Here is a 56,775-nt window from a genome sequence, read left to right as displayed (position 1 = left end):
ACGATTTTTGAGGATTTTGGGCTCAAGCCCTCGTTCCTGCCCGACGTTGCCGGTTCGCTGGACGGTCACATCCCCGACGAATTCACGCCCACCACGATCGGGGGCATTGGAGTGGACGAGATTGCGACCATGGGGCAGGTGGCCTGGACGATCGCGATCGGCGCGCAAATGCGCCGTGCGGCCGAGGCCATGCAGGTGCGGACAGGCACGCCGTTCCGTCTGTTCGAGCGGCTCTGTGGCCTTATCCCAAACGATGAATTCATCGCCTTCCTGAGCCAGATCAGCGGCCGCTCGGTGCCCTGGAAATATCGCCGGCAGCGTGGACAGCTGGCAGACGCCATGCTGGATGCACATTTCCATATCGGCGGGCGCAAGCTCGCGATCGGCGCCGAGCCGGATTTGTTATTCGATCTCTCCAGCTTGCTCCACGAAATGGGCGCACAGGTAAGTGCTGCGGTGACGACGACGAACTCACCGGTGCTCCAGCGGGTCAGGACCGAGGACGTCCTGATCGGCGATCTGGAGGATCTTGAAGAGCTTGCCAGGTCGCGTGACTGCGACCTCTTGATGTCGCATTCACATGGTCGCCAGGCCGCTTCGCGACTCAATGTCCCGTTCTTCCGGGTCGGCTTTCCGATGTTCGATCGCGTTGGTGCTGCGCACCTCACGATCGCTGGCTATCGCGGCACGCGCGATCTGATCTTTGATATCGCCAATCTGATCATCACCGACCGCGAAGCCAACCATGGGCCGACGCCCGACACCTGGCGATCAACCTGCGGTGGCCCGCAGGCCCATCCGCCCCAGCTGCATTGAGCAGGGAGAGAAAACAACCCGGATGAAAGTTGCATTCGCCACTCAGGACTTGAAGCACGTCGATGCCCACTTCGGCTGGGCCAAGAACATCGCGATCTACGAGGTCTGCCCGGACGGGCATCGGTTTATTGAGGCGATCCAGTTCGACGGTGACCTCACCGAAGACGGCAATGAGGATAAGCTCGCGCCGAAGATCGAGGCGATCAGGGAGTGCGCAATCCTCTATGTTGCGGCGATTGGCGGCTCGGGTGCTGCGCGAGTCGTCGCCAGGAACATCCATCCGATGAAGGTGCTGCAGCCAGAGCCCATCCACGATCTTTGCGTCAAACTCGAAACCGTGCTGAAGGGATCGCCGCCGCCCTGGCTACGGAAGCTGCTCGCCAAAAGCCGGGAACGTACGGTGGATTTCGAAGCCTAAAGGAACACAGATGGCCGATCCGCCTGAAGTCACTCCAGCCGCCGCCGCGGCGGAGGGGCCATTTCTGAAGGAGCTCATCAAGATCTGGCGCGCCCAGGACACCCACGGCGCCTGGGAGGGCAAAAAGGATCTCGAGCTGCTCGAACCCTACGTTCTCGACAAGCGCAAGCGCCGTGCGCTGCCGATCGTCGGCAATCCCGACCCGGACACGACATGGCGGCTGGAGCTGTTCTTCGACGCCGTTGCGCTCTCGATCGAGAAGGCGACCGGTGTGATGATCTCGCCGATGCTGAAGATGCATCACGAAGGCTTCGGTCGGATCGTGCTGATCGGCGGCCGGCTCGTTGTCGTGAGCAAGCAGCTGCGCGACGTGCATCGCTTTGGTTTCGACCATCTCTCCGATCTCGCCAATCAAGGCGACAAATTCGTCAAAAGTGGCGTTGAGATGATCCGTAAGTTCCCGGAAGTGGCGAGTTATTGAGGCAAGTGTGAGCGATATCGAAATTCTGAAAGCGGAAATAAAGAAGCTGTCGGCCAAGGCGACCCAGGCCAAGATGGACCTCCACGACCTCTCCGAGGAGCTGCCGGTCAACTGGTCGTCGATCCTGAGCGTGGCCCAGAAGGCCCACGCTGCCTTCAGCGAGCTCGAAAGCAAACGCCAATATCTCCAGGCGCTGGACAAAACATAACGGACGGTTAGCCATGTCATTCAGGACCCGCGACGGTCGCAATTGGAGGCCGGACTACCTGGTTGCTATCGATCCCAAGAAGTGCATCGGCTGCGGCCGCTGCTACAAGATCTGCGGCCGTGAGGTCATGACGCTGAAGGGGCTACGCGAGGGTGGCGAGATCATCGATCTCGACGAGGACGACGATGAGCTCGAAAAGAAGATCATGGTGCTGAAGGACGAAGGCGCTTGCATCGGCTGCAGCGCCTGCGCCCGGGTGTGCCCAACAAATTGTCAGACCCACACACCACCTGGTTGACTTAGCTTTCTCCGACGAGATCGAGTTGTCAGATACAAGCTGGTAGGGAACGCCTAGATCCGACCTGTTCTACTGGCGTGAAGCCGACAGTTGCCGAATCGGCCGCGACCTCGCATGGGCGCCCGGCGGCGAAGGCCAGCAGGATCGTGAAAACGACAATGCCGACACCGTCGTTGAAGAGTGACTCGCCCTGCATCTCGACCTCGAGACTTTCAGGTGCCTTTACATTTTGAGCGTACCCATGACCGCCACCGGATCGGTCAGGCTGATGAGCGCGCCAAACACCAGCGCCCAGGACAGCGGCAGCGACTGACCAAGGAGACCAGCGGCCTGCCAGAATAGAAAGCCAACGATAAACGTCGACGTGATCGTGGCGAAGGTGGCAAGCACGTTACGGGTACGGCGTGGCTTACCAATGTTGCGAGATCGACGTGGAGCGCTCCCGCGAAGAGCTGGAATGCTAGCATCCCGTTCATGACGACCGACGTGAAGTCGATCTGGAGCACTGTCTTTGTTAGCGCTTCGAACAGATGCCGTTCTGGCAACGAACCCAGAGATCCCGCGTTTACCTGACGCTTCTGGCTCGATTGCAAGGCTCGCGAATAGTGATGACGAAACAGTGGATCAGCATACCGTAAGCCCTGTGCAAAAAAGCGGGCTTCGTGCCCCAACCATTTATTGGGAACGGTTTGCGCGGATTTCATCATGAACTGGCTGCAACAGCAGTCCACTTGCGAGAGGCCGGATATATTTAAGCAACTGGAATCGTCAGGAGAACTGACAAAGAAGGTGTCGCCGGTCTGACGTCTGACGACTATCCGACACTGTTCTGTCGCCTTTGTTGGTCCGCGACACCGGCCTATTTCGCCGAGCTCTTGTCTGGCCTCAGGCTAATCCGCTGAAAAGCAATCACAATCTTTTTCTTCTGCTGGGTCGGCCAAATTGGCACGAGTATTGAAACCCCTCCGTTGCGAGCCGGGAGCCGCCGACCGACCTTCATTTCGTGGATGACACCGCGATCGATGGAACGACGAAAGAAAAGCAAAATGTCAAATCCGCATCAGATAGCATTTTATGGGAAGGGGGCCTCGGCGAAATCGCCCCCTACCAAACAGGCTCGCCGCCCGCACTACTGCATCGCCGTGGCGCTGGCCAGGCTTGAACTCAAGGTGGTGTTCGGTTCGATCTTCCAGCGCTTTCCCGCGCTGCGCCTGGCCGTGGCGCCCGAAGGAGCGAAGTTGCGCAAGGAGATCATCACTGGCGGGTTCGAGGGGTTCCCGGTGCTCTGGTGATGCTCGGACGCCGCCGGGAATCGCGATGTTCTCCGCAATTTGCCGGCGCGCCTGGCGCGCCGATCAGATCAGCCAGCCAACAGGTTACCAAGATGGACGTGCAAGAAACCACGGCAGCATGCCGGGACGCCTTCGCCGAACTGGCGTCGCCAGCGCGCATCCACGACCCGTATCCGTTTATGCACTGGTTGCGCGAGCACGATCCGGTGCATCGCGCGGCGTCGGGCCTCTTTCTGTTGAGCCGCCACGCCGACATCTACTGGGCGCTCACGGCCACGGGCGATGCGTTTCGGGCACCGGCGCCGGGCGAACTGGCGCGCTATTTCCCGCGTGCGGCGACCAGCCTGTCACTCAATCTGCTGGCGTCTACACTAGCAATGAAGGACCCGCCGACGCATACGCGTCTGCGCCGGCTGATCTCGCCCGATTTCACCATGCGCCAGATCGACAACCTGCGGCCGAGCATCGCGCGCATCGTCGCAGCGCGCCTGGATGGCATGGCGCCCGCGCTGGAGCGCGGGGAGGCGGTGGACCTGCATCGGGAATTCGCGCTGGCCTTGCCCATGCTGGTCTTGGCCGAACTGTTCGGCATGCCCCAGGACGACATGTTCGGGCTCGCCGCCGTCATCGACCCCATTCTGAAAGGCCTGGGCCCGCACGCCAGCGACCCCCAGCTCGCCACGGCGGACGCGGCCAGCGTCAGGGTGCAGGCCTACTTCGGCGACCTCATACAGCGCAAGCGCACCGATCCCCGCCACGACATCGTGTCGATGCTGGTCGGCGCACACGACGACGATGCCGACACGCTGTCGGATGCGGAGTTGATCAGCATGCTTTGGGGCATGCTGCTGGGCGGCTTCGCAACCACTGCTGCGACCATCGACCATGCGGTCCTGGCGATGCTGGCGTATCCCGAACAGCGGCACTGGCTTCAGCGAGACGCCGTGGGGGTGAAGGCATTCGTCGAAGAAGTCCTGCGCCGCGACTCGCCCGTCATGTTCAGCGCCACTCTGCGTATCGCCCAGCGCGACATCGAATTGGGCGGCGTGGTGATCCCGAAGAACGCGGACGTGCGCGTGCTGATCGCGGCCGGCAATCGCGACCCGGACGCCTTCGCCGATCCCGACCGCTTCGATCCCGCGCGTTTCTACGGCACCAGTCCTGGCATGTCGACCGACGGGAAGATCATGCTGAGCTTCGGCCACGGCATCCGCTTTTGCCTCGGTGCGCAACTGGCCAGGGTGCAGTTGGCCGAGAGCCTGCCGCGGATCCAGGCGCGCTTCCCCACGCTGGCATCGGCCGAGCCGCCGACGCGAGAGACCTCCGAGTTCCTTAGGACGTTCCGCGCGCTGCCGGTGCGGCTGCATGCGCAGGGGGGCTGAGATGCGCATCTTGGTCGACCAGGATCTGTGCGCAACCAGCGGGCAGTGCGTGCTGACGCTGCCGGGCACCTTTCGCCAACGCGAACCGGACGGCGTGGCCGAAGTGTGCGTGGCGACGGTCCCGCAGGCGCTGCACGCCGCCGTGCGACTCGCGGCCAGCCAGTGCCCGGTCGCCGCCATTCGGGTCATCGAAAGCGACGCTGGTGATGACGAGCGCGCCAGCGTCGACCCTGCGCCTTCTCCTGCGGGGGCCGAGCGGCATCCCGCGAAAGACCAGCGCAATCCAGGAGGACACGATGGCACGGTTTGAAGGCAAGGTGGCCGTGGTGACCGGCGCCGGCGCCGGTATTGGCAAGGCATGCGCCCTCGCCATCGCACGCGAGGGCGGCAGAGTGGTGGTGGCCGACATTGATGGCTCGGCGGCCATCGCCTGCACCGCGCAGATCGCGGCCGAAGCGGGCCACGCGCTCGCCCCGGCCATGGACATCGCCGATGCGCAGGCGGTGGCAGCGCTGCTCGAGACGGCGGAGCGGCACTTCGCTGGGGTCGACCTGCTGGTGGAGCGACATGCATCTGACCCCGCGCCACCGTGCGATCCTCGACCTCGACCTGGCGATCTGGGATCAGAACATGGCGACCAATCTGCGCGGTGTGCTGCTCTGCTGCCGGCAGGCCATATCGCCCGCGGCGGTGGCGCGATCGTCAACATGTCGTCGTGCCAGGGGCTCAGCGGTGACACCGCGCAGACGTCCTACGCCGCGTCGAAGGCGGCGATGAAAAGGCTGTCGGCCTCGCTCGCCACCCAGTACGGTCATGCGCAGATCTGCTGCAACGCGATTGCGACCGAGCATCTCCTCGCCAAGCTGGACGAGTGCATGCAACGGCATCAGCGCCGGCTCCTGCCGCGCGTCGGCTGCCCCGAGGGACGTGGCCGCGCTGGTGGCGTTCCTGCTCTACGACGATGCTGTGTTCATCACCGGCCAGGTCGTGTGCATCGACGGCGGCATGCTGGCGCATGTGCCGACGTACGCCGACGGTGGCGACAGCCGCGCCGCGCGGCCTGCCGGCACACCGCCGAAGCGGCCGCGGCGCCGCGCTGCTGATGGACATGCTGCTCAACCCGCTGGACCGTCGGCACCGGCTGCGGCACGACATCCCGGTCGTGCCTGGCGCTTTCCCCCTGGTCGGGCATCTTCCCGCCATCGTCTGCGACCTGCCGCGCCTGCTGCGGCGCGCGGAACGGACGCTGGGCAGCCACTTCTGGCTGGATTTCGGCCCTGCCGGACACCTGATGACCTGCGTGGATCCGGGTGCGTTCGCACTGCTCCGGCACAAGGACGTGTCCTCGGCGCTGATCGAAGAGATCGCGCCCGAATTGCTTGGCGGAACGTTGGTTACCCAGGACGGCGGCGCGCACCGGCAGGCGCGCGATGCGATCAAGGCGGCGTTCCTGCCGAAGGGGCTGACCCAGGCCGGCATCGGCGACCTGTTCGTGCCCGTCATCCGGGCACGGGTGCAGGCGTGGCGCGACCGCGGCGATGTAACCATCCTGCGCGAAACCGGCGACCTGATGCTCAAGCTCATCTTCAGCCTCATGGGAATCCCCGCGCAGGACCTGCCGGGATGGCATCGCAAGTACCGGCAAGTGGCGCAGTTGATCGTCGCGCCCCCGGTCGACCTGCCCGGACTGCCCTTGCGGCGCGGCCGCGCCGCCCGCGACTGGATCGACGCGCAGTTGCGCCAGTTCGTCCGCGGCGTGCGCGCGCATGCCGCGCGCACGGGGTTGATCAACGAGATGGTGAGCGCCTTCGATCGCAGCGAAGATGCGCTCTCCGATGACGTCCTGGTCGCCAATATCCGCTTGCTGCTGCTTGCGGGTCACGACACCACTGCCTCGACGATGGCCTGGATGGTGATTGAGCTGGCGCGGCAGCCTGTGCTGTGGGACGCCCTGGTCGAGGAGGCGCAACGCGTGGGCGCGGTGCCGACCCGGCACGCGGACCTGGCGCAGTGTCCGGTCGCCGAGGCGCTGTTCCGCGAGACGCTGCGCGTGCATCCGGCGGCCACGCTCCTGCCGCGTCGCGCGCTGCAGGAATTGCAACTCGGCCAACGGCGCATTCCCGCGGGTACCCATCTGTGCATCCCGCTGCTCCATTTCTCGACCTCGGCGCTGCTGCACGAGGCGCCTGATCAGTTCCGCCTGGCGCGGTGGCTGCAACGCACGGAGCCGATCCAGCCGGTGGACATGCTGCAGTTCGGTACCGGCCCACACGTCTGCATCGGCTACCACTTGGTATGGCTGGAACTGGTGCAGTTCTGCATCGCCTTGGCGCTGACCATGCACAAGGCCGGGGTGCGGCCGCGGTTGCTGAGCGGCGTCGAAAAAGGCCGGCGCTATTACCCGACCGCACATCCGTCCATGACAATCCGCATCGGATTCTCATGAGCTGGCATCCCATCCCTGTGTGGCGAGGCATCGGCGCCGGCGACGCGCGGCATTGCTGCACTCGGCGCGTGCGCTCGGTGCGACGCCGGCAACACCGCGGCGGCTCGGCGCTCGCCGTGGCCGTGTCAGGTAGAAGGACATAAACAACATGCAGACCGGTTCTACGCTACACGACGACCGAACTGGCGTTTGCGCGCTCGGCGGATTGGGCGCGCAGGTGCGCGGCGCGTCCGGCAGGCTGCTGCCGGAGATCTGGATGCAGGACGGCGCAAAGCGGGTCGAACAGACGCTGGCGCGTCTTCTCTGCGCCGAAGAGGACGGTGAGACCGAGCTGATGGCGGCGATGCGCTACGCCACCTTGAATGGCGGCAAGCGCACCCGCGCCTTGCTCTGTCTGGCTGCCGGCGCACTGGCCGACACGCCAGCGCACATGCTCGACGACGTCGGCGCCGCCATCGAGATGATGCATGCCTGTACCCTGGTCCATGACGACCTGCCCGCGATGGACGACGACGTGCTTCGCCGCGGCCTTCCGACCGTGCACGTCAAGTTCGGCGAAGCCACTGCGATCCTGGTCGGCGATGCGCTGCAGGCGCACGCCTTCCTGACCCTGGCGAGCCTGGATGCGCCGGGCGACAGCCGTATCGCGCTCGTGCGCGAACTGGCGCAGGCGGTGTCCGCCGAGGGTGCCGCAGGCGGGCAGGCCATGGATCTGTCGCTCGTCGGAAAGCACGTCGAGCTGGACAGGATCGTGGCGATGCACCGGATGAAGAGCGGAGCGCTAGTGCGCGCGTCCGTTCGCATGGGCGCGCTGTGCGCCATCGCGGAGGATGCCGCGCACGCTGCGCTGTACTGTGCGCTCGATCGCTACACCGCCTGTTTCGGCCTGGCGTTGCAGGTGGTCGACGACATTCTCGACGCGACAGCTGATACCGCGACGCTGGGCAAGACCCCCGGCAAGGACGCGGCGGCGCGGAAGCCGACCTGCGCGTCGATCATGGGGCTGCAGCCAGCGCGCCAGTTCGCGCTGGATTTGTTGCGCAACGCCGGGGAGGCCATCGCCCCGCTGGGGCCGCGTGCGGAACGGTTGGCGCAGATGCTGCAGCGGGCCAACGCGTATCTGTTCAAGCACGCGCCATGCGCATGAGCGCGCCCGTCCGCATGGAGTCGGCCCTGTGCCGCTGCGATCGGGCGGCGGCGGCAGTGCATGCTGCACTGTGTCCGAGTCCGCGGCGCCGATCGCAGCGGTTGCCCAGCACGGCCGCGGCGCGCTGCGCGCAAGCCTATGCGGCGGACCGGCGCCAGCATCGGCGCGTCGCCGCGCCGGAGCAGGGCGACCGTCCGGCGCTGCCCATGCGCCGGGCCGCGACGGGCCTGCGGCGACGTGCGCGGCCTCCGCCCGAACCGTCTGCAGAAGGAACATCCCGAGTGAACGCGCTGTGCGAACAGATCCTTTCCGAATTGCGCCACGTGCTGAGCGAGACGAGCGACGGCGGCTGCGTCGGCCCGTCCGTCTATGACACGGCGCGAGCTCTACAGTTCCGCGGCAACGTCCCCGGTCGGCAGGACGCATACGCGTGGCTCATCGCGCAGCAACAGGCCGATGGCGGATGGGGAAGCGCGGACTTCCCGCTGTTCCGCCATGCGCCCACGTGGGCGGCGTTGCTGGCATTGCAGCGTGCCGATCCTCTTCCCGGCGCTGCCGACGCAGTCCTGGCTGCAACCCGGTTCCTCGAGCGCGAGCCCGATCCCTACGCGCATACGGTGCCGGAAGACGCGCCGATCGGCGCGGAGCTGATCCTGCCGCAGTTGTGCGGCGAGGCCGCATCCTTGCTGGGTGGCGCGGCGTTTCCGCGCCACCCGGCGCTGTTGCCGTTGCGGCAAGCGTGCCTGATCAAGCTGGGGGCGGTGGCGATGTTGCCGAGCGGCCATCCGTTGCTGCACTCCTGGGAAGCCTGGGGGACGTCGCTGACCACCGCATGCCCGGATGACGACGGCAGCATCGGCATCAGTCCGGCGGCCACCGCCGCGTATCGTGCGCACGCCGTGACACAGGGGAGCACGCCGCAGGTCGGGCGCGCCGACGCGTATCTGCAGGCGGCATCGCGGGCGACGAGCAGCGGCATCGAAGGTGTCGTTCCCAACGTCTGGCCGATCAATGTGTTCGAGCCATGCTGGTCGCTGTACACCCTGCATCTGGCCGGGCTGTTCGCGCATCCCGCGCTCGCCGAGGCGGTGCGCGTGATCGTCGCGCAGCTCGACGCCCGCCTGGGCGTGCGCGGTCTGGGCCCGGCCTTGCACTTCGCGGCCGATGCGGACGACACCGCCGTTGCGTTGTGCGTCCTGCGCCTTGCAGGCCGCAACCCGGCGGTCGATGCGTTGCGCCATTTCGAAATCGGCGAGCTGTTCGTCACCTTCCCCGGCGAGCGCAATGCCTCGGTGTCGACCAACATCCATGCCTTGCATGCGTTGCGACTGTTGGGAAAGCCCGCCGCCGGCACCAGCGCGTACGTCGAGGCCAATCGCAACCCGCACGGTCTATGGGACAATGAAAAATGGCACGTTTCGTGGCTGTATCCCACCGCGCATGCGGTCGCTGCGCTGGCGCAAGGCAAGCCCCAGTGGCGCGACGAGCGCGCGCTGGCGGCGCTACTGAAGGCGCAGCGCGACGACGGCGGCTGGGGCGCCGGTCGCGCGTCCACATTTGAGGAAACCGCCTATGCGCTGTTCGCGTTGTACGTGATGGACCGGAGCGAAGAGCCGACAGGGCGCCGGCGCATCGCGCAGGCGGTGGCGCGTGCGCTGGAGTGGATGCTCGCCCGCCATGCGGCGCATGCATTGCCGCAGACGCCGCTGTGGATCGGCAAGGAACTGTATTGCCCCACCCGGGTCGTGCGCGTGGCCGAACTCGCCGGGTTGTGGCTGGCGCTTCGTTGGGGGCGGCGCGTCCCGGCCGAGGGAGCAGGAGCGGCGCCATGATCCAGACCGAACGCGCGCTGCAGCAGGTGCTGGAGTGGGGGCGTTCCCTGACCGGGTTCGCCGACGAGCATGCCGTGGAAGCGGTCAGGGGCGGCCAGTACATCCTGCAGCGCATCCACCCGAGCCTGCGCGACACCAGCGCCCGCACCGGCCGCGATCCGCAGGACGAAACGCTGATCGTGGCGTTCTATCGCGAACTGGCGCTGCTGTTCTGGCTCGACGATTGCAACGACCTTGGCCTGATCGCGCCGGAGCAGCTCGCTGCGGTGGAGCAGGCGCTGGGGCAGGGCGTGCCGTGCGCGCTCCCCGGATTCGAGGGCTGCGCTGTGCTGCGCGCTTCGCTGGCCGCGCTCGCCTACGATCGTCGCGACTATGCTCAGCTTCTTGACGATACCCGGTGCTACTGCGCGGCGCTGCGCGCCGGACACGCGCAGGCGGCAGGGGCGGAACGCTGGTCCTACGCCGAGTACCTGCACAACGGCATCGATTCGATCGCCTACACGAACGTGTTCTGTTGCCTGTCGTTGCTGTGGGGGCTGGACATGGCGACCTTGCGCGCGCGTCCGGCGTTTCGCCAGGTCCTGCGGCTCATCTCCGCGATAGGGCGCCTGCAGAACGATCTGCACGGACGCGACAAGGACAGGTCGGCCGGCGAGACCGACAACGCGGCGATCCTGCTGCTGCAGCGCTATCCGGCTATGCCTGTGGTGGAGTTCCTCAACGACGAGCTGGCCGGCCATACGCGCATGCTGCACCGGGTGATGGCTTCAGAACGCTTTCCCGCGCCGTGGGGACCTTTGATCGAGGCCATGGCGGCCATCCGCGCGCAGTACTACCAGACCTCGACCAGCCGCTACCGCAGCGACGCTGCGGGGGAGGCCAGCGTGCGCCGGCCTGAACGCGGGGGAGGCGGCGGCGTGCGCGCGCTGCCGTCGGTCCGATCCGACGCAACGCCGTCGCCCGATGCGACGGACGGAGCGAGCATGAGCGACACCAGCCGGCGCAAGGACGACCATCTGGACATCGTGCTGGATCGGCGAACGGCGCCGGCCACGGTCGCCGCCGGCTGGGAGTACATCCGTTTCGAACACTGCGCATTGCCCGAGTTGGACCTGACGCAGATCGACCTGCGCGCCTCGCTGCTGGGCAAGACCATGCGCGCGCCGCTGCTGATCAGCTCCATGACCGGCGGCATGCCACGCGCCGAGGCCATCAACCGGCATCTGAGCGAGGCAGCGCAAGCCTTGGGGATCGCCATGTGCGTCGGTTCGCAGCGCGTGAGCCTGCAATCCCGCAACTCCCAGGGGCTGACGCGCGCGCTGCGCCGCCTGGCTCCAGACATTCCCTTGCTGGCCAATATCGGCGCCGCGCAACTGCGCGAGGCCGACGGCCTGGACCTGGCGCGCCGCGCGGTGGATGCGCTGGAGGCCGATGGACTCATCGTCCATCTCAATCCGCTGCAGGAAGCGGTACAGCCGGAGGGCGACCGCGACTGGCGCGGCGTCCTGGCGCAGATCGCTCGCGCCGCGCGCAACGTGGGCGTGCCGATCGTGGCCAAGGAAGTGGGTTCGGGCCTATCCGCCTCGGTGGCCTGTGCGCTCGTTGAGGCGGGCGTGGCGGTGATCGATGTCGCCGGCGCCGGCGGCACCAGTTGGGCCGCGGTGGAGGGCGAGCGCGCCCGCGATGCCGCCGACCGTGCAGTGGCGATGGCGTTCGCCGATTGGGGGATTCCGACCCCGGCCAGCGTGCAGGCGGTACGTCAGGCGCTGCCAACGGTGAAGCTGATCGCGTCGGGCGGGATCCGCGACGGCGTCGACGTGGCCAAGGCCATCCGCCTGGGCGCGGACATCGCCGGGCAGGCGGCCGGCGTGCTGCGCGCGGCTACGGTATCCACCGAGGCGGTTGTCGCGCATTTCGAGATCGTCATCCGCCAGTTGGCCGTCGCCTGCTTCTGCACCGGCTCGGCTGATCTGGCGGCGTTGCGTCAGGCGCGCTTGTTACCCTCGGCGCATCTGCCCGCCGGTTGATGCCGGCCTCGCCCGCACGTGGCGGCGGGCGCCTAGTCTTACTGAGCCAGAAAGTCGCGGATGCGGGGGGATTCGCGAGCGGATCATGACCGCAATCACGCTTGCGTTGATGGTTTTATCTCCAGCGGCATCCGGGCAAACGAATAAGCCAGATGTCTCATCTGCTCCGAGTGCGCAGAACTCCGGCGCCGGAATACCAGGTCAGCCGGGTAACAAGGAGGCTGCTTCGTGATCAGGGAAGCGCCCCGCCATGCCCAACTGGACAGCCGAGAGTGAAGCCGCATTCGACGCCTATGTCGATGCTTTGATCGGGGTGATCGGCCACGCCGAACGGGCTGAGCCCTGAAGGGGTCGGAACAAGGTGCGCCGGGAGACCGGCAAGGAGTAGATGGTGCAAGTCCATTGCAATGAAGGAGTAGCGATCCACATTGACCCGAGTCATGCGCCGTCGATCGTGAGGAGACCGGTAACTTCTCTGGGGTCAAACACGGGTTGTTAGGCTCGAGCAGTCCATCAGCATCGTTTTGAGACAAAGCGATGGCGGTGGAATGGAGGGTTACGATCGAGGGCCGGAACGAATTTGGCGACACATGCCGGAAGGAGGCGCAAGGACAAGAGCTGGGAGAGCCTATTCGACGGCGACATCGGCTTGTCGATCGGCGATAGCAAGAAGATCATGGCAGCGCTGCAGAACGCGGTCGTCTATCATGAGGCGGAGACGTATGCCCTTCTTCGCCGGTTTTGCCCGGACTGCCATACGTTCCGACCGGTCAAGGACTACACGACACGCCCGATCCGAACCGTCTGCGGCACCGTTGAGGTTCGCAATCCGCGATGGATGCTGTGCCGGGAATGCCGTCCAGGGATGGTCGGTGCCTTCGCGCCGCTGAAGGAAATTTGTCCCGATCGAGCGACACCGGAGCTGATGGAACTGACGGACCGGCTAGGAAGCATGCTGCCCTACCGGCAGGCGGCGAAGGTGCTGGCCGATTTCCTGCCCACTGAACCGACTGAGACGCATGCGACCGTGCGCAAGCGTACCATCAGGATCGGCAAGCGGCTCGACGACCAGGTCATGCAGGAAACTTGGCGCGCGAGGTCCCAAACAGATGACCGATGCCAGCTTGAGATGCAGCTTCCCGGAGATCGGCGCAAAGGGTTCGTCATCAGCATTGAAACGGCGCACGTTCGTAGCGCTGATCAACATTCGGCGCGAAATTTCGAGCTCGTCGTGGCCAGATGCAGCCGCGGGGGGACGGGGAGAAAGGGGCGGTCGCTATTTCGTCACCGGCAGCACCGACCAGCAAGCAATCCGCGATCGTGCTCTTCACTCTCTCCAGGAAGTCGGATATCGCGGCTTTGGGGATGTGACGGTGATCTCGGACGGGGCCGAAATCATAAAGCGGCTGCCCCGCGCCATGCCGAAACCAACGACCCACATCACCGACTGGTTCATATTGCCATGAAGATCCAGCCCATGCAGCAGATCGCCGATCACATCGTACGATCCGGATCAGGCCCCTTTGAAGCGCTTCCAACCATCGACAGGGACGTCAGAGCCGTGAAGTGGCGTCTGTGGCTTGGGCGGGTCGGCCGCGCGATCCGCGACCTGGAGCAACTTCTAGGGTCCAGACTCAATTGAGCCAATATGCGAGGAGAGCGGCGAGATGAACAGCGGCCAAGAAATTCCGGGCGAGCTTGTCGTATGGGGTGGCGATGCGGCGGAAGTCTTTGAGCCTGCAAAAGCAGCGCTCGATGACATTTCGGCCTTTGTAGGCGCGTTTGTTGAACCGATGGATGACGACGCGGTTGGATTTGTTGGGGATGACGGGCTTGGCGCCGCGACGAACAATTTCGCCGCGAAGGTCGACGCCGTCATACCCTTTGTCAGCGAGTAGCGCGCTCATGGGCCGCGCGAGCGCCAGAACATCGGGCGCCGCCGCGATATCGGCATCCTGGCCTCGGGTCAGATGCAGGACGACCGGCCGGCAGAGCGGATCGCTCAGCGCATGGATTTTTGTCGTGCGGCCTCCGCGCGGGCGGCCGATTGCTTGATTGTGCTCCCCCCTTTTCCGCCGGAGGCACACCGGTGAGCTTTAATCGAGGTCGAGTCGAGCGACAGCACGACGCCGTCTTCGCGGGGCTTGGCCAGCGCTTCGAAGATTGCGCACCATCGCCCGCGCTTGGCCCCGCGGTTGAAGCGATTGTAGACGGTCGTGTAAGGGCCGTCTTCACGCGGGCAGTCGCGCCCATCGCGCACCCGACTGCAGCATGTGAATGGTCCCGCTGATGATGCGCCGGTCGTCGTCCCGATCCAGCCCCGTCAGTCCCGTCGGCAGATGAGGCTCGATACGTCCCCATTGCCGATCATTCAGCCAAAACAAACCCGCGCGCATTCTCTCGCCCCCGAATCAAAAACTCGCAGGAGAGGGAATCGTGGCGCTATTTAGGTGCAGGCCCTGGGACAGCGTCGGTTGCGGCATTCTGCATAGCTTCGCTTCGTTCTCACAACATTGAGGATGTGCGGCCAAGTCTGCTCAGCTATCGCTTGGCCTGGCTCGATCAACCGGCACCCCGCCGTCGCATTTTGAGGCTCTGCGGAACTGCATGTACGAGGCAAACCGCTTGACGCTGGCTCGCTGGGTTCTCTCGAACGATGCAACGCGCGTTACTCAATCCCCGGATCGGTTTCCATCGTCCATGGGCGCAGCTCGTCGAGAACTGTCGGCTGGCGAGCATCGACGCGCGACATCTCTGCGCCACGCAGGCTGGCAAAGGCCTCGAGCACAGCGCCAAGCCGATCCATACATCGTCGATCCGCTCTCTGATGTGACCGCGATCATCAACCGATGAGCATTGGAATGTCCGGATCCCCGTGGATGCAGTCAGGCGGACGGTCGCGGCCAGCCGCCCCTCGGTGCAATTGACGACAGTGCTCTTGGCCAACACACGACTAACAGAGTGGCGGTGTGATCTCCCGAAAGGTAGGCGGATAGTCCATCACCAGGGTTTGTCAGAGCCAGTCCGGGCGAAGCGGGCGCAGTGACTCTCTCTGCGGCATACTCGTCGAGCTGACGAGAGAGAGGGTCTGAGGCGATGCCTCAGACGGGGCGGTTTTCGCTTCTGTTCTTCACCGGCTCCATTTTCGCTAGGCCGTCCTCGTATGAAATTTCCGTGTATGATCCACCGATGTCCTTGGCCGCGTCGAGCAAGTAGTCGAGCCTACCGGCCGTACCGAGCTTCTTGATGTCATTCTTGTCGACGCCGGCGAGGTCCATCATCTCCTTCCACACAGTTGATTCGTCGCAAGGCAGAATGCGGAAGGTGATGTCGCCTATCTTGGTGCGGTATTTCGCAAGCAGATCAATGTTGTTGCAGAATATGAAATAGCTGCCCTTGGGGCTCAGCCTGCCATCCAGGACCTTTGCGGCCTGAGGTAGATACGCGAAGGAATGCAGATATCCGGCAAGGACTGGGATGGTCGGTTCGCCTTCCTGCGCGATTGCAAGAACTTGTTCGATGGAATAGTCCGGCGGTCGCTTTTCGTCGGCGAGCTGGGCTTGGAACTTCAGCGCGATGTCGCCCCGAAATCCAAATCGCCCGGGCTTCGTGGTCTCGGTCTTAAGCACCGCATTCAGCAACCGGCCCTCCTTGTCCAACTGGCCAAGAGCGGTGTTGTCGATCGACGTCATCGAAGGCTCCTCATCAATCTGTCGTGTACATGCATCGCCAATGCGGCGTGTCCGCTAACCTTATGCAAGTTGTTTGCCGTGCGCCTATGTCTGCAGCGACGCACAGCGTAAGCGGCGGCTTGGCGCAATGTGCATGAATACGTGCTGGCACCACCACGAGGTCTCGGCCGGATGAGGTCGGGACGCCGGAAAACCGCCTGTCGCAAAGCCGACAGGTCGCAAATCGTATGGTCGCCGGCTGCAAAACCAATTGATTTCAGCTGCATCCCGACTGGCATGGGATTTGCGAATTGTGCCTCGCGGCAGAAACTGAGAGCGAGCCAGAAATGATCAACCTAACGGATAGCGCCATCAACGCACTGAAGGCCGCAATCTCCTCGACGGCCCAGCCGGCAAGCGGTTTGCGGGTCATGGTCGAAGGCGGCGGTTGCCAAGGGTTCACATACAAAATGGGTCTTGCTCATGAGCCGGTCTGCGATGAGCCCGTGTTCGAGCAAGACGGGATCAAGGTCTTCGTCGACAACGCGAGCCGGGCGCATCTCAACGGCACCACGATCGATTTCGTGATCTCGCTCGAAGGATCAGGGTTCCGCTTCGATAACCCAAATGCCAAATCGAGCTGCTCCTGCGGCAAATCGTTCAGCTGAGCCGCCTTCGGACCATTCGCAATGGAAGGAGCATCGAGCATGGGCCTGAAGGCTGAACGAACGAAGCAGTCTTCGAGTGCAGAGGCTTCCGATCGCGAGCGGATTGTCCGCGCCGTGCTCGATGAGATTCGGCCAAGCCTCAGGCGTGATCGTGGGGATTGTGAGCTCGTCGAAATCGAAGGCAACAAGATCATGGTCCGGCTCACCGGCGCCTGCATGTTATGCAAGCTTGCGGGAACGACGCTCGCGGCCATTCAGGCGCGCCTGATCGAGCGGCTCGGCGAGTTCGTCCGCCTGATCCCGCTCCCCGGAGCTGCCAAAGTGGGGCCTTAAGTGCAGAGCGGACAGTCCGTGCGGCCGATCTACCTGGATAACAACGCGACGACCCGCGCACATCCTTTGGTGGTCGCGGCAATGCTGCCGTTCTTCTCTGGGCACTTCGGCAATGCGTCGTCCGCGCATGCATTCGGCATTGAGGTTGCGCCCGCATTGAAACAAGCGCGCAGGAAGCTGCAGGCCCTCATTGGCGCAGCATTCGATCACGAGATCGTCTTCACCTCGGGCGCGACTGAATCCGACAACACAGCGATCCTGTCCGCGCTCGCCGTGCAGGAGGGACGCGACGAGATCGTCACAACGGCCGTTGAGCATCCAGCCGTGCTGTCCCTCGCCGAGGAGCTGGGCCGACGAGGAATCAAGACCCATGTCATTCCGGTCGATGCAAGCGGCCGATTGAACATCGAGGCTTATCGCAACGCATTGTCGAGGCGCACGTCAATCGCCTCGGTCATGTGGGCCAATAATGAGACCGGTACGATCTTTCCGGTGAAATCCCTCGCCAAGATGGCGCGCTCAGTCGGCGCGCTCTTTCACACCGATGCGGTCCAGGCGGTCGGGCGGATTCCGATTGACCTGAAGACTACGGACATCGACATGCTGTCGCTCTCCGGCCATAAGCTCCATGGTCCGAAGGGGATCGGCGCGCTGTATGTGCGCAAGGAAATCAAGTTCCGACCGCTGATCTTCGGCGGCGCACAGGAGCGGCATCGCCGCGCTGGCACCCAAAACGTTCCGGGCATTATTGGGCTCGGCAAGGCGGCGGAACTCGCTGCGGCACACCTCATACAAGAGCAGATGCAGATTGGCGTCCTTCGCGACCGGCTGGAGCAAGGCATTCTCGCTCTCGGCTGTTGCATCGTGCTTGGTCATATCAAGAACCGCTTGCCAAATACGTCTAACATTGCATTCGAGCATCTCGAAGCAGAGGCCATCGTCGACCACCTGAACCGCAACGGAATTGCCGTCTCACTCGGTTCAGCCTGCGCGTCCGGCTCGATGGAGCCGTCCCATGTCCTGCGCGCGATGAGAGTACCACCGGCCTTTTTGCGCGGTGCGGTTCGCTTCTCGCTGTCGCGCGAGACGGCGCCGGATGAGATCGATCGTGTCCTGCAAGTCCTGGCGGACATCAACACCAAACAGAGAGCCTTGTGGCGTGCGTGTCAGGAGCGCGCGGGCGAGAGCTCACAAATTGCGGAGCTCCTATGAAGGTCATGATTCGCCGTTCGCCCGAGACGGGGCTTTCGATTTATGTGCCCAAGAAGGATCTTGAGGAGTCGATTGTCGAATGTGAGCACGAGACGCTGTGGGGTGGTTGGATTAGAATCGCGAACGGGTGGGTGCTCGACCTACCCGCGATGGCGAGTGACACCATCCTTCCAATCACTATCAACGCCAAGAAGCGCGGCGGCGAAGCAACCGAATGATGAATGCTGCGACTCCACAGAACCTCGCCAAACCAGCGGATGCGGAAGCTATTCTTGGCGGAGCGGTCCGGCCACTGCGAGGAAGGCCACATCATTCCGTGGCTTTGGCTTGGCGTGATCGAAGGTTCCAACCCAGCGTGCCGATAACTCCGGAAGCGCTCGAGGCGTTCTTGGGAACCAAGATGGCGCCGACGCGCGGTGCCAAACGCAATATCTCGGCCTTGGCCAGCACTGAGGCGTTGGGCCAGCGAGATGGCCTTGACGGGGAGGCCCTCGCGAGCGCCGATTGTGCTGACATCGCCAGCCCAGTCGTTGCATTCCGCACATTTTAAAAGCGTCAGGCAAATTGCTGCAACTCCGCAAGAGTCAGTTTCGAGAGGATTGAATCTCGCGCCGGGCCAGGTCGTAGCTTGCAGATCGTGATGCAACGTTCGCGATGCAAATCCTTGAATCAGTCGACTACGCGTCAAGACTAAGGTTGTAAATGAAGCATGGTCAGACAAGGAGCGTCGACGACTCGCGAACTGGAAGGCCAACGCCCTCCGCTCCTGACGATGATCCCTATCTATGGTTGGAACAGATCGAAGGCGCGCGGGCGCTGAACTTCGTCGAGCGGCAGAATAGCAGAACCCTGGAGGTGTTTGGCGGACCCGCAGCCGAACGAGACAGAGATGCGCTGACAGCGATTTACGACCGACCTGACAATATCCCCTATGTCAGCCGGCGCGGCGAATATCTTTACAATCTGTGGCGGGACGCCAATAATCCACGCGGCCTCTGGCGGCGAACCACTCTGGAAGAATATCGCACGCTGAAGCCGTCATGGGACATCCTGCTCGACCTGGATCAACTTGCCGTCAGCGAAGGCAAAGACTGGCTTCTGAACGCCACGGCCGCACCGCCTGGAAATCACTCGCGGTGGATCTTGAGTCTATCGCGCGGCGGAAGCGATGCCGTCACGTTGCGTGAATTCGACACTGACACGAAGCTCTTCATCCACGATGGCTTTACTTTGCCGGAAGCCAAAGGCAGCGGCGAATGGCTCGATTCTGATACGCTGGTGTTGTTAAGCTCCCATGGCGACGGCATGGCCGCGACCACCGGCTATGCGCGCACGGTGAGGCTGTGGCGGCGTGGTACGCATGTTGACAAAGCGGCAGTGATCTTTGAAACCAAGGCCGCTCATGTGTCAGTCGGTTGCAGTGTTGACGACACTGTCGTGCCGCCCAGGATCTGGTTCCTCGATGCGACAGACGTCTCCAATTGCGTGGTCTGGCTGGGCGATGAAACGGGCGCCAAGACGAGGCTCGATTTGCCAAGTAACATCTGGATGCGCTCGCATCGCAACTGGCTTGCCCTGAAGCCGCGCCAATCCTGGTCTGTGGCAGGGCAGACCTATGCCGCGGATACGGTGCTCGTCATCCCGCTGCCGGCATTCCTGGCGGGCAGCCGCCAGTTCGAGATTATCTTCGAGCCGGGCCCGCGCCGTGCGCTGCAGAGCTTCTTTTGGAGTGCGGGCAAGCTTGTGCTTTGTATTCTCGACGAACTCCGGCCAGTCTTCGAGATCTGCACGCCATCCGATCATGGCTGGAACCGCGAGCAATTGGGCGGGCTTCCTGATCTTGGCGTCGTCGATATCTGGTCTCTCGATCGCGATCCGTCCGAGAGCAATGGCGACTTGCTGGCTCACGTCGAGGATCCGCTCACCCCGCCGTCCCTCATCCTGATGGAGCGGGGCGTTGGCAGTCCCGCCGTGCTGAAGCAGGCGCCGAAGACGTTTGCCGCGGAGCACTGCGTGATCACGCGGCACGAGGCCATCTCGATCGACGGTGAGCGAATTCCCTACCTACAGACCGGCCCGGTCAGACAGACCGGCAACGCGCCGGTCCATCTGAGCGGATATGGCGGGTTTGGGATCTCCGTGAAACCGTATTACAATTCCGCGCTCGGTAAGCTTTGGCTTGACTGCGGCGGCACCACGGTTCAGGCAAATTTGCGCGGCGGCGGTGAGTTCGGCACGCGCTGGCACGACGCCGGCCGGCTGGCCGGCAAGAGATTGTCGCATGACGATTTCGCAGCCGTCGCCGCCGATCTCGTTAAGCGCGGCGTGACACAGGCCAAGCGGATCGGGGCCGAGAGTGGATCGAACGGCGGCATCCTCATTACCAACATGCTAACGCGATATCCCGGGCTCTTTGGCGCACTGTTCTGCACCGTCCCGCTGATCGACATGCGCCGCTACACCAAACTGCTCGCCGGGGCGAACTGGCTCGCCGAATATGGCGATCCCGACAACGCTGAGGAGTGGGAGTGGCTGAAGACCTATTCTGCCTATCATGCCGCAAGACCCGGGCAGTCCTATCCACCGATCCTGATGGCCACTAGGCGGCGGGACGATCGCGTCCATCCCGGGCATGCGCGCAAAATGGCAGCGAAGCTGCAGGCAATGGGCTATGAGGCGTATTTCTACGAGCATGCCGCCGGCGGCCACGGCTATGGCAAGGACAACAGGGAGCACGCCGGCTTGTTGGTGCTGGGCCTGCGTTTCCTGAAGAGCAGGATCGGCTGGCTGGATAGCGAGACGTCAGCGACGTAGTGTAGTTGTTGGACGGCAGTTCGTGCGATGTCGACCAAGGCGGCTGCAGCCTTACGAATCCGATCGGCGTCCACACCCGCACGACCTATTCGAGATGCCAACCAACATTTGGACGCACGGTCCAATTCGTGGCCGTCGGGGCTCTGGCCACCAGGCGTTTCTCTTCACCTGCCCGACAATGCCTTTGCGGAGTGTCAGGCAGGGGCCCGCGTGATCTTCCACGACATAGGTCGGTAACGGGGGCTGCTTCTTGTCTGCACCTACGAAGGATCGCCAGTTCAAGTTGTCCTTCAAAGCTCCGGAACGTCTTTTGCGGATTATGCTTTGCATACGCGTCACATTTCGGCGACAAGATCAACTTTCAACGACACCAGCCGCCATGCTCTTTGCCCAAGGGCATAGATGATGCAGCGTACCCGCCGTCATAATAGCGCTGCCAGCGCTCTTGTGATCGCAATTTCTGTCGGCTTTCCAACATGAATTGATAAAACTGACATTCGAGCAGGCGTTACCTAACTGCTTGAAGCGAACCACAAAATTAATTTGTGGCAGGTATGGCACGCCAGTTGCTCTTGGCTTTTCAGAAACGACTCTGGGGATGCTTGGTGGAAGGCTTCGGCTTGCGAAGAGAATTGGAAAAATGAGTACTTCAGCGCGACACCAGGTATCCTGCGGCGGCGGCGAGATCAGCGAGACCATGCAAATCATGGCTAAGCACAAGAGCTGCGGTACGGTCAGTGGCAGCGGCAAGGCGAGCTGCGGATCTCAGGCCGGCATCGGCAATGTGCCAAATGAGGTCTGGGAAAAGGTGAAGAACCATCCCTGCTACAGCGAGGAGGCGCACCACCATTATGCCCGCATGCATGTCGCGGTCGCACCCGCCTGCAATATCCAGTGCAATTACTGCAATCGTAAATACGATTGCGCCAACGAATCGCGCCCCGGCATTGTCAGCGAGAAGTTGACGCCGGAGCAGGCCGCCAAGAAGGTGCTGGCGGTCGCTTCCGCGATCCCTCAGATGAGCGTGGTCGGCGTTGCTGGCCCTGGCGACCCCCTGGCGAATCCGGACAAGACATTCAAGACGTTCGAGCTCGTCAATAAACTCGCGCCAGATCTCAAGCTGTGCCTCTCGACGAACGGTCTGGCGCTAGCTGATCATGTCGACACGATCGCAAGACTCAAGGTCGATCACGTGACGATCACGATCAACATGATCGATCCAGATATTGGCGCAAAGATCTATCCATGGATCTTCTACCGCCACAAGCGCTACACCGGCATTGAAGCTGCAAGCATCCTCAGCAATCGGCAGCTCCAGGGCCTGGAGATGCTCACCGCGCGCGGCATCCTGTGCAAAGTCAACTCGGTGATGATTCCCGGGATTAACGATCAGCATCTGGTTGAGGTTAACAAGGCCGTGAAGTCGCGCGGCGCTTTCCTGCATAACGTGATGCCGCTGATTTCCTCGCCCGAGCACGGCACCGTGTTCGGTCTCAGCGGGCAACGCGGCCCGACCGCACGGGAAGTGACAGCATTGCAGGATAGCTGCGAAAGCGAGATGAACATGATGCGTCACTGTCGCCAGTGCCGCGCCGACGCCGTCGGACTGCTCGGGGAGGACCGCGGCGCGGAGTTCACCATGGAAAAGATCATGGCCATGGACATCAAATATGATGAGCAGGCCCGAAAGGAGTATCAGATCAAAGTCGAGAAGGCGCGCATTGCAAAGCTTGCGGCCAAGCAGGAGCAGCTTGCGGGGCTCACCAGCGCGTCCAGCGAAATCAAGGTCCTGGTGGCGGTTGCAACCAAGGGCTCGGGATTGATCAACCAGCACTTCGGTCATGCCAAGGAGTTCCAGATCTACGAGCTCTCGACTTCAGGCGCAAAATTCGTTGGCCATCGTCCTATTCATCCCTATTGCCAGGGCGGCCATGGCGAGGACAGCAAGCTCGAAATCACAATCGGTGCCATCAACGATTGCCATGCCGTGTTCGTGTCGAAGATCGGCGGCTGCCCGAAGGCCGAATTGATCAAGGCCGGAATCGAACCGGTCGATCAGTACGCCTACGAGTTCATTGATGGCTCGGCGATCGCCTGGTTCAAACTCTATCTCGATAAGGTCAATGAGGGGAAGATCAAGCACGTTGAGCGGGTCAATCCGGCGGCCCGCCGCAATGCGCTGATTTCCGCCGCCTGAGGATGGGTTCAGACAATGCCCTTCAAGATCATCGCCTCGCAATGCACGGGCTGTTCGGCGTGCGAAACGCAATGCCCGAACTTCGCTATTTCCGAGCGAGCCGGCGTTTTCCTGATCGATCCTGAGAAATGCACCGAGTGCGCCGCCTACTTTGATGAGCCGCAATGCGTGGCGGTTTGCCCGGTTGACAATACATGCGTGCTCGACACGGCACTGCCGCGTCACCAGGAGCCTGCTTGAGGGCTACGATGGATGTCACTACGACACTAAAGGTTCAGAAACTCGGGCGGATGATGCTCCGCCTTGACGAGGCGCCGGTCGCGGCTTTCGCCTTCTCAGACCAGGTGGACGGCTCGCCCTGGTCGCAAACGTTTTCGCCAGTTGCCAAGTCATATTCTGGCGACGCGCACGTCGGCGGGAGCGCGTCGAGCTATTCCTGTCGGACCGAAGGCCGCTGTCTTGAGCGTCGAGGATCGATTTCGCCGATGGGCCCACGAAGAGCGGACCCGTCTTCCGCGATATCAATCCAGTCACCTGCGGCCATCATTGATCAGGCGACATTCATGCCCGAGGCCTTCTTCAGTTGGTCATCCGAGAGAGGGCGTCCTCACCGTGTCCTGTCTTGGTCGCACCGTATCGAGCCGGCCGAGCATCATCCCAGGGCGACAGGGCTATCCTATCACCTCGATGAAGGTGCAGAAAGTACACCTGCGCCACGCCAAGGCGTTCGCACCGGATCACGTGATGCGGAAACGAATTTCCTGCCACCGGTGCGGTGGGCGCCACCAAGCCGGAATTCGGCTGCTATGAGAGCACCTCGTGTGGGTCTTCCTGTTCTCGCTCAACGCATATTGCCGACTTGCAGATGCGTCTCGGGCAACTCGGGAAGGACGGCAGCTGTCGGAGACTGCTGTGGCTTTGTCCCGCGGACAAGGCTTCCGCCAAGGTGTTGTTGGGCACGATCGAGCGTATCGGCGGGACCGTGAGTGATGACGTCCACAATGCCCTCGGTTGCAGGGGTAATCAGGTCGACTCTGTCGGCTGTGCGCATCCCGCGCTGAAGCACGCGGCTCGCCGCCGGCTCAAGCACGCCTCCCTCAATGGCAGACGCGCGTGCCGCGTCGATGGCTTCTTCAACATCAACCATGGGCTCACGATAGTCTCGAGCATCTGGAGTTTAGGTTGCGGGCGTTGATGTTGCTAGACCGGGATCCCGACAGGCTCATGCAATCCGTGATCGCAAGCGCCGCCGTGCGGGAATGGAGGGGGTTGATCGAGCATCATGATAAGGTGGTCCGTAAGGCCGGGTGCCCGCGAGGCGCGGTACAGTTGAACTATGGAACAGGGACGGCAGCATGAGCAACATCGCCCGTGACAGTGACATCGTCGAGCTGACGGACGCCCCCTTCTTTGATTATGGTGACAACGTGCGGGCCAACCGCACCATTCGCAACGACGGCACCTATGTGGGCAAGGAGATCGGTGAGGTTTTGGTCAAGAAAGGCGAGCTTGGCTATGTCGTCTCGATCGGCACGTTCCTGCAACAATTTTATATCTATGGAGTCGAATTCCTCGGCTCCGGCAATCGCGTCGGCATGAAATGCAAGGAGCTCGATCTAGTCACGCCAAGCCACGAAGGCGAGGAGCCGTTCTTGCCAGGAGCGGCACCCCGATGATCGAACCAAGATTGCCAAAATACCGGCCAGGTCAACGTGTCAAGGCGGCAATCGATCTGCTCAACGACGGTTCCTTTCTCGACGCGTCGGCGGAAGAGTGTCTTGTCAGCGTCGGGTGCATTGGTGAGATCGTCCAGGTCGGTCGCCATACGGAAGCGAACCTACCCATTTACACGGTCGACTTCGGCAAGCAATTGGTGGTTGGCTGCCTCGAGGCAGAAATCTCTGCAGTCTAGGACATCGCGCAATGAACGCCGCAATCATCAGACGACATCATTCCGGATTGCCTGCGCATCCCAACGAGCTCGACCGGTGGCGGATCGTGCGCGCGCTGACAAAGCGCGAGCGCTACCGACGTGTCCCGCCAAAGGTGACAGCGGTTGCTGGCGGTTATCTGGTCGAGAGCCCGCGCTGCTCAGGCAATATCAATGCAGAGAGCAGCCTCGTTGACGTCGCGCTGCTGCACCACGTTAGGACTGGGGCCGCATGGCAGCTGTTCCGCAAAGATCACCGCAAGGGCGTCTGGGAGTGGCATTCGACCCATCAACGGCTTGGCTTGGCGACAGCGGTTCTGAACGCCGACCCTGAACGTTTGTTCTGGCAATAGGGATTGTGGAGATGGTGCTCGAAGGCGACTTGACGGAGGTCGAGCAGAGCTCGCCGCTATTGATACAGCCTCTGAGCCCTGCCTGACGCTCCGGCAGAAACTTCCACATCTTGCCTGGATTGGCTGCGAGGCGTCCGACATGACGCAGAGTCCGTTCCGCCGGGTTGGAAAGTTCGACCTGCATCTGCTCGACAGTGGAGGCCACTGTGTACAGATCACGAATGATCCGCAGCGCGCCACCGGCATTGTGCTGGCCAAGCGCTCTGGCAAGTCATGATTAAGCAATTGCCTGCCGGTGCCAAGCTCACACAGGACGGCTAGGTCCGCGGGTTGCTCGGCATGCCTTAGTGCCCGGCCCGGGAAATATCACGATCAGCTCGCTCGCTCGTTCATCGGGTCCATGAGACAGGGGCAGGCGACGGTCTCGCAGAAGTGTTCGCGGAGGGCGGAATTGCCTGGGTATCTCACCGTGGCTTATTGAACCAAGGATACTGCGGCAGATCAAATTTGGCTGAGCGAGCCGTGCTCGATCAGCTGACGAGGAGAAACGCTCGGGCATCGCAAGATTTGCCTTTGTGAGTACTCGCCCTTAAGTTCGCAGGATTTCAGAAAACAGGAGAAGACATTTGTTCTTCGCGCGGTAACGCCGTGCACTCGCCGTGAAGGCCGGTTGATGATGCGCGCGCAAGTGAGGCAGTGCGACTGTACCGGCCGATCCGCGCTACTCCATCAATATTATTGGCGCCTGGAATATCATTCTACGAAATTGATGAGTGAAGTCGGTGCATTCAAGTAAGAAGCGCTTTTCGCGTTGTTTTTCGAAGACGCATCGAGCGTCCCTTCTCTACGGCTTGCTTGCATGTTGAAGGGGCTGACGTGCACGTCGAGAATCCGGTTTGTCACGCGGATAAAGATCCAGAGGACAGAGGACAATTTCGCGTGTAGTTCCAGTGCTTATCTCGAAGAGAAAAATCCGCTTGAATAGTTGTCCATGACCAGTGATATGGTAATGGGAAGCAGTTGCGTCTTCCCCAAAACCAAGGCGCTACAGGCAAATGTGCAAAGCGAAATCGGAGAACACGTGGCAAAAAGCACCAAGCGCAAAGAGTATAGTAAGGATGACGTCAAGCTGCTCAAAGCGCACTCGAAGGCCCGCACCCCGGTAGTTAGGGTTTCAAAGCTTATGAAGCGATCCGAGGGCTCTCTAAGACAGAAAGCACGTACCTTGGGGATTGGCTTGGGTCACCAGCGCTGAGATACGCCTCAATGTTCGGAAATTGACCGGCGTGACGATCGAGACGGCCAGGCGGCTTACGACCGCCCGGCCACCTGATCGTTTCAGGTCCCTGCGCCCGAGGGTCAGCTCGCGCGATGAACGAGCTGACCGATTTCCCGATAGACCGGCTCACTTGGCCTAAACCTCGTCGAGTGTCATGGTTTTAATCAGGGACGATAAACCCGACTCGTTCGTCTCATAGTGCGGCTTACATCGGCGAATATAGATTTACCGAGCCTGGAAATGCGGTCCGCGCCAGCAGGCCGCATTTGCGGTAAGATCGTCTCATCTGGTATCCGACAAACGATTGAATCTGACGTCCTTCGAATCCGGGAGCTGCTCCTTGCTCCATTTTCGATATGTCGCCTCAGGCAATTTTAAGCGTGTCGCCGCCGATTTCGCGGTTGCAAGGGCAGAGCTCATCAGTCTGTATCGCATCCAAAACGCGTAACGTGTCCGTCGGGCTGCGGCCGACATTGAGGCTTGTCGCATAGACATGCTGGATCGTGTTCTCAGGATCGACGATGAAGGTGTAGCGATGCGCGATGCCATCACGCGATCGCACTCCAAGGCCATCGACCAGTGCGCCCTTGGTGTCGGCAAACTGCCAGATCGATAGGCGGTGCAGATCCTTGTGCTCACGCCGCCAGGCGAGCTTGCAGAACTCGTTATCGGTCGAGCCACCAAGCACGACTGCATCGCGATCGGCGAAATGCTTGGACAGGCGAGCAAACTCAGCGATTTCGGTTGGGCAGACGAATGTGAAGTCCTTCGGGTAAAAGAAGATGACTTTCCATTTTCCGGGGAAACTCCTCTCAGTCAGCGTCTCGAAGGCGCTCTGCCCGTCCTCCTCTTGTAGGTGAAAGCCGGGCTTCACGCCTGTGATGTCGAACGGCGGCAACTTACTTCCAATTCCAGGCATATTGTCCTCACAACATCGCGTCACACGGAAACAGCGTTCCGCGACTGGCAAAGCAAGCGATATGCCATCCATCTGACGGCAAGTACCCATCATGCCGCTCGCGGAACATTCGCCTTTGATGATGGCGGTGTCCTCGAACCCCATCTGCACCGTGTGGTTTCCTCAATTGACTCGGCCCGGCATTCCCCGTTCCGCGCTCTTTCGCCCGGCACTCGTAGTGGAATCCACGCGCCGGGCTTTGTCGGGTTTCTGTCAGAGCCCTTGCCGCTGTCGGGTCCGCCACAGCTTCCGGTCTCGCACGCGGCCCTATTAGTCGAGCCTAGTCAGATGCTTAACGCGCGTGCGACGAATGGCACGCCAGTTGCTAACTGGATGCAGCAACAAGGAGTGAGGGCTGAGGGCACGCCGACGCCGATGGCGAGCGATGGCCTCCTTCCCGAAACCCGTGTGCCCACGTTTCTGAGAGAGAAACAGCCTCGCGCGTTCGGCGCGAAAAATTGGCAATCGGTTGATGGAGAGCAACATGTCTTCGCTGAGACAAATCGCGTTTTATGGCAAGGGTGGCATCGGTAAATCGACAACGTCGCAAAATACGCTGGCGGCTCTTGCTGAGCTGGGCCAAAGGATTCTCATCGTCGGCTGTGATCCCAAAGCGGACTCGACTCGCCTCATCCTGCACGCCAAAGCGCAAGACACCATTCTGAGTCTGGCGGCGAATGCCGGCAGCGTTGAGGACCTCGAAATCGAGGACGTCATCAAGCTCGGCTACAAGGACATTCGATGCGTCGAGTCCGGCGGTCCAGAGCCGGGGGTCGGGTGCGCCGGAAGAGGCGTGATCACTTCGATCAACTTTCTGGAGGAGAATGGCGCCTATGAGGACATCGACTACGTCTCTTACGACGTGCTCGGCGACGTCGTCTGCGGCGGCTTCGCGATGCCTATCCGCGAGAATAAGGCACAGGAAATCTACATCGTGATGTCCGGCGAGATGATGGCGATGTATGCCGCCAACAACATCTCCAAGGGTATTCTGAAGTATGCGAATTCCGGCGGCGTGCGCCTCGGCGGCCTGATCTGCAACGAGCGGCAGACCGACAAGGAGCTGGAGCTGGCAGATGCTCTCGCCAAGAAGCTCGGCAGCCGGCTGATCTACTTCGTGCCACGAGACAATGTCGTGCAGCACGCGGAGCTGCGCCGCATGACTGTGCTGGAATACGCGCCAGAGTCCAAGCAGGCGGATCACTATCGCAATCTCGCGACCAAGATCCACAATAATGCGGGACAAGGCGCCATCCCGACGCCAATCAGCATGGACGAGCTCGAGGATATGCTCATGGAGCACGGCATCATCAAGCCTGTCGACGAGAGCCTGGTCGGCAAGACCGCCGCCGAGCTCGCCGCTGTTTCGGCATAGTTCATGTTGTCGGCCTTCTCGACCGGGGAAGGCCGACATCGTCCACTCAGAAGCTGGGGGACCTTCATGATTGGCACACAAAGCAAATTGCCCGATACGATGTCATCTCCTGTATCAGCAGCTCACATCGCCGAGCAGCGCGATGCAAGTGAGCTCTACGGGCTCCTGACCGGGCGCCATCCAACAGAAGTCGACATCAGCGACGATGACGAATTCGATCGCCATGTGCTCGCTTGCGTTCTCGCCGCATCCGCTATAGATGGCGGCCAACTTCCCGAACGGGCTGGCTTGACTAACCAGGAGCTCGATGCGCTCTTGGTGCAATACTTCCCATCTACCCCGGTCAGGAGTTGTACCTGGCGCGAACAGTCCGCGTTACCGGCTCCTGACGAGACGATTATGGTGCGAGACCTCCTGCTTGAGCAACGTTCCACTCATGGCGAGGTCGGCGGCTGGCTCGCGACGATGATCGCGCGGCGCGCCATGGAGCCTAATCACCTGTGGGAAGATCTCGGTCTGCGGGAGCGGGACGAATTGTCCCGCCTCCTGATGCGCCATTTCGGGCCGTTGGCGGCTCGCAACACCAAGAACATGCGCTGGAAGCGCTTCTTCTATCGCACGCTATGCGAAGATGACGGTCTGGTGATGTGTACCACGCCGGTCTGCACGGAATGCAATGATTTTGATCTTTGCTTCGGCGAGGAGAGCGGGGAGAGCCGGATGGCCGGACGCCGGCGGGATCATCTGCGTCGTCTCGATGACTCCGTCCAAGCCATCCCAAGTTCGCAAGACTGAGCTCATAATGGATGCCCCCTCCTCGGCGCGAGTCCGGTGTATCGGACGAGCTTTCGGCCAGCTGTCACATGACGAGACTGAGGGTTTGAAAAGACACCGGGGTAAACAACTTCGCGCAGGCCGCCTAAGCAGGACGCGGCGGCACCTGATGATCGCGGCTTGATAACTGGCGGAGGCGACCGTCACATTTACCGCCGAGATGTTCTATGTTGACGCGCGATCGACGCCAACATCCGCCTCTCGATCGCGCGCCGCTGAACTTGCTTACGAACGCCGACTTGTGGTTGGACCGAACCCGATGGCTCAAAAATCTTCTTCGATAAGCGCCGAAATGCACGCGCCTTCCCCGAAGTGCTGCAGCTCGAACCGTTGCCCGGCTAGCAAGCTTCCAAGCTCGGCGCCTGCCTTCAGCTCGGTCGCAAGCGCACCGAACCTGGCGCTCCGACGTTTCCACCCTGTCGGATTTGCGACACACCCGACTAATCTGGAATTCGACGTCATTCACAGGTTCTTGGGAGTTCGAGCGGGTTGGCACGGCAGTTGCTGAACAGCTTCCGGAATAAACATACGGAGCCGCTGATGGCGTTCGCTGCCGCAATCACGGGGCCCGACAAAGATCGCTCGAGGTCCATAGTCCTTAATGACACCACGTTGCGCGACGGCGAACAGACAGCCGCCGTGGCCTTTACGGCGCCGGAAAAGGTCTCGATCGCGCGTGCGCTGGCTGCCGCCGGAGTCACGGAGATCGAGGCCGGCACGCCGGCGATGGGTCAAGAAGAGATTGGCGCGATCCGAGCGGTCGCCGAAGCGGGCCTTGCGGCCACGATCATCGGTTGGTGCCGGATGAAACCCGCGGACGTCGATGCGGCGATCGAGGCCGGTGTTTCGATGGTCAACCTATCGATTCCATCGTCCGACGTGCAGATTGCGGCGAAACTCGGTGGCGGCCGTTTGGCCGCGCGGGAGCGGGTGAAGCGCGTCGTGGCCTATGCTCGCGGCAAGGGACTGGATGTCGCGGTGGGTGGCGAAGACTCCTCGCGTGCCGATGTCAACCTCCTGATCGACCTGATCGCAACCGCCAAGGCGGCCGGCGCGCGGCGCTTTCGTGTCGCAGATACGCCGACCGTGCTCAATCCTGACGCGTCCTTCGCGCTCATGGCCGCACTGCGCGCCAGCACCGATCTCGAGTTCGAATTCCACGGCCAAGACGATCTTGGACTGGCGACAGCTAATACGCTGGCGGCGATCAAGGCCGGTGCAACGCACGCCTCTGTGACGGTTATTGGATTGGGCGAGCGAGCCGGCAATGCGCCGCTGGAGGAAGTTGCCGTCGCACTCAGGCAGCTCTACGGCCGTGATACCGGCGTGCTGCTCTCCGAACTGGAAAAAGTCAAGGCCGCCGCTGCAGCCGCAGCGTGCCGCACCATTCCGCTCAACAAGCGATTGTCGGCGAGCATGTCTTGACCCATGAATCCGGCATCCACGTCGATGGGCTCTTAAAAGACCGGCCCACCTACCAAGCGCCGGACCCGGGGTTGCTCGGCCGCTCCCACCGCATTGCGATCGGCGAGGTTCAGAGCTTGCCGCTATCACTTCGCTCTTGTCCGAGTTGCAGCTTTCGGTCACCGCCGAGCAAACCGAAACCATTTCCGCGCGCGTCCGTAAGCATGCCATCGAGCACAAAGGCCCGGTCTCCCAGAAACGGTGGTGGCGATCTGGCGCGACATTCACGAGAGCTCGCTCGTCGACTGAGGGCGATCAGGTGGTCAGCCAGCGTCGCGCGATCAGGTTGGAGCATTCGAGCCAGGACGGTTTCTGGACGCGGATCTAGATGGAGGTTGAGAATGACGACGGACGGGATCCTTTCGCAATTGAACAAGGCCTCCGCGGCAGAGGAGTTTTTTGCACTGCTCGGCGTCGAGTACGATGCGAAAATCATCGACGTAGCGCGCCTTCATATTCTGCGTCGCATGGGGCAATATCTCGCGGGCGAGGAGCTTACCGGTGCATCCGATTCTGACATCGCCTCGCGTTGCAAGGCCACGCTTGAGCGCGCCTATGCCGACTTCGTCACGTCCTCCCCGATCGAACAGCGCGTGTTCAAGGTCCTGAAGGATGCGGCCGCACCACAATCGAACAAGCATCCAGCATTGGTGCAGCTCAGTTCCTTGGAGTGAATTGAGTTTGTATCTCGTGCTCTGGAGCGTGAAGGTTCAGAGAACCTGCCAACCTCCCAGGGCGTCAAATTCAAATGTAAGGTGCAGTTAAGGCCTCGCGGATCCGCAGCTTGGACACTCGGCTCCTTAAGGTAATCACGGCTCAGTCCGGATACTTCCATCGTTTCAAGCTGGTGCTCATGGTGCAGCTATCTCCTGCAATGGTACGCCGGCAGTGGGGAGCGCATATTTGGCGAGGAAAGTGCAGCAAGGTTCGGATGACTGTCTTCTGTCGCATTCCGGACACGGGTCAGCACGGTTTCGAATGTTCCGATCCTCGTGAGAGGCTGCCAATCCGATTTCCTTCAGTAAGATTCTGTATTGGCGGTCAATTTTCATCGTCTGCGCAATTGGTACGACAATTGCTGACATATGCTCAGCTAGTCTGGAGAAGCGAATGCACATCTTGGTCCGCATCGAGTTTGTTTTGGACGCCCCGCAGTTTCGCGCGCGCTGCCTGTCGGCATCATGATGCGTCGCGACGCCAAAGCGATGGTTGCATATTCCGGCCTGGCTGAGCTGAAAGCTGCGCTTGATCCGCGCCAAAGATTCGTCGACGAAATCACTCCCGTTGGCCGATCTATGGCCGAGGTTTCCCGGGGGGAGCCCTTGCTCTCCAGCGCCGGTCGCGCGGCGCCGTTGACGGGCGGCTTCACCGCCGGCCCTCGTGCCCTCGCCAAGAGTTGCGGGCGTGTCGCTGCAATCGGCAAGAGTGCGAGGGCATTCAGAGTAATGGATCGCGTTTTCACCGGCAAGCTCGCGGCCGACAATGGCACTAGCCGAGCCTCTGGCAGGTCCTCGATCTGTTCCAACTCGGTTGCATCTCGAAGATGAGGGGGGACCAATCGATCGGCTCGCGTGACCGCGCGGTTGCGTGCCTCACTAGTTCCATTGCCAAATGGTGACCCAGAATGCCGAACCCGGAAAGAACCCCAAGCGTGTGCTTCCGGGCTCGTCGACAAAAGTCCAGCAATGGGTGTCTCGGCCCCGCGCTGCTGCCAGGCGGTGTTAAAAAAATGGCGGCGGGCACGCGGCCGCACTCTTAACTGAAGCAATCTTCACGCGCGAATTCAAAGCTGGAGGCGGAGCACGCTTCGCTGGCGAGCCGCTACTGAACACGGATGGGAGTACAGATGATGAGCACCGCACCCAAAAGCGCCGCTCCGGCCGCGGGTGGTGGTCGCGCGGCGACCAAGAGGGAGCTGCCCGAACGATTCAAAGCGTATAAGCACGTCTGGGTCTTCATCGAGCAGGAACGCGGGATAGTACACCCCGTCTCCTGGGAGCTGATGGGTGCCGGCCGACGGCTTGCCGACAAGCTCAACGTTGACCTCGCCGCGGTTGTCATCGGCCCAGTCGGGGAGACAACGCAGCAGGCGGTCGCCGAATCCTTCTGCTACGGCGCCGACCTCGCCTATATCGTCGCGGATGATCTCTTGGCCGATTATCGCAATGAATCCTACACCAAGGCCCTGTCAGAGCTGGTCAATACGTACAAGCCGGAAATCCTACTCCTAGGGGCAACTACACTCGGCCGCGATCTCGCCGGTTCAGTGGCCACCACACTGCTCACCGGCCTAACTGCCGACTGCACCGAGCTCGATGTCGATGCCGACGGCTCGCTTGCAGCGACCCGGCCGACGTTTGGCGGCTCACTGTTGTGCACGATCTACACACTGAACTACCGTCCACAGATGGCAACCGTCCGTCCGCGCGTGATGCCGATGCCCGAGCGCGTGACCGGCGCGGTCTGGCGCGTCATCTCGCATCCGCTCGGGCTTGTAGAAGAAGATATCGTCACAAAAGTGCTGTCGTTCCTCCCGGACCGCGATTCTACAAAGTCCAACCTTGCCTATGCCGACGTGGTCGTCGCTGGAGGGCTCGGTCTGGGATCGCCTGAGAACTTCCAACTGGTACAGCAGCTCGCGGACGTGCTTGGCGCCGAATATGGCTGTTCGCGGCCGCTGGTCCAGAAGGGCTGGGTCACCTCGGACCGACAAATCGGCCAGACCGGGAAAACCATTCGGCCAAAGCTCTATATCGCGGCCGGTATTTCCGGCGCGATCCAGCATCGCGTTGGCGTGGAGGGGGGCGACCTCATCGTTGCCATCAACACCGACAAGAACGCTCCGATCTTCGACTTCGCGCATATCGGCATCGTCACTGACGCTATTCGACTGTTGCCCGCATTGACCTCTGCATTCCGCGCGCAGCTGTCGCCGCACTCGCACGACCGCATCGCTGGCTAGGGGAGCTTGTTATGATCGAGGAAAGATTCGACGCGATCGTCGTCGGTGCTGGCATGGGCGGAAATGCGGCAGCGCTTACCATGGCCGAGCGGGGCCTGAAAGTGCTGCAGCTGGAGCGCGGCGAGTATTCGGGGTCGAAGAACGTGCAAGGCGCCATCCTCTATGCCGATATGCTGGAGGAGCTGATCCCGAATTTCCGAGAAGATGCACCGCTTGAGCGGCATCTCGTCGAGCAACGCTTCTGGATCGTGGACGAGCGTTCGCACACGGGGATTCACTATCGCTCCGATGATTTCAACGAGGAGAAGCCGAACCGCTACACCATCATCCGCGCCCAGTTCGATAAATGGTTCTCGCAGAAGGTCCGCGAGGCCGGCGCCACGGTGCTGTGCGAGACCACGGTGACCGAGCTCCTCCAGGATTCCCATGGGAGGGTCGTCGGGGTGCGCACAGACCGAGATGGAGGGGAAATCCATGCAGATGTCGTCGTGCTGGCCGAGGGGGTGAACGGAGTGCTCGGGACGGGTGCAGGCTTAAGAGGGCGGCCGAAACCGGACAAGGTCGCACTCGCGGTCAAGGAGATGCATTTCCTGTCGCGCGAGACAATCGATGCTCGCTTCAATCTCAAAGGCGACGAGGGGCTCGTCATCGAAGCCGCCGGAACCATCTCCCGCGGCATGACCGGTATGGGCTTCATCTATTCCAACAAGGAATGCATATCGCTCGGTATCGGCTGTCTTGTTGCCGACTTCCAGCGTACCGGCGAGACGCCTTACGGCCTGCTCGAGGGCTTCAAGCGTCACCCGTCCGTCGCGCCGTTGATCGAGGGTTCGGAAGTAAAGGAATATTCCGCGCATTTGATCCCCGAAGGTGGATACAAGGCGATTCCGCAGCTTTGTGGTGAGGGCTGGGTCGTTGTCGGAGACGCCGCCCAGCTCAACAACGCCATCCATCGCGAGGGGTCCAATCTGGCGATGACGTCGGGCCGTATCGCCGCGGAAGCGATCTGCCTTATCAAATCGCGAAATGATCCGATGACGGCCAAAAATCTTTCGCTTTACAAAAAGCTGCTGAATGATTCGTTCGTGATCAAGGACCTGAAGAAGTACAAGGATATGCCGGCACTTATGCATACCCACTCGCAGAACTTCTTTCTCACATATCCGCAGCTCTTCTCCAAAGCGATGCAGGATTACGTGCGCGTCGACGGCACACCAAAGCTTGAGAAAGAGAAGCTGATGCTGAGCTCGTTCATCAAGGCGCGGTCGTGGAGTGGACTGTTCAGCGATGCCCTGCGCATTGCCCGGGCCTGGCGGTGATCACAAACCAAAGACAACGACGAACGACGGAGCCAGAAACAATGCCGAGCGAGCCATCCCGACGTGTCGAGGACAAACTATTCTACAACCGCTATCTCGTTGATTCCGGCCGCGCCCATATCAAGGTGCGGCCGCACACCACACCATCCTCGCGGCTCTTATCGATGCTGAAGGCCTGCCCTGCACGGTGCTACGAGCTCAGCGATAAAGGTCATGTTGAGGTGACAGTCGACGGGTGTATCGAGTGCGGCACCTGCCGGGTGATCTGCGAAGAAAGTGGTGATATCGAGTGGAGCTACCCACGTGGCGGTTACGGTGTGCTATTCAAATTTGGTTAAAGCTTCGGGGTAGGGGCTGATTGGCAGGCTGCGGCGTTCTCGCGATACAACGAAATCACGCGCGAAGTTGAGATTTCACCTGATTCAATCGAGTCCCAATCTTTCCATCTACCGGGCGGCCCCTTGCCAGCTCCCGCTATAATATGCCCGGAGATAGCCAAAGCGAGCGGCTCCGAAACAGGGCGCAACGCATTGGCGGGATCAGGTCGTCCATCTCGGATCTGTCGACCGATCCTGGTTCTGTTCCCCAATATCTGGCCGGTTTCGTCCTTCTTGGAGTTCGCGGCGATCCGCCTGCCGCCACTGCCTCGCGACGCTGCCTATCACCTACAAACGGAACGCTGGAAGCAGGACTTCGCTTCGCGATAGCTGCCGACCTGACAACGTGCCATCGAGCGCCTTGTAGACTAGACAAGCACGAGCGGATCACGAAATTAGCGCTTTGTGACTCCTTCGCGCGACCGCCGGCTTTCGCGTTCGTCAGGCGGGCTGCGCGCATGCAGCACACAATTTTGCACTTTCATTCGCCTGTATCGCCGGGATATATGGTCGGCGGGAGAGCATGACGATGGTTCGATTACAAAAGAGCAGGGCAGCCGCTAACGCGCGGCGAGCGGAGGTACGCCGTGAGAGTTCGATCGACGACATCCAGGCCCGCATAGCCGAACTGAGAAGCTTGCCGCGCGAGAACCTCGCTGATGCGGTGTTCATGCTCTCGATGAATGCAAGACGGCAGGGCGAGTTGATACGACATGCGATCGAGAAGCGCGCCGAGGTCGACTTGGACTTTGATCCGCCGCCGAATGCTGATTTGGCGACCTATCTCGCGAATGATGTGGTCTCGACCTTACGCCACCACGTTGCTGACCTTCCGACCTTGCTGGACCTGTTGGTTGAGCGAGCGCCTGACGTCTGCTTCACCGTCGATCGGGAGGAGGCCGTTTCGCTGCTGGCCGCAATCATTCGCGAACAGCGGCTCGAAGGAGTCCTTGAAGGCCTCAGGCTCGCCGGGCTCCTGAACGAGCCAGCGAAGGATCGCCACGCCGGGATCGGTTCGGAAGCGGATTTGAGAGGAGCTGCCGAGGGCGCGTGAGTGTTCAGGGCGCTTTGAGGGGCAGTCCTGCAGATGGGATGTCCACAGCGAATGGGACGTTAGAAATCGCGGCGCCTGCTTGCGAGGTCAAAACCGCGTCGAAATTCGCGGCGTAGTTCCTTTGTCATCCGTTCAGCGTTTATCGCTGACGAGGAGCCGCTATGCATGCCCGGTCGCAGTCCCCGGCCGCGTCAAGCTCGGCGACCTTCGCGTTAGCGAGGACGAGATCCGCAGTTGTGAGCTTTCATGTTCAGTTGCAGCGCGGCGCCCTGGTGAAATCGACCGTCCTTGCTTCGGTAGTCGCTGGCTGCGCCCTGGCGGAACGGCGGGGGAGTCCTGGCAAGTATTCCGCGACCAAATTGAGAATAACAGACAAGCTGAGTGGCGGCCCGCTGCGATTGGGCAAAAGCGGATTCTTGGGTGGCGCTGGATCGTCGACATGAACGCTCCGCCGCGCGTCTGCCATACACCCCCTATCCTTGCTCTATTGCCGGGAAAATGCGCCGAACTCGCCTCGGCTATTCGCTGTGTTCGCGAGCCGCACCGGGATTTCGCCGAACTCGCGTCCACGACCACGCCGAAGGCATAGCCGAAATCCGCAGCTGAGTGCGGCCGAACGGCGCGTCGCACGTCAATGCCGGCCAGGTCGGTCAGTAGGCCCGCTCAAACCCCACGAAGGCGCCTCACGCGCTACGGCCAGCCGCACTTCAGTGAGCTGCTGTAATAATCTGAAAGCATCCGATTGCAACTTCCATCACGATCAGCACGACTATAACCCACTCAAGACGCAGCGAGCGCCGTGTATCAATGATGTCCGTCAGTGCGTTAGCCGTTCCGGAGATGGCCGACAGCTTGCGCTCAAGCATCTCAAGACGCTCCTTCAGTTCGTATTCGTCTTCCAGACGCGAATAGAGCCGCTCGAGTTCCGGCTTCTCCCAGAGTGCGTCGGGCTTTTCGGCAATGGCGATGCGGCCCGCGACGCGCTGCTGGACCAGGAGCGCATTGCCGATCAGTTGGAGAATACCCTTGCGACCCCGCGGCGTCCGGCCGCGCTCGGCTAGTTCGCGTGCAAAGGGTTCGATCACGTCGAACACCGCGGCGACACGGCGCTCATCTCGCTCCAGCGCCGTGCTCTTGGCTAGCGTATCGGCGATCAGCAGCAGCCGATCGTCACTAAAGTTTCTGAGACAAATCCGCCCGCCCGGCAGGATGACCTCAGCGCTCTGGTCGTTGCAGAGCTGCGCCTGCGCGCTATCCTCCTCATAGGAGGTGAGTTCACCGATGACCCGCGATATCAGGGTTTCGATCAGAGCGGCTTCTTCCGAGGGCGACAACCCGATGAGCACTACAACGCCATAGCGGAAGATCACGACCAGGCCCGCATGAATGCGGAAAGCGACCGGCGTCGAGGACACCAGCGTTCCGATTTCGAGAGCCGACGGGTTGATGCGATCCCCCAGCATGACTGCCCGAATGCGCAGCATCGAGGCGGGCGCCGTCTGTCCGGAGACGGCAGTCTTACCGTGCGTAAGTTGATCCTTGCTCACGTTTGCATCCGGTTTGGCGCCACTGCGACCCGATAACGTTCCTCCGGAAACACGTCCAGAACTTCGTCGCAGATGGTGCAGCGGAATTTGCCGGGCGCGTCGCTGAGAGATGATGCTGAGATCCAGCAAACGCCGGCTCCACAGTTTGGATGGGTGGTCGCCATATGTTCGTGCATGCTTGGCCGCAAGGTCAATCGAACGATCCAGCAAGCTCTTCGAGGAATTCGACGACCCCGGCCGCCAAACATTTGGCTGCGCCCTAGACGCCGTCCTCGAACAAGGTCGAGCAAGATTGATGCCGAACCGGTGTCTTCGCGCCAGCGGCCTCAGGATTTCCGCTTCAATGGGCGAGCGAAAATGATTATTTGAAACGGCACAGGTTGACCAAAGACTGGCCGATGTGTGTTCAATTTCCTCCAGAGCATGTCGGCTACAGAACACGGCGAATCTTGCGCGCCGCGGAACTTTTCAAAGCGCAATCAGAGTCTTAACCGCGGCAGCGGCGCTGGCATAGCTGTTGCTATGAAATGTCGCAAAGACCGAGCGAAAGCGGAGTGCACACCCGGTCCGATCTGGCGAAAACAGGACGTTACCAGTGGACTGAGGGTGGGGAAGGTGAAGTGCCGTTTCCAACCGTCAGCCACACGACCGTCCCGGCAAATTCTTGAGCCAAGGCCCGAGTACAACGGCAGAAAGGACCTGAGACCATGCATATCGAACCGGGAATAGTAACAGGCGCCAAGCTCGTGTTGACCTGCGCGACAGGCATTGCGATGGGCTGCGTCGTCGCCAAGCTTGTGGTCGAGGCCATACGCGAGCGGGGCGCTCTGTCATTTGCTATGCAAGCCATCGCCGCGACGGGCCTTGTGTTCACGTTTTTCGAAATCCTGCCGCACTTTGCGGTTGGGGTCTCCGAAGTGCACTTCGTCCGGGGCTCGACGCTGTTCCTGTTGTTCGGCGCGGCGCCGGCTGCCTCTGGTCTTGCGCTCGGCCTCTTGCCGCAAGACGTCCTCTTTGTTTCGACCGACCTGCCGCAATATGGTATGAATGTCACGACGCTTCTAGTGCCACTGTTTGCGATCCGGGCGCTCGCCAAGCGGCTCATTCCATCCAAGGCCGCCTATCGCGATCTGCGGTACCGTAAGGCGCGTGCGCTCTCGACTGCGTATCAATCTGTATCGTGGTCTGGGTCGCGTTTTGGGCGCTCTATGGCGCGGGCTTCGGCGCCGCCAACCTCAGTAACGTCGCATCGTTCGCGGTTTCCTATGCAGTTGTGGCCTTGGTCGAGCCGGTGGCTGATCTGGCCGTGCTGGCGCTCGCGAAACAAATTGGGCGGCGTGAGTGCGAGGGGATCTGTCGCCCACCGCTCCCAGAAGGCATGTTGCTGTCGATAGCAACGATGGCCGCCATGTCGCCCGTTTGCTCAAGCGATGCGTACGCTTTCCCCGATAGCAGCCGGAGCAGCGATCCCGGGCGACGCGCGCTCGCTGCTATCCGTGGCAGTGAGGGGGTCGAGCTTATGCTCATTCCGCACAAGGCGACCAGGAAATCATTTCTCGCCGACTTGCGGCCGGCGGTCTGCGCCGGCCCGGTCGCTAGTGAGCGGACGCGCACTACCGAGTTCGACCTGCTGGTGCGTGATGCGGCCAAGGCGAACTGCCGCCACGACGTGGAGGAATGGCGGGATGCGGTCAGGGCAGCAGCCTGGTCGCAGAGCATCGGGGGCGAGGTTGGACACGAGGGGCGTCTTGCGCTGCTGATACACTGGGAGTCATCCGTCGAACGAGCTTATCCATGCAACATTAGCACCCTCCTCAGCACAGCCGCGATGGACCGCCGTTCGGCGGTTTCCCATGCTCTGCTGCACTCGACAGGAATGTTCGAAGTTCGACAAAGAAGATCGCCATGTATGGATTGATCGTGGTGTTGACCATGCTCGCACTGTGCAGCATCGTGTTTGCCGGCGAATTGACGGGGCCGGCAAAGGTCATCAGCACCGACACCCTTGAAATTCACGGGACACGCGTTCGGCTCTGGGGCATCGACGCGCCGGACAAGACTCAAATGTGCCGAGATATCAACGTTAATCCATATCGATGTGGCCTCAGGGCCGCGAGCGATCTTGAAAACTTCATTGCAGAACGCGAAGTCAGTTGCCTGTCAGTCCTGAAGGATGAGTGTGGACGGACGATGGCGACCTGTTCAGCTGATGGCATCGATCTCGGAGAATGGTTGGTGCGTAACGGTCTCGTGCTCGATTGGACGCAATACTCCAGAGGACGATACCACGCTGCGCAACGTGCGGCCGATCGTGCCGGACTGGGCTTGTGGGCGGGCAGCTTTGCCGTACCTTGGCTATATCGAGCTTGCATTCGGTTAGGTGGTCGACCAGCCAGCTGTTCTGACGACGCGAATGCTCATCCTTGACTCGTATTCCCGACACCAGAATATATGCCAGAGTCGGTTCCGCACAAGGTGAAAGTCACGGGCGAGCTGGCGTCGACCGGAGTGAGCAAGCTTACCACTGCCGCCCAACCATGCTCAAAGGAGTAAGATGGTCTCAACCTCTCATAAGCGCAAAAGTCGCAAGACAGAAATCGCGAGCTCCGCAGGAACGCCATCGTTCTCGGCGTAATTCTTGGGAACCATGGACTCGCGGTCATGCCAAGGCGGCGCCTTTTGAGTTCGAGAGAGAGCCGCATTTACCTCGGAAGAATGGCGGGATCTCCGGAGCCTAAAAGAGACAAAGGCGTGGCACGGAAAAAACAATCAGATTCCGCCGGGTACAGGTTGAGCGGAAGAAAGAAGGCCAGTGGCGTTCAAGGCACCACTGGGCATGGTAGGCAACACGAATGTGGCTTGGGATGCAGCCTGCCTCTACTCCATTCGACTCGAGTTTTCAGGTTTTGACATACCCAGGGCTCGCAGCTTGATTCCCAGAGGTCGCCAGATGCTGTCCCACCAAAACTCATACACTCGCACTCAAATCTGATGGACCAAGCCGGTGTGAGCGCTTGCTCAACGCCGGCTCCGCGGGGCCCATCGAAACGACGGTAATCGAATTGCGCCCTTTGCCGCGGGAACGTCGCATAGGTCCCTTCCCGGACTTCGCTGCTGTTGGCGATATCGGCCGCGATTGCCTTTTCAAGCCACGGCTGCTCCGATATACGCCAGAATTTGGCCGGGCGGGTAAGAAGCTTAACACGACACGTGCGGTTTCGCTGACAAAGACGTGTCGACCTGCCTTGCCGGGGCCGATCACAACAATGCCACAGAAGACAATGCAGCTGTTCGTGCGGTTGGAAACAGCATGGCTCGCTGACAACTGGCTGAGATCCGCTGAATGAGCAACACCGCATGCGACGAGCGCAACTGCTGCGGCAGCCTGAACAAGAACGTCAGATCGCATATCATCTTCCGAACACGAAGTGCGCGCCTTCCAGAACGAAGCGTGAGCCACTGAACTCGCAGCGTCGCTCCCATGCCCTCGTGGGGTGCAGACTCTGTGCCGACGGGCACGATACAAGCTCCCGGCGTTTTCGATCGCGATGTCGTCTACGCGACAATAGCGGTCGTTGTTCAAACAAGCCGCGGGTCTGAGGTCGAACACCGTGCGCCGGCACCGCCAGTTCGATGATTTCATGAACGCTCCTGCGAAAGAGATTGGGTGATCGAGCTTCTTTGCAACCACACAATGAAGTCGCACCGGTAATTCGAGGCGCGGAGCTGAGCTCAGTCAGAGATCGCAAGCTCACCTGACTGCGAACTAAGAGATGAACTGGTCGGCAGTCCCTGATGGTGCCGACGCGGGATGGTCGGAAGCAGTTCGGAGCAAACGAACACGATCTGCCGGTCTGGATCTTCTCCCCTGCTGCTCCGGAGATCAGGCATCGTATAACTCCGGCAAGCGACCTTTCTTGACCGTCGCCCGGAGGTCAGCCAGCATAGCTTCATTGCCGTTCTATACTCAGCGGCGAATTGTTCGTGCCGTTCTGGGTGGTGTTATTGTGCCAGACGCGATGCCGGTGGGACCCTGATGGGCGGCTGGCGTATCGTCCGCGTCGCGTCACGACCAGGTCGCAGCCAGACGGTCTCGGCCCAGAGGCCTTGCATCAGCGTGTTGTTCTTGGCGACTTTCCTCGCCATTGTCGGCGCCGCGCCCCTCGGCGGTGCGGCTGGAACGTGGCCAGCTCGATCGTCTATGCCTGGAGAACTACGTGCCGCCCTCGGCGATCGTTGCGGCGCTGACCTGGTGGGGTCAATGCTTTCGATGTTTTCGTCAGGACACGAGCTTCAGCCCGACAATGCCGGCGACGATCAGGCCGATGCTGGCAAGGCGAAACGCGGCGGCCGGTTCTCCGAACAGGATGATCCCGAGCGCTGCGGTGCCGACCGCACCGATGCCGGTCCAGACCGCATAAGCAGTTCCAATGGGCAGCGTCTTTAGAGCAAGGCCGAGCAGGATCACGCTGCCGGCCATGGCCGCGAGCGTGAGCACGGATGGAACGGGCTTGGTAAAGCCCTCGGTGTATTTGAGGCCGATTGCCCAGGCGACCTCCAGCAGGCCGGCGACCAACAAAATGCTCCAGGCCACGGCGGCCCTCCGTTCATGGCAGGGTCGTCCCCGCGGCTGATGTGGTGATGAGCTGGAAGGTCGTCCTTGCCAGGGTTCGCGATTTGCTTCGAGCAGGGGTCAACTTCTCTCAAAGATCAGAATTCCGACGTTATTGGTTCGGCGAATTCACACGATCGACAAAGCAGAAAGCCGTCCGTTCCGTTCATGCGATCGGCAATGTTGCAAAAAGCTGCCCCCTCGAAGAGATCCTTGTACCTGTCGCGGAGGAGGTTGCCCAAAACGTGTCGTCGCTCAAAATCCATGCAGCAGAAAGTAACGTCGCCGTTTGGGAGAAGAACATTACGATATTGCCGTTCGTCAGGACATGTCAGTGCTCCAACAATTGGCTGCCGCGCTCCAACCATCTTCTCGCCGTTGCCAGCCCTGCTGCGCGGCGGACGCGAGCGAACCAGCGCTTCGTCAGGAATTATGCCGACAAGTTCGGGATGCATCTCGCCCATGACTATGAAGAGCAACGATGAAATGTCGGCATCGACAAGTTGGCGCATCAAATCGACATAGTTGCGCCTGACGAGACCACTATCCATGTGCGTGCCGTCATCAAAAACATGCACCAGGAAAACGCGGAACTGCAGCGCACGCAAGCGTCTTAGATCCCGCCCGTTCATTCCCACCAGGGTTGTGAAAATTCGGATTGCATGGCCACACGCATAGGCATGCTCAACCATTTCGGTGCAAGCCGGATTAAGCCAAGGCTCCGAATACCCGGAAAAGCTGATGTCGACAGCTGCTGGTACGCGCGCCAGACATCGCTTGAAATCTTGAAGAGAAAGATGCTTCACGTCGGATATCGCTCTTTGCCGTTTGGCAAACTTGTCCTGCGGGCAATAAGAACATCCGACGACACAGCCCGTTGTCGTAGTTATCTCCAAGACTCTGCCGCCACTGATTGCAGAGCGCAGCTCCTGTAGAGTCATCGATTCTATAATGTCCACTTCCGCGCTCCGCGTTTGGAACAAAGAGATCTTGAGGGGACCGTCGATTTGCATCTCATGCCGGTTCGCTCATGCTTCAGTTCTCGATTCGTCGTCCACCAGCGCGACTCGGCACGGTCGCAAGCGCGGTCGCGACAGATGAAGAATGCGCCACGGCTCTCTCCCCATAGCACCCCAGGTCCAACAGGATTGGACGGCTGCCGAATGCACATGCGTCGATGGGGTTCGTCTAACCTCTCGTTTATTCCAACAAGCATCACTCATGCCATTGGCGGTACTGTCCATAACTCGACACGTCCGCGATAAATGTCGTCCCAAATGCGCAACCGAAGCGAAACTCTACGCAATCGATAGCGTACAATATGACGCTACGTACGATTCAAGCTCTCTCGAAAATGAGTTGAATGGCGGCTTTCTTGTGAAATGTGACGGTGTAGCCGCCGCCCCCGAGCGCCACGTCATCATGATCAACGTGGTCGGCATCGACCCGCGAAGTTCCGATTGCGAGTGCCCTTGGCCCCAGTCGAGAATGCAAAGTCTTCACCTTCATGCAGCAGATCGCGAATTTCAACAGTTGAAAACGTTACTCACCATAGGACTGAGCTGGCGCGATTTGCGCGAATCGGAAAGTAGTCGACCTCGTCTTCTTACTGTCGCTAAAGGAAAAAGATGGTCGCTATCGCCCGTGAATTGCCGGTTTCAGGTTACGCACTCGAAATCGATGGGCGACTCAAGATTGAATTTGCGACGAGAGACGGGGCCAAACCCGGCGCGCGCGAGCTGAAGGAGCGGTTTCCCATGCTGCGAGTCGGAATCTATGACGCGCAAACCAAGACTCGAGAGGACGGCGCGTGAGGCTGGGCGATCGATCGCAGCGACGCCACGTGCTGACTTCTTGCTGATAAATGGCCTTAAGATCTATATCAAGGCCAGCACGGCAAAGCAGGCCGGTGGCGGCATCGGTACAAAGTTGCCCACCAGAAAGCACCACAACGGATTGGGCCTATCTGCCGATGAGGCGCCGATACGGCCGGGAAGTCCTCTCTTCAGCAAGCTAACACAGATTGTGAGCTCCGCATGTCGCGAGCCACCCGTCGAGTTTTGCGATCGAGAGTTTTCACAGCCGGGAACCATTCTTCCATTCATCATCGACACCTGCCTCGTATGTGTTTGGCCTCAGCACTAGGTCGTAGCTTTGATGCGCGCGTTGATGGGACTGATCAAGGACAGACACGGGACGTACTACGCTCAGCGGAAGGTGCCTGAACGCCTCCAAGAAGCCGTCGCGCGTGTCCTCAACTCCGAGAAACCCAAGCAGGTCTTCCTCAAGAAGTCCCTCGGCACCAAGGTGCTGAAGGAGGCGAACGTTGCTGCCACGCACGTCTTGGCGGACTTCAATCGGACGCTTGCCAGTGCTGAGGCGCTGCTCAAACAACGTCCCGGAGTAGCGTCCATCACTGATGCACAGATCAAGCTAATGGCCGAACATTACTATGCCTCGCTCTTGGCCGCTGACGAGGAGGAGCGGCAGGAAGGGGCAGGCTCGGAGCCGATCTTTCAGAGTGTTGCGGCTCAGCTTGCTGCTGCTGGCCTAGAGTTCAACACACCGTTCAAAGTCGGTGACCTGCCTGAAGCGGGCTTGTCCGACCGTGAGGTGTTCAAGCGCGAGCACGCGTTAGCCGAGAGCCTGCCTGATGCTAGGTCAGCGCTCTCCAAAGGCGACATCACCCATGTGCGTTCGGACGCACAGGAATTGCTGGAAGAGTTTCAGCTGAACTTGGACGGCAAGAGCCAGTCGTACAGGCGGCTGGGAATGGCCGTGCTCACAGCTCGCGTGAAGGCGCTCAGGGACATCGCGCGGCGGAACGCGGGCGATCCAGTGGAGACACCCCCGTTTACAGTAGGCCCTGTGAGCGCCCCAGCATCGGGAGGTACGCTCCGGGAGGCCTTGGAGGGTGGAAGAAGGAGCGCGAGCGTCCCGAGGACGGCGTTCACGAGTACACCCGTCCCATCGACATGTTCATAGAGATGCACGGTGACCTGCCCATCGCGGGCATCAAGCGCTCGCATGCCAGTCAATTCCGTGATGCTCTACGGCAGGTGCCCAAGACACGCAGTGGGCCGCTGCTAAACGCAGGATTGCTGGAGCTGCGCCAGTAGGCCCAAGAGCACCCCCAAGCTCCGAAAGTCTCCGCAGGGACCGTCAACAAGCAGCTCGGCGCCATGCAGGCCATCATTGGCTGGGGCTTCCGGCACGGATTGGTGCCTGATGAGGTGCCTGAGACCGACCCGTTCAAGAACCTGCGAGTTGAGGGTACGAGATCAACGCGTGACGCTTTCGATCCTCACGGGCTACAGGCCGTGTTCGATGCGGCGCTCTTCACCGAGCACGCAATTCCAGAAGCAGGGAAGGGCGCAACTGCGGTATGGCTTCCGCTACTCGCGGTGTTCATGGGCGCACGACAGAATGAGCTCGCCTCGCTACGTGTGTCCGACATCAGGGAAGACGCCGAAACGGATACGTCGCTTATGTCGATCGCGCGCGAGGCCGCCGCAGGCAAGCGCGTTAAGAGTGATGCTGGGGAGCGCGTCGTCCCACTGCACCCGCAGATTATCCAACTCGGCTTTCTCGAATATGTCGCTCAGCGCAATACGGAGGAAGGCGAGAACGCGTGGCTATTTCCCGCTGTTGCGCCTGATCAACGCGGCGGGCGCAAGGCTTGGGCGAAATGGTGGGGCCGTTACCGGCAGTTTTTTACCGTGGGCATGAAGCTCCGCCATACCAGAAATGCCATTCTGCTGCACGGCACGATGTGCCTTGTGAGCCGCCATGCGCTCGAAAGGGTCGGGGGATGGGCAGAATGGTGCCTGACGGAGGATTCAGAACTCGGGTTACGCCTGCTGGCTCGTGGTTACACGGGTCTTTATGTGCCGCGGACAATGGGGGGCGGCCTTCTACCCTTGTCCTACCGTTCGTATCGACGCCAAAGGCGTCGCTGCGCAATTGGCGGCGTTCAAACCCTTAGGCGGCACTGGAGGATACTTCTTGGGTTATCGGGTATAGTCCGAAAACGGACATATTCGCCTTCTGCGCCGCCTGCCGGATGCGAAGGTATTCGGCCCGGCGGAGGCGGCAGCGCAGCATCTCGCTGAGCTGGTCGTCACGGCCTTTCCGGGGCCGGGCCATGGTTCGACTCCCTGGGCGTGCGCCCGCGTAAATAAGGGCGCTTGGTAGTCGCAATGAGTACGCCGTCACCGGGCCAAGGATGACATTCCGTGGTTCAGCGGCGGAACGCTGACAAGATCAAAACCGTTTTTTGGCAGGAAAACCTCCGCGCCAACTGTTTCCCGCAATATCACCTTCTGAGCTGCTCCTTTTTGCTTAGGGCTTCGCGCGGCTTTCCCTGACGATTGTCCCTTACCGGGCCCGTGCTTCCTGACTAGGATTTAGCTTTTGGGCGCGGAGTTCATTTCATGCGCTGGACCGTGGGGCTGCCGATTAACCTCTTCGGGGTCTTCATTGTTTTTGCTGTCCTGACATTCTCGACTGGTTTCCTGTTCGAGACCTATCTCATCCTGACGGGCGGTCCCGCCGCCATGTTTTCGGGGCCACCCTCGGACGTCTTCTGGCTGCTTCCGGACTGGATTTCTTACGCCCTCATGATCGCCGTGCTCGCTATCTCCGCGGTCGCAGCCTGGCCGCTCGGCAACGATCTCAAGGTGTGGCTGTCGCGGGCGACCCGCCGCATGAGGAGGCGCATAGAAGCCGAAGAATTCGGCAAGGGCGGTTCCTCGGCGTTCGCCAGCATCGTCGAGGAATGGGGGTATCGCTATCGGCCCGGGCAACTGCTGCTCGGACGCTCCCTTCAGGAGCTGTGGTGGCGTATCGTCTGGAAAGACGACCGCGGCTTTCTCACCATCGCGGGAAGTTGCGGCATGAGCTCATCGAGACAAAGCGTGATGTGACAGGGCCGAGCGCGGCGCAGGAAAAACGCGCGCCTTCGCTAACGGAGCGCTTCGCAAAGGTGGGCAGGAGTTCCGGAAAGCAACCTGGTGAGGCGATTACGCCCGAGCAGCCAAAAGCCTCAAAGCGCGAGACTTCATTCCGGGAGCAGGCCGAGGAGGTCACCGGCAAGAAAGACCGTGGTCAACCGTCACTGGCCGACAAATTTCGAAAAGCACAGGAAAGGAGCGCAGGCGCGAAGAAGGACAGCCGGGACCAGTTCAAGGATAATGCCGACGATGTCAGCAAAGACATGGGGCGCGAGCGCAACAAAAAGCCCCCGAAGTAAATAGGATTACTGAACGGGCTTTGGCGGACTGAACAATGCGCTTGCAGGTATCCGGGAGCGTTCCGTCGCATTGTATTTACCGGCGCAGGTGCACTCCTGGTCGCGATAGCTGCTAACCGGGCACGAACGCGTCACGCCAACCCCATATCTTGGGAGAATGATGACGGGCTGCCCTTTTCCGATCGCTAAAGCGGTCATCATGCTGTTGTACGTGATGCCGCTTTTGTAATCGACGAGTTGCTGCCGCACCAGCCGTTCGGCTGCCGCGAGTTCAGCCTCACTCGCATAGCCATTTTCTTCGCAAAGAAGAGCGTACCGCGTGGGACGTGCACCGTCGCCGAAACCAAATCCAAGTAGTTTGCAGGATTGTACGGAAAGCGCGTCGACTATATCGGCTTTCAAGGTGCGCAGCACGAAAGCCAGCAGTCCCGGTCGCATTCCTGCATACCTCGTTCCGTCCACCGCAACCATCGCGGCGTAAAGGCAAGCAAGGGTAACGGCGACCGCTCCCAGCAGGCGGTAAGCTCGCGTCTCGATCAAGCGTTCGAGAAATAAGCCCATGTTGCGAGATTAAAGCGAGTCAAGTGCGATGTCGAGGACCTGGGCCGCATGACATGAGAGCAGCTGAGCTCTCAGGAGTTGCCTGCGGCTTTCACTCACCCATCAATGACTTCGAAATTCGTTCGCGTCCGTCAAGCCGCCAAAGGGACCGAAATACGATTGACGGCTTCAGCGTAGTCCTTCAATCATTCTAGTTAGAAAAACAATTCATAAGGGGGATGGGAACGAATGATTTCGAAATCGATCAATGAATACCCGGTAATGACTGCGAAATTCGAGGACTATGGGTGGTTCGTTGCGCCGTTCATTGTCGGGCAGGAATTTACAGAGCTCAAAGCTCTCTCGCAGTTTATCGTTGCCAATCCACATCAAAATGCCAATGACAAAAAAACTGATCGAGCAAAAGATATTCGAGAGGCTTTGCGACGTGGCGTTTAGCCATCAGGTGCGATCGCGGTACGTTTGGCTTGGCCTCCAGACGCCGCATTTTAAAGAATACTCGCACCTGTATGAATCCGCGATATTTAGCTATTACAAGCGGGAGTACCCAGCCGCAGTTGCGCTGCTTCTTATGGCGCTCGAAGGCGTGGTGCTGTCCATGGCGGGATGGCAACTTGGAAATCCTATAGGAAACCGAGTTTTGCGGGCCTGAAGAGCGCAATCGCGGGCATTCCCGTCCATCATTGTCAGGGCGCTCCCGAATTCGATGCGGTTCAGGACATGTACCGGAACGCTTTCAGCAACTTTATCAATCAGTCCATTTATATCGACACGAGCGCTGCCGACTGTTCATTGTCCGTTCTTAACCGTCACGTAGTTCTGCACGGAATGGATTCGGGCAACTTTTATAGAATTGAAGATGTGCATCGTCTTTTGCTTGCGTTTGATCTGCTAGTCGATCTCCTTTCTATGTCGAGCGGGCTTTACTATTGGGTAGTGCCGGACACTGCAACCGGATACAGCGAGCGTAATGAGTATTACGAACTGCTACGGACGGGGAACATTTCGGTGCGGGACGCGGCAGCGCGGGAATTTGAGTTTCTGTCTGAGCATCCTAACTATGTGCGGCCAACCAACGAGCCAGTGGTGTTGTACGGCCTCTAGTTAGCGGCGCGCTACAGCGGCTTGCGCGGCCCGAATAGGTCGCTTGCGGGAATTCAACTCCGCTCGCTTGCTTTGTATTTGCCCGAGCAACAAAAACTCTTGACGGCGATAGCTATCCGCCGCTTCATTGATCAGCAAATGTCTGCTGCTTTCGGCAGCGGCTGGATCAAGCAGCGTGTCCCTGGCGAAATCTGGAAAGACTGGCATGATAAACGAGAGCGTGCGCGTGAGAGAGGTGAGCAGGTATGGCCGCTTATCGCTTATGCGGGACTTTGCGCATTACCTGCCAATCATCGTTAGAAGAGATAATTGGGAAGCCGTGTTTGCGGCTGTCTTTCGTCGTCAGGAATCGGTCACAGAATCGTTCCAGCGACTTTATCCGCTGCGTGTCGCAACGATGCACGCTCGGCTAATAACGCAGGACGACGAGCTTTATCTGTATGTGGAGGCTAAGCGTCTTCTGTCTGCTATTGGGATTACCATTTGATTTCAATAGCCGGTAAGTTTTGTTATCAAACTTCATTCGGTTCAGTCGATAATAAACGATGGCTGGTAAGTTTTGTTTCCGCTTGCGGTAGTCGGGATAAGCGTGCGTAAACTTGTCTGCGAGCGATTTAGATGCCGGTGATCGACATGAAGCTTAGTACGGCTTCTGCTCCTCGCATCCGCTGGCGCGTAATTGCGAAGTCTTCGTGCGGAGCTCCAGGAGGTATATAGGCTTTGATTTTGTCGTAGATTTTGCGCGCAGCAACGCGCGAAATGGTTCTCCCGCTGTTGATCCTGGTCGCTAACGCCTCGGGGCTATCGCAGCCTTCTCTGATCGTCCCGCCTAACGTGGCCAAGACCGTGCGCAGCGGTTGTGAGGTGTCCCCGCCGCTTTTCGCGCGCGCTGTCAGCAGCTGCGCCGGTAGGCCCGCGAGAAAGGCGAGGTCAGGGACGACGCGCGAGGCGAAATGACGAGCGTATTCGCATTTGCCCAAGTTGTCTGGCCGCTCCACATGAGCTGCCTCAATTTGGCAAAGCGGGACCCCGGCCATCCACATCGGCAATAGCTTCTTGATAGCTGGCAATGCTTGGGCCGCTCGTTGCTCGTCGTTAGGAAGCTCTTTATATTTCTCACCAAATAAGCCTTCGAGACTTTCAGGCCGCACCATATCCATCAGAATAATGGGTTTTGTAGTCAACCAGCCAAGCAGCGCGGCTATGACATCTGCAGATGTGCCGTCGAGCTGCCCCTTATCTGCAAGGTCGAGAATCTGCTGCAGGATCTCCACGGACAGACCTGTTGCTCCTCCAACTTGCTCGATCCATTTTCCTTTCTCTGGAAGGTCAACTTTCGTTCGAGCTGCGAGTGCGGCGGTTACCCTGCTTTGGACCCAAGCCTGATCGCCTGCAGCTTTGGCTCGAAAAACCGCAAAGGACCGATTGAGCACAGACACTGCCGGGTCGTTGCCCGTACCAATGGACACAGGTAGTTTTCCCAGAAAGTACGCGGGGGTGCCGGTTTTCGTGACCCCATTGTGAATCTGATCCAGAACGTCTGTTAGAGGGTCGTCAATGACCAAGCATTGGTCTGCCTGTTCGAAGATGGCCTGTAACTCCATCCAATGGCTGTTGATCTTACCTCCCTCGTCGTCGAACTCGATAACCCTGCTGGGCACAAGGAGCACAAACCCCTGGGCGCCGTCTCCAGCTCGACCGGCGCGGCCCGCGGCGTTGAGCAGTTCGTGCGCCTCAAGCTTTTTCATCTTATCGGCGCCTGGGTCGAACCGGCTATCCCCGGATATGATGACGACTTCGCTAGGGAGATTCATGCCCTGCGCCAAAGTCGAGGTTGCGAAAAGCACGTCGATGCCATCGCGCCGTTTAAAAAGCGATTCGTGCAAATCCCGCTCTTCTCTTAACAGCAGAGAATGGTGGCTTGCAGCGCCTGTCTTCAGCAGGCCGTCCGTATCCAGCTGGACGTAACAGTATTCAGCGCCGCCCATTTCTTCGACGGCCAATGCACGCCAAGCAGCTTCTTCCTCGTTCAAAGTAACCGGACGGGCTGAAAGTCTTTCGGGAAAGTTGTTGACGCAGCTTTCGCAGAACACGGTCGTCTGCACGAAGACAAGTGTTTTCATACCAGCAGAAACGGATGCCGCGGCAATAGCGCCGCTTACTTGATTTCCGTTGGGTGTGAGATACCAGCGCCTTCCAGTGCTAGTAGAAAGCAATTGAGGGTTCGGCAGCAGGGGTAGAAGTGAATAATCTTCGCGGTTCGTCGTGCTCCACGTTTGCAGCAATCCAAAAAGCCCGAAGGGGTGGGCGAGCAGCTCGCGCTTGACCCCGGCGGGTACGGATTTCTGTTTTGGCCGCTCACGCCGAGCCTGAAGCAATCTAGCATTCAAGACCTCGATCTGGTCGGCGGGGTAAACGACGCAACCTCTAACCTGTCTCGTAGGTTTCCATGCCAAATCAAGTGGAAGACAATGCCTTCCGGTAAGAGATGCGATCCAGCCCGCGATCTCGGCAGTATTTTTCATCATGGCTGAGAGCAAGAGCAGGTCAGCGCCAGGCGCGATCTTTGTAAGGTTTAACAGCGTCAGCATAGCATCGAGCCCGCGTCGGCTGCGATCTTCCTCGCGTGGATGCAGGAGATGACATTCGTCAAATACAATAAGCTTGAGATCGGCAAACGCGTCAGGCTGGATGGATAGCAGCATCAAGCAACGTTCGGGCGTCGTAACAGTGACCTCCGGAAGCTCGATGGCGGCCGCGAACGTTAGATCCTCATCAATATCACCGAGAACGTCAAAGGTTTGAAAGGTGCGCTTGAGTGCACGGGTGGTTTGCCCGACCAAGGCATGCGTGGGCGCTAGAAAGACGACTTTTCCTTGGCGAAGAAGAGCGCTTGCGATTTTGAGCTCGGCCAGAGTCGATTTGCCGCCGCCGGTGGGAAAACTGATCGCGGACGATACGCCTTCCGCAAGATATCCTTTCTGAACAGCCTCGCGGTGATTCCGCCACAAGAACGGACGTTGGCGAGCCATTCGCCTGATAATGCGCCACCACCCGTCCTCTGGCACTCCGGGCGGTGTAGGGATACGCGTTAGCGCCGTTTCAAGAAGGTCGCGTTCCACCGCGAGGAGAAGGTTCGCGAGATGTAGCGGGCCCGGATAGAGGCTGACGACAGTATCGCCGGAGTCAAGTATTCCATCGATACGTTCAGAGCAGAGCGACTTGCAACGCCGGAAGATCGACGCTGCTGTTTCCGCGCCGCCCTCCTCAGGTGAGAGATCCACGCGAGAACGGAGCTGCGCCGCTAACCGTCGAACTCCGCGAAGCAGCAAGAGTTGTAACGCTTGAAGTGCGCGCGCACTTATGTCGGGTTCCGACAACAGCGGAGTCTCTGGTCTAACAACAGCGATCAGGTTGCCTTGTGCGAGATGTCTGACTGCTTGCAGTAGTGCCGCTTCCATGGGATTGGCGCCGTTGGCATCCGGGATTATGCGTTTTGCGGCTTCAGCTGCATCCGCATGAGCCTCCGCTACCAAAAATAGGAGGGTCGAGCATATTTCCGGGGAGAGCGCAGCCGCATCGACGTGGCGTCCCGTCCGTTCTGCTGGTCCGCCCAACATGCATGCTTGGTGCGCTGATGCAGCGACAAAGGCCGCCGCTGCACGATTTTCGCGTTCGGGCAGCAAAGTGACGTAGGCTTCGTGGGCAGCCGCAACGCGGCGCAATTCTCCCAGGGTCTCTACTAACTCTTCGCGTTCGCCGGTCTCTGAGGCCGCCCGAAGGCGAATGCGGGCTGAGACAATATCAGCAAATGCGTTGGTCAGCCTCTTAGGCAAGCCTTCTATGTCGAGACCGTCAAACGCGGGAGCGCTCTGAATTAGCGTCGTCGTAATGGGATCAAACATTGGTCACCGTCGCTTTTACGTGCGCGATTGCGCGATCGGCAAACTTCTGCATCCATTGGCGCAGGTCGGGGATATGAATGGTTTCGGCTCGGCGTCGCTCAACGCCGCCAGGCGCTGATCCGTCAAAGCCTTTGAAAAGCCGCTTCCGTCCCTGTTGGCCGTTATGCGTTTCACCAACTGTGATGCTTACGCGATACCGCCTTGCGTCCTTCCAAAGAATGTTGCTGATCGCAGCATCAATGTCGAGCTCGGGATCAAGGTGCTTTTGAGTTTCGAGGGCTGCGCTGAGATCGTGCGTAAGCTGGTTCACGCGCTTTCCCGATTCAAGCGCCGTTATTCCTGGCCACACATCCTTGCGGATTGTTTCACGCGGATTATCCGTGGCCTTGTCTTCGAAGATAACGACCGCGGCGACCGACTTACCGTCTTCGGTCAATTGCAACTGCAGACCGTCGAATCCTTTGTGCGCTTTAATAATATGCGGAGGCCGTGTGACCACGCCGTGGCTTTGCTGGTGCGCAGCAATCCAAGAAATCGTCTGGAATATCCAACCGTCTCGATGCCAAGGGTCTTCACCGTCCGGAACGGTGAGAAGGTCAATCGCATCCGCTGCATGGTCATGGGTCGTAGCCGGATCGGCGGATTCGACTCCGGCCAAAATCTTACTGACGTGGCGGAATTGACCAAGTGCGACTCGAGCAACCTGCTGAGCTAGCTTTTCTTCGTCTTGAACCACCCAAGACCAGCCATGGCATAAATCGCCGTGGTCGATCTGAGAAAGCGTAAGCGTCATTCTCCTTAGAAACCTCCCCCAAACCCATGGGTGCACGCTAACACCGCCAGTTGTGAATGTCACTGTTTCGATAATTGGTTGCAAATGCGTTCTAGCAGGCTGTTGAAAAAGGCACTCGCCGTCGATCGGCGACCGTGATTCATTGGCTCCGACGAGATTCGGAGATGGTGCGTGCGCAGCGGGGACAATCGAACGGGCGAGCTGTTCAGCTACGTTGACCTGGAGGCGCGGGTGCGGCGTGATCATCCGCTGCGAGCGATCCGGACGATCGTGAACGAGGCGCTGGCGGCGCTGGAGCGCGAGTTTGCCGCGCTCTATTCGCCGATTGGGCGGCCGTCGATCCCGCCTGAGAAGCTGCTGCGGGCGATGCTGTTGCAGGCGTTTTACTCGATCCGCTCGGAGCGGCTTCTGATGGAGCGGCTGGAATACGATCTGCTGTTCCGCTGGTTCGTCGGAATGGGCGTCGACGATGCGGTCTGGAACCATTCGGTGTTCTCGAAGAACCGCGACCGGCTGCTGGAAGGCGACATCGCGGCGAAGTTCCTGGTGGCGGTGCTGGCGCAGCCCAGGGTGAAGAAGCTTCTATCGAGCGATCACTTCTCGGTCGATGGCACGCTGATCGAGGCCTGGGCCTCGATGAAGAGCGTCAGGCCGAAGGACAGCTCTGGCGAGCCGCCGGCGCAAGGCGCTGGCCGCAATGCCGAGGCGGACTTCCATGGCCAGAAACGCTCGAACGACACCCATGCTTGGACTACCGATCCCGATGCCAGGCTGTACCGCAAGGGCAAAGGCAAGGAGACAAAGCTGTGCTTCATCGGGCACGGGCTGATGGAGAACCGCCACGGCCTGGTGGTCGACGCGTGCCTGACGCTGGCTGACGGGCATGCCGAACTGGTGGCCGCGCTACACATGATCGAGCCTCGTGCTGATCTGCCAACAGCGATCACGCTTGGCGCCGACAAGGCCTACGACACAGAAGACTTCGTCAATGAGCTGCGCTCGATGAACGTGACGCCGCATGTTGCGCAGAACACCAGCGGCCGCAGCTCTGCAATCGACGGGCGAACGACCCGGCACGGCGGCTATGCCGTCAGCCAGCGCATCCGCAAGCGCATCGAGGAGGCATTCGGCTGGATCAAGACGGTAGCCGGGCAAGAGAAGACCAGCTTCCGTGGCCGTGATCGCGTAGCATGGGCTTTTACCTTCGCTGCCGCCGTCTACAATCTGGTGCGGCTGCCCAAACTGATAGCGGAGACCGGCTGATGGCCAAGGTGCCCAGCTTCGCAAAGGCCTTTGCCGGCCGCTGGCGCATCGTCGAAATGGACAACTGGGACAGCGACTTCCTCGATCTTGTCGAAGAGGCGCATCTCACCTTCGATCGCAAGTCCGACGGTGAAGTCGCCTTCGGTGCGCTGAAGGGCTTCCTCGACGTCCGCTACGGCGCGCGAGACGGTTCGCCCTGCGCGGAGTTCTCATGGGAAGGGCACGACGAGAATGACCCCGTCTGCGGTCGCGGATGGGTTATGATCGGCACTGCTGGCAGGCTCGTCGGCCATTTCTACATGCACAATGGCGACGATTCAGGCCTCGTTTGCGAACGCGGCTGAGTTCTTCAACAGCCTGCTAGCGCATTCGCGTCGCCATTCAGGGCAATCCACTCCAGAGACATTCGGAACGTGCCAGCTGGCATGGGCGCGGCGAGGGGCACATGGGTCTCCGGTGGCGTCTCTGCGTGGGCACCAAGGTCAGATTCTGACTAGCCCGCATTTCTCACGGCGCTGACTGATTTGGCAACGCCGGTTTGGTGGATCAGTGATGGGCATGAAGGATGGTGGCGCCGGAAGGCGCGGATGGC

52 protein-coding genes and 6 pseudogenes (1 of these 58 only partly in view) are annotated in these 56,775 nt (G+C 60.5%); 46 read left to right on the top strand and 12 right to left on the bottom strand.

Features of this window, described 5'->3' with window-relative positions; translation table 11 throughout:
• The 5 genes in view from nifN to fdxB are tightly spaced (at most 22 nt apart) and all read left to right on the top strand, a layout consistent with a single transcriptional unit that may run on beyond the window.
• Window positions 1–816: the 3' portion of a nitrogenase iron-molybdenum cofactor biosynthesis protein NifN gene (gene nifN / locus IVA80_RS27190; RefSeq protein ID WP_247437406.1), read on the top strand. Its footprint begins 567 nt before the window's first position; only the last 816 of its 1,383 coding nucleotides appear in the window; its start codon lies beyond the left edge, outside the window; its stop codon occupies window positions 814–816.
• A gap of 22 nt (window positions 817–838) precedes the next feature.
• Window positions 839–1,234 carry a nitrogen fixation protein NifX gene (nifX, locus tag IVA80_RS27185; RefSeq protein WP_247437424.1) on the top strand — a complete coding sequence of 132 codons (396 nt, stop codon included), beginning with the start codon at window positions 839–841 and terminating at the stop codon, window positions 1,232–1,234.
• A 10-nt stretch (window positions 1,235–1,244) separates the two neighbouring features.
• Window positions 1,245–1,715: a NifX-associated nitrogen fixation protein gene (locus IVA80_RS27180; RefSeq protein WP_247437405.1), complete on the top strand. Its 471-nt coding sequence runs from the start codon at window positions 1,245–1,247 to the stop codon at window positions 1,713–1,715.
• A 7-nt stretch (window positions 1,716–1,722) separates the two neighbouring features.
• Window positions 1,723–1,923: a CCE_0567 family metalloprotein gene (locus IVA80_RS27175; RefSeq protein ID WP_247437403.1), complete on the top strand. Its 201-nt coding sequence runs from the start codon at window positions 1,723–1,725 to the stop codon at window positions 1,921–1,923.
• 13 nt (window positions 1,924–1,936) lie between these two features.
• Window positions 1,937–2,221: a ferredoxin III, nif-specific gene (gene fdxB, locus IVA80_RS27170; RefSeq protein WP_247437402.1), complete on the top strand. Its 285-nt coding sequence runs from the start codon at window positions 1,937–1,939 to the stop codon at window positions 2,219–2,221.
• 121 nt (window positions 2,222–2,342) lie between these two features.
• Here the strand turns inward: fdxB and IVA80_RS27165 are convergent.
• Window positions 2,343–2,763 (bottom strand): annotated as a pseudogene (locus IVA80_RS27165) (cation:proton antiporter); the annotation flags it as partial.
• Window positions 2,764–3,345: 582 nt separating this feature from the next.
• On the opposite strand from IVA80_RS27165, the pseudogene IVA80_RS27160 reads away from it, so the two are divergent.
• The 10 genes and pseudogenes from IVA80_RS27160 to IVA80_RS27115 all read left to right on the top strand — a co-directional run.
• A pseudogene (locus IVA80_RS27160) lies at window positions 3,346–3,513 on the top strand (cytochrome); the annotation flags it as partial.
• Window positions 3,514–3,605: 92 nt separating this feature from the next.
• A complete protein-coding gene (locus IVA80_RS27155) occupies window positions 3,606–4,895 on the top strand; it encodes a cytochrome P450 (RefSeq protein WP_247437400.1) in 1,290 nt (429 codons plus the stop codon).
• A gap of 1 nt (window position 4,896) precedes the next feature.
• On the top strand, window positions 4,897–5,205 hold the full coding sequence (locus tag IVA80_RS27150) for a ferredoxin (RefSeq protein WP_247437397.1): 309 nt from the start codon (window positions 4,897–4,899) through the stop codon (window positions 5,203–5,205).
• A complete protein-coding gene (locus IVA80_RS27145) occupies window positions 5,192–5,998 on the top strand; it encodes an SDR family NAD(P)-dependent oxidoreductase (protein WP_247437396.1) in 807 nt (268 codons plus the stop codon). The genes IVA80_RS27150 and IVA80_RS27145 overlap by 14 nt, the downstream gene beginning before the upstream one ends.
• Window positions 5,998–7,341: a cytochrome P450 gene (locus IVA80_RS27140; RefSeq protein WP_247437394.1), complete on the top strand. Its 1,344-nt coding sequence runs from the start codon at window positions 5,998–6,000 to the stop codon at window positions 7,339–7,341. The genes IVA80_RS27145 and IVA80_RS27140 overlap by 1 nt, the downstream gene beginning before the upstream one ends.
• 148 nt (window positions 7,342–7,489) lie before the next feature.
• Window positions 7,490–8,488, top strand: coding sequence for a polyprenyl synthetase family protein (locus IVA80_RS27135; protein ID WP_247437391.1), 999 nt, complete (start codon window positions 7,490–7,492; stop codon window positions 8,486–8,488).
• 281 nt (window positions 8,489–8,769) lie between these two features.
• Complete coding sequence (locus IVA80_RS27130) at window positions 8,770–10,320, top strand: hypothetical protein (RefSeq protein WP_247437389.1); 1,551 nt, start codon at window positions 8,770–8,772, stop codon at window positions 10,318–10,320.
• Window positions 10,317–11,218, top strand: a pseudogene (locus IVA80_RS27125) (hypothetical protein). Before IVA80_RS27130 ends, IVA80_RS27125 begins: the two are co-directional and overlap by 4 nt.
• Before the next feature lie 85 nt (window positions 11,219–11,303).
• Window positions 11,304–12,347 carry a type 2 isopentenyl-diphosphate Delta-isomerase gene (gene fni, locus IVA80_RS27120; RefSeq protein ID WP_247437387.1) on the top strand — a complete coding sequence of 348 codons (1,044 nt, stop codon included), beginning with the start codon at window positions 11,304–11,306 and terminating at the stop codon, window positions 12,345–12,347.
• 580 nt (window positions 12,348–12,927) lie between these two features.
• Window positions 12,928–13,989, top strand: coding sequence for an ISKra4 family transposase (locus tag IVA80_RS27115; protein WP_247437385.1), 1,062 nt, complete (start codon window positions 12,928–12,930; stop codon window positions 13,987–13,989).
• On the opposite strand, the pseudogene IVA80_RS27110 reads toward IVA80_RS27115, so the two are convergent.
• From IVA80_RS27110 to IVA80_RS27100, 3 genes and pseudogenes are all read right to left on the bottom strand, one after another.
• Window positions 13,982–14,762 (bottom strand): annotated as a pseudogene (locus tag IVA80_RS27110) (IS5 family transposase). The gene IVA80_RS27115 and the pseudogene IVA80_RS27110 sit on opposite strands and share 8 nt — an antisense overlap.
• A gap of 253 nt (window positions 14,763–15,015) precedes the next feature.
• Window positions 15,016–15,153 (bottom strand): hypothetical protein, encoded by a 138-nt coding sequence (locus tag IVA80_RS27105; protein WP_247437383.1) that lies wholly within the window; start codon window positions 15,151–15,153, stop codon window positions 15,016–15,018.
• A gap of 295 nt (window positions 15,154–15,448) precedes the next feature.
• Window positions 15,449–16,039 carry a hypothetical protein gene (locus IVA80_RS27100; protein ID WP_247437382.1) on the bottom strand — a complete coding sequence of 197 codons (591 nt, stop codon included), beginning with the start codon at window positions 16,037–16,039 and terminating at the stop codon, window positions 15,449–15,451.
• 326 nt (window positions 16,040–16,365) lie between these two features.
• On the opposite strand from IVA80_RS27100, the gene IVA80_RS27095 reads away from it, so the two are divergent.
• The 7 genes from IVA80_RS27095 (at window position 16,366) to IVA80_RS27065 (ending at window position 23,482) form a co-directional block, all read left to right on the top strand.
• Complete coding sequence (locus IVA80_RS27095) at window positions 16,366–16,686, top strand: iron-sulfur cluster assembly accessory protein (RefSeq protein WP_247437422.1); 321 nt, start codon at window positions 16,366–16,368, stop codon at window positions 16,684–16,686.
• A 39-nt stretch (window positions 16,687–16,725) separates the two neighbouring features.
• The gene (locus IVA80_RS27090) at window positions 16,726–17,019 is read left to right on the top strand and encodes a NifU family protein (RefSeq protein ID WP_247437380.1); all 294 of its coding nucleotides are present in this window, start codon (window positions 16,726–16,728) and stop codon (window positions 17,017–17,019) included.
• Window positions 17,020–17,037: 18 nt separating this feature from the next.
• Complete coding sequence (gene nifS / locus IVA80_RS27085) at window positions 17,038–18,231, top strand: cysteine desulfurase NifS (protein ID WP_247437378.1); 1,194 nt, start codon at window positions 17,038–17,040, stop codon at window positions 18,229–18,231.
• Window positions 18,228–18,449: a putative nitrogen fixation protein NifT gene (gene nifT, locus IVA80_RS27080; RefSeq protein ID WP_247279050.1), complete on the top strand. Its 222-nt coding sequence runs from the start codon at window positions 18,228–18,230 to the stop codon at window positions 18,447–18,449. The genes nifS and nifT overlap by 4 nt, the downstream gene beginning before the upstream one ends.
• A gap of 484 nt (window positions 18,450–18,933) precedes the next feature.
• Complete coding sequence (locus IVA80_RS27075) at window positions 18,934–21,045, top strand: prolyl oligopeptidase family serine peptidase (RefSeq protein WP_247437376.1); 2,112 nt, start codon at window positions 18,934–18,936, stop codon at window positions 21,043–21,045.
• A gap of 640 nt (window positions 21,046–21,685) precedes the next feature.
• Window positions 21,686–23,242, top strand: coding sequence for a nitrogenase cofactor biosynthesis protein NifB (gene nifB / locus IVA80_RS27070; protein WP_247437420.1), 1,557 nt, complete (start codon window positions 21,686–21,688; stop codon window positions 23,240–23,242).
• 15 nt (window positions 23,243–23,257) lie between these two features.
• On the top strand, window positions 23,258–23,482 hold the full coding sequence (locus IVA80_RS27065; protein WP_247297545.1) for a 4Fe-4S binding protein: 225 nt from the start codon (window positions 23,258–23,260) through the stop codon (window positions 23,480–23,482).
• A gap of 601 nt (window positions 23,483–24,083) precedes the next feature.
• Here IVA80_RS27065 and IVA80_RS27060 read toward each other — a convergent pair.
• A complete protein-coding gene (locus tag IVA80_RS27060; RefSeq protein ID WP_247437374.1) occupies window positions 24,084–24,389 on the bottom strand; it encodes a hypothetical protein in 306 nt (101 codons plus the stop codon).
• Window positions 24,390–24,597: 208 nt separating this feature from the next.
• Between IVA80_RS27060 and IVA80_RS27055 the strand changes: the two genes are divergently transcribed.
• The 4 genes from IVA80_RS27055 to IVA80_RS27040 all read left to right on the top strand — a co-directional run bounded on the left by IVA80_RS27055 (window position 24,598) and on the right by IVA80_RS27040 (window position 25,802).
• On the top strand, window positions 24,598–24,918 hold the full coding sequence (locus IVA80_RS27055) for a nitrogen fixation protein NifZ (protein ID WP_247324242.1): 321 nt from the start codon (window positions 24,598–24,600) through the stop codon (window positions 24,916–24,918).
• Complete coding sequence (locus tag IVA80_RS27050; RefSeq protein WP_247437372.1) at window positions 24,915–25,154, top strand: nitrogen fixation protein NifZ; 240 nt, start codon at window positions 24,915–24,917, stop codon at window positions 25,152–25,154. The genes IVA80_RS27055 and IVA80_RS27050 overlap by 4 nt, the downstream gene beginning before the upstream one ends.
• 11 nt (window positions 25,155–25,165) lie before the next feature.
• Window positions 25,166–25,525, top strand: a complete 360-nt coding sequence (locus IVA80_RS27045; RefSeq protein WP_247437370.1) for a hypothetical protein — start codon at window positions 25,166–25,168, stop codon at window positions 25,523–25,525.
• Window positions 25,526–25,664: 139 nt separating this feature from the next.
• A complete protein-coding gene (locus IVA80_RS27040; protein WP_247437368.1) occupies window positions 25,665–25,802 on the top strand; it encodes a hypothetical protein in 138 nt (45 codons plus the stop codon).
• A 1,366-nt stretch (window positions 25,803–27,168) separates the two neighbouring features.
• Here IVA80_RS27040 and IVA80_RS27035 read toward each other — a convergent pair.
• Window positions 27,169–27,723 (bottom strand): peroxiredoxin, encoded by a 555-nt coding sequence (locus IVA80_RS27035; RefSeq protein ID WP_247437418.1) that lies wholly within the window; start codon window positions 27,721–27,723, stop codon window positions 27,169–27,171.
• Window positions 27,724–28,246: 523 nt separating this feature from the next.
• On the opposite strand from IVA80_RS27035, the gene nifH reads away from it, so the two are divergent.
• The 8 genes and pseudogenes from nifH to IVA80_RS26995 all read left to right on the top strand — a co-directional run bounded on the left by nifH (window position 28,247) and on the right by IVA80_RS26995 (window position 37,147).
• Window positions 28,247–29,137: a nitrogenase iron protein gene (gene nifH / locus IVA80_RS27030; protein ID WP_026233535.1), complete on the top strand. Its 891-nt coding sequence runs from the start codon at window positions 28,247–28,249 to the stop codon at window positions 29,135–29,137.
• A 66-nt stretch (window positions 29,138–29,203) separates the two neighbouring features.
• Entirely contained in the window at window positions 29,204–29,932 is a 729-nt protein-coding gene (locus IVA80_RS27025; RefSeq protein WP_247437366.1) for a nitrogen fixation protein NifQ, read from the top strand.
• A 579-nt stretch (window positions 29,933–30,511) separates the two neighbouring features.
• Window positions 30,512–31,684: pseudogene (locus IVA80_RS27020) on the top strand (homocitrate synthase).
• 92 nt (window positions 31,685–31,776) lie between these two features.
• Entirely contained in the window at window positions 31,777–32,109 is a 333-nt protein-coding gene (gene nifW, locus IVA80_RS27015) for a nitrogenase stabilizing/protective protein NifW (RefSeq protein WP_247437365.1), read from the top strand.
• Window positions 32,110–33,284: 1,175 nt separating this feature from the next.
• Window positions 33,285–34,397: an electron transfer flavoprotein subunit alpha/FixB family protein gene (locus IVA80_RS27010; protein WP_247437364.1), complete on the top strand. Its 1,113-nt coding sequence runs from the start codon at window positions 33,285–33,287 to the stop codon at window positions 34,395–34,397.
• Window positions 34,398–34,408: 11 nt separating this feature from the next.
• The gene (locus IVA80_RS27005; RefSeq protein WP_247437363.1) at window positions 34,409–35,716 is read left to right on the top strand and encodes an FAD-binding protein; all 1,308 of its coding nucleotides are present in this window, start codon (window positions 34,409–34,411) and stop codon (window positions 35,714–35,716) included.
• Window positions 35,717–35,757: 41 nt separating this feature from the next.
• Complete coding sequence (locus IVA80_RS27000) at window positions 35,758–36,054, top strand: ferredoxin family protein (RefSeq protein WP_247279062.1); 297 nt, start codon at window positions 35,758–35,760, stop codon at window positions 36,052–36,054.
• A 562-nt stretch (window positions 36,055–36,616) separates the two neighbouring features.
• Window positions 36,617–37,147 carry a hypothetical protein gene (locus tag IVA80_RS26995; RefSeq protein ID WP_247437362.1) on the top strand — a complete coding sequence of 177 codons (531 nt, stop codon included), beginning with the start codon at window positions 36,617–36,619 and terminating at the stop codon, window positions 37,145–37,147.
• 707 nt (window positions 37,148–37,854) lie between these two features.
• Here the strand turns inward: IVA80_RS26995 and IVA80_RS26990 are convergent.
• On the bottom strand, window positions 37,855–38,631 hold the full coding sequence (locus IVA80_RS26990; RefSeq protein ID WP_247437415.1) for an RMD1 family protein: 777 nt from the start codon (window positions 38,629–38,631) through the stop codon (window positions 37,855–37,857).
• A gap of 770 nt (window positions 38,632–39,401) precedes the next feature.
• Between IVA80_RS26990 and IVA80_RS26985 the strand changes: the two are divergent.
• Together IVA80_RS26985 and IVA80_RS26980 are read left to right on the top strand one after the other, a co-directional pair.
• Window positions 39,402–40,024: pseudogene (locus tag IVA80_RS26985) on the top strand (energy-coupling factor ABC transporter permease); the annotation flags it as partial.
• Between the two features lie 575 nt (window positions 40,025–40,599).
• Entirely contained in the window at window positions 40,600–41,121 is a 522-nt protein-coding gene (locus tag IVA80_RS26980) for a thermonuclease family protein (protein ID WP_247437361.1), read from the top strand.
• 1,852 nt (window positions 41,122–42,973) lie between these two features.
• Here IVA80_RS26980 and sugE read toward each other — a convergent pair.
• Window positions 42,974–43,288 carry a quaternary ammonium compound efflux SMR transporter SugE gene (gene sugE, locus IVA80_RS26975; RefSeq protein WP_247279066.1) on the bottom strand — a complete coding sequence of 105 codons (315 nt, stop codon included), beginning with the start codon at window positions 43,286–43,288 and terminating at the stop codon, window positions 42,974–42,976.
• A gap of 116 nt (window positions 43,289–43,404) precedes the next feature.
• Complete coding sequence (locus IVA80_RS26970; protein WP_247437360.1) at window positions 43,405–44,112, bottom strand: SPASM domain-containing protein; 708 nt, start codon at window positions 44,110–44,112, stop codon at window positions 43,405–43,407.
• Between the two features lie 822 nt (window positions 44,113–44,934).
• On the opposite strand from IVA80_RS26970, the gene IVA80_RS26965 reads away from it, so the two are divergent.
• From IVA80_RS26965 to IVA80_RS26945, 5 genes are all read left to right on the top strand, one after another.
• Entirely contained in the window at window positions 44,935–45,120 is a 186-nt protein-coding gene (locus IVA80_RS26965) for a hypothetical protein (protein WP_247437359.1), read from the top strand.
• A gap of 355 nt (window positions 45,121–45,475) precedes the next feature.
• Window positions 45,476–46,291: a DUF6538 domain-containing protein gene (locus tag IVA80_RS26960; protein ID WP_247437358.1), complete on the top strand. Its 816-nt coding sequence runs from the start codon at window positions 45,476–45,478 to the stop codon at window positions 46,289–46,291.
• Between the two features lie 197 nt (window positions 46,292–46,488).
• A complete protein-coding gene (locus IVA80_RS26955; protein ID WP_247437357.1) occupies window positions 46,489–47,418 on the top strand; it encodes a glycosyltransferase family 2 protein in 930 nt (309 codons plus the stop codon).
• Between the two features lie 321 nt (window positions 47,419–47,739).
• Entirely contained in the window at window positions 47,740–48,231 is a 492-nt protein-coding gene (locus IVA80_RS26950) for a hypothetical protein (protein WP_247437355.1), read from the top strand.
• On the top strand, window positions 48,228–48,557 hold the full coding sequence (locus tag IVA80_RS26945) for a hypothetical protein (protein WP_247437353.1): 330 nt from the start codon (window positions 48,228–48,230) through the stop codon (window positions 48,555–48,557). The genes IVA80_RS26950 and IVA80_RS26945 overlap by 4 nt, the downstream gene beginning before the upstream one ends.
• Before the next feature lie 6 nt (window positions 48,558–48,563).
• Here the strand turns inward: IVA80_RS26945 and IVA80_RS26940 are convergent, their stop codons facing one another.
• Window positions 48,564–49,118 (bottom strand): hypothetical protein, encoded by a 555-nt coding sequence (locus tag IVA80_RS26940; protein WP_247437351.1) that lies wholly within the window; start codon window positions 49,116–49,118, stop codon window positions 48,564–48,566.
• Window positions 49,119–49,346: 228 nt separating this feature from the next.
• Between IVA80_RS26940 and IVA80_RS26935 the strand changes: the two genes are divergently transcribed.
• The 3 genes from IVA80_RS26935 (at window position 49,347) to IVA80_RS26925 (ending at window position 50,709) form a co-directional block, all read left to right on the top strand.
• On the top strand, window positions 49,347–49,556 hold the full coding sequence (locus tag IVA80_RS26935) for a hypothetical protein (protein ID WP_247437350.1): 210 nt from the start codon (window positions 49,347–49,349) through the stop codon (window positions 49,554–49,556).
• A 168-nt stretch (window positions 49,557–49,724) separates the two neighbouring features.
• On the top strand, window positions 49,725–50,222 hold the full coding sequence (locus tag IVA80_RS26930; RefSeq protein ID WP_247437348.1) for a hypothetical protein: 498 nt from the start codon (window positions 49,725–49,727) through the stop codon (window positions 50,220–50,222).
• Between the two features lie 205 nt (window positions 50,223–50,427).
• On the top strand, window positions 50,428–50,709 hold the full coding sequence (locus IVA80_RS26925; RefSeq protein ID WP_247437346.1) for a hypothetical protein: 282 nt from the start codon (window positions 50,428–50,430) through the stop codon (window positions 50,707–50,709).
• Window positions 50,710–50,836: 127 nt separating this feature from the next.
• Here IVA80_RS26925 and IVA80_RS26920 read toward each other — a convergent pair whose 3' ends face one another.
• Together IVA80_RS26920 and IVA80_RS26915 are read right to left on the bottom strand one after the other, a co-directional pair.
• Window positions 50,837–54,127, bottom strand: coding sequence for a DEAD/DEAH box helicase (locus IVA80_RS26920; protein ID WP_247437344.1), 3,291 nt, complete (start codon window positions 54,125–54,127; stop codon window positions 50,837–50,839).
• Window positions 54,120–54,920, bottom strand: a complete 801-nt coding sequence (locus tag IVA80_RS26915; protein ID WP_247437342.1) for a hypothetical protein — start codon at window positions 54,918–54,920, stop codon at window positions 54,120–54,122. Before IVA80_RS26915 ends, IVA80_RS26920 begins: the two co-directional genes overlap by 8 nt.
• A gap of 171 nt (window positions 54,921–55,091) precedes the next feature.
• Here IVA80_RS26915 and IVA80_RS26910 point away from each other — a divergent pair, with 171 nt between their 5' ends.
• Together IVA80_RS26910 and IVA80_RS26905 are read left to right on the top strand one after the other, a co-directional pair.
• Window positions 55,092–56,183: an IS5 family transposase gene (locus tag IVA80_RS26910; RefSeq protein WP_247437340.1), complete on the top strand. Its 1,092-nt coding sequence runs from the start codon at window positions 55,092–55,094 to the stop codon at window positions 56,181–56,183.
• Window positions 56,183–56,527 carry a hypothetical protein gene (locus IVA80_RS26905; protein ID WP_247437339.1) on the top strand — a complete coding sequence of 115 codons (345 nt, stop codon included), beginning with the start codon at window positions 56,183–56,185 and terminating at the stop codon, window positions 56,525–56,527. Before IVA80_RS26910 ends, IVA80_RS26905 begins: the two co-directional genes overlap by 1 nt.
• Window positions 56,528–56,775 lie beyond the last annotated feature (248 nt).

The sequence above is a fragment of the Bradyrhizobium sp. 139 genome (assembly GCF_023074175.1).
Classification (GTDB): Bacteria; Pseudomonadota; Alphaproteobacteria; order Rhizobiales; family Xanthobacteraceae; genus Bradyrhizobium.
Note: the sequence above shows the minus strand (reverse complement) of the source record. Positions and strands in the feature narration are given on the sequence as shown.

Bases quoted from the DNA above. Each gene is read 5' to 3' on its own strand.
- nifX (WP_247437424.1), top strand. From the start codon at position 839: ATGAAAGTTGCATTCGCCACTCAGGACTTGAAGCACGTCGATGCCCAC.
- IVA80_RS27180 (WP_247437405.1), top strand. From the start codon at position 1,245: ATGGCCGATCCGCCTGAAGTCACTCCAGCCGCCGCCGCGGCGGAGGGG.
- fdxB (WP_247437402.1), top strand. From the start codon at position 1,937: ATGTCATTCAGGACCCGCGACGGTCGCAATTGGAGGCCGGACTACCTG.
- IVA80_RS27155 (WP_247437400.1), top strand. From the start codon at position 3,606: ATGGACGTGCAAGAAACCACGGCAGCATGCCGGGACGCCTTCGCCGAA.
- IVA80_RS27150 (WP_247437397.1), top strand. From the start codon at position 4,897: ATGCGCATCTTGGTCGACCAGGATCTGTGCGCAACCAGCGGGCAGTGC.
- IVA80_RS27145 (WP_247437396.1), top strand. From the start codon at position 5,192: ATGGCACGGTTTGAAGGCAAGGTGGCCGTGGTGACCGGCGCCGGCGCC.
- IVA80_RS27140 (WP_247437394.1), top strand. From the start codon at position 5,998: ATGGACATGCTGCTCAACCCGCTGGACCGTCGGCACCGGCTGCGGCAC.
- IVA80_RS27135 (WP_247437391.1), top strand. From the start codon at position 7,490: ATGCAGACCGGTTCTACGCTACACGACGACCGAACTGGCGTTTGCGCG.
- fni (WP_247437387.1), top strand. From the start codon at position 11,304: ATGAGCGACACCAGCCGGCGCAAGGACGACCATCTGGACATCGTGCTG.
- IVA80_RS27105 (WP_247437383.1), bottom strand. From the start codon at position 15,153: ATGGATCGGCTTGGCGCTGTGCTCGAGGCCTTTGCCAGCCTGCGTGGC.
- IVA80_RS27100 (WP_247437382.1), bottom strand. From the start codon at position 16,039: ATGACGTCGATCGACAACACCGCTCTTGGCCAGTTGGACAAGGAGGGC.
- IVA80_RS27095 (WP_247437422.1), top strand. From the start codon at position 16,366: ATGATCAACCTAACGGATAGCGCCATCAACGCACTGAAGGCCGCAATC.
- IVA80_RS27090 (WP_247437380.1), top strand. From the start codon at position 16,726: ATGGGCCTGAAGGCTGAACGAACGAAGCAGTCTTCGAGTGCAGAGGCT.
- nifT (WP_247279050.1), top strand. From the start codon at position 18,228: ATGAAGGTCATGATTCGCCGTTCGCCCGAGACGGGGCTTTCGATTTAT.
- IVA80_RS27075 (WP_247437376.1), top strand. From the start codon at position 18,934: ATGAAGCATGGTCAGACAAGGAGCGTCGACGACTCGCGAACTGGAAGG.
- nifB (WP_247437420.1), top strand. From the start codon at position 21,686: ATGAGTACTTCAGCGCGACACCAGGTATCCTGCGGCGGCGGCGAGATC.
- IVA80_RS27065 (WP_247297545.1), top strand. From the start codon at position 23,258: ATGCCCTTCAAGATCATCGCCTCGCAATGCACGGGCTGTTCGGCGTGC.
- IVA80_RS27060 (WP_247437374.1), bottom strand. From the start codon at position 24,389: ATGGTTGATGTTGAAGAAGCCATCGACGCGGCACGCGCGTCTGCCATT.
- IVA80_RS27055 (WP_247324242.1), top strand. From the start codon at position 24,598: ATGAGCAACATCGCCCGTGACAGTGACATCGTCGAGCTGACGGACGCC.
- IVA80_RS27050 (WP_247437372.1), top strand. From the start codon at position 24,915: ATGATCGAACCAAGATTGCCAAAATACCGGCCAGGTCAACGTGTCAAG.
- IVA80_RS27045 (WP_247437370.1), top strand. From the start codon at position 25,166: ATGAACGCCGCAATCATCAGACGACATCATTCCGGATTGCCTGCGCAT.
- IVA80_RS27040 (WP_247437368.1), top strand. From the start codon at position 25,665: ATGACGCAGAGTCCGTTCCGCCGGGTTGGAAAGTTCGACCTGCATCTG.
- IVA80_RS27035 (WP_247437418.1), bottom strand. From the start codon at position 27,723: ATGCCTGGAATTGGAAGTAAGTTGCCGCCGTTCGACATCACAGGCGTG.
- nifH (WP_026233535.1), top strand. From the start codon at position 28,247: ATGTCTTCGCTGAGACAAATCGCGTTTTATGGCAAGGGTGGCATCGGT.
- IVA80_RS27025 (WP_247437366.1), top strand. From the start codon at position 29,204: ATGATTGGCACACAAAGCAAATTGCCCGATACGATGTCATCTCCTGTA.
- nifW (WP_247437365.1), top strand. From the start codon at position 31,777: ATGACGACGGACGGGATCCTTTCGCAATTGAACAAGGCCTCCGCGGCA.
- IVA80_RS27010 (WP_247437364.1), top strand. From the start codon at position 33,285: ATGAGCACCGCACCCAAAAGCGCCGCTCCGGCCGCGGGTGGTGGTCGC.
- IVA80_RS27005 (WP_247437363.1), top strand. From the start codon at position 34,409: ATGATCGAGGAAAGATTCGACGCGATCGTCGTCGGTGCTGGCATGGGC.
- IVA80_RS27000 (WP_247279062.1), top strand. From the start codon at position 35,758: ATGCCGAGCGAGCCATCCCGACGTGTCGAGGACAAACTATTCTACAAC.
- IVA80_RS26995 (WP_247437362.1), top strand. From the start codon at position 36,617: ATGACGATGGTTCGATTACAAAAGAGCAGGGCAGCCGCTAACGCGCGG.
- IVA80_RS26990 (WP_247437415.1), bottom strand. From the start codon at position 38,631: ATGCTGCGCATTCGGGCAGTCATGCTGGGGGATCGCATCAACCCGTCG.
- IVA80_RS26980 (WP_247437361.1), top strand. From the start codon at position 40,600: ATGTATGGATTGATCGTGGTGTTGACCATGCTCGCACTGTGCAGCATC.
- IVA80_RS26965 (WP_247437359.1), top strand. From the start codon at position 44,935: ATGGTCGCTATCGCCCGTGAATTGCCGGTTTCAGGTTACGCACTCGAA.
- IVA80_RS26960 (WP_247437358.1), top strand. From the start codon at position 45,476: ATGGGACTGATCAAGGACAGACACGGGACGTACTACGCTCAGCGGAAG.
- IVA80_RS26955 (WP_247437357.1), top strand. From the start codon at position 46,489: ATGCAGGCCATCATTGGCTGGGGCTTCCGGCACGGATTGGTGCCTGAT.
- IVA80_RS26950 (WP_247437355.1), top strand. From the start codon at position 47,740: ATGCGCTGGACCGTGGGGCTGCCGATTAACCTCTTCGGGGTCTTCATT.
- IVA80_RS26940 (WP_247437351.1), bottom strand. From the start codon at position 49,118: ATGGGCTTATTTCTCGAACGCTTGATCGAGACGCGAGCTTACCGCCTG.
- IVA80_RS26935 (WP_247437350.1), top strand. From the start codon at position 49,347: ATGATTTCGAAATCGATCAATGAATACCCGGTAATGACTGCGAAATTC.
- IVA80_RS26930 (WP_247437348.1), top strand. From the start codon at position 49,725: ATGGCAACTTGGAAATCCTATAGGAAACCGAGTTTTGCGGGCCTGAAG.
- IVA80_RS26925 (WP_247437346.1), top strand. From the start codon at position 50,428: ATGATAAACGAGAGCGTGCGCGTGAGAGAGGTGAGCAGGTATGGCCGC.
- IVA80_RS26920 (WP_247437344.1), bottom strand. From the start codon at position 54,127: ATGTTTGATCCCATTACGACGACGCTAATTCAGAGCGCTCCCGCGTTT.
- IVA80_RS26915 (WP_247437342.1), bottom strand. From the start codon at position 54,920: ATGACGCTTACGCTTTCTCAGATCGACCACGGCGATTTATGCCATGGC.
- IVA80_RS26905 (WP_247437339.1), top strand. From the start codon at position 56,183: ATGGCCAAGGTGCCCAGCTTCGCAAAGGCCTTTGCCGGCCGCTGGCGC.